General features: G+C 63.0%; 49 protein-coding genes, 4 tRNA genes and 1 pseudogene (2 of these 54 cut by a window edge). 23 read left to right on the forward strand and 31 right to left on the reverse strand.

What is annotated here, in order from left to right; all coding sequences use genetic code 11:
* The 5 genes from asd to leuC form a co-directional block, all read right to left on the reverse strand.
* A protein-coding gene (asd, locus tag M5B96_RS14865) for an aspartate-semialdehyde dehydrogenase (protein WP_248797421.1) crosses the window boundary here: on the reverse strand, window positions 1-576 show its 5' portion. Its footprint begins 537 nt before the window's first position; only the first 576 of its 1,113 coding nucleotides appear in the window; it begins with the start codon at window positions 574-576; its stop codon lies beyond the left edge, outside the window.
* A gap of 68 nt (window positions 577-644) precedes the next feature.
* A complete protein-coding gene (gene leuB / locus M5B96_RS14870; protein WP_248797422.1) occupies window positions 645-1,727 on the reverse strand; it encodes a 3-isopropylmalate dehydrogenase in 1,083 nt (360 codons plus the stop codon).
* A 57-nt stretch (window positions 1,728-1,784) separates the two neighbouring features.
* Window positions 1,785-2,549, reverse strand: coding sequence for a class I SAM-dependent methyltransferase (locus M5B96_RS14875; protein ID WP_248797423.1), 765 nt, complete (start codon window positions 2,547-2,549; stop codon window positions 1,785-1,787).
* Window positions 2,550-2,722: 173 nt separating this feature from the next.
* Window positions 2,723-3,367: a 3-isopropylmalate dehydratase small subunit gene (gene leuD / locus M5B96_RS14880; RefSeq protein WP_248797424.1), complete on the reverse strand. Its 645-nt coding sequence runs from the start codon at window positions 3,365-3,367 to the stop codon at window positions 2,723-2,725.
* A 10-nt stretch (window positions 3,368-3,377) separates the two neighbouring features.
* A complete protein-coding gene (gene leuC, locus M5B96_RS14885; RefSeq protein WP_248797425.1) occupies window positions 3,378-4,796 on the reverse strand; it encodes a 3-isopropylmalate dehydratase large subunit in 1,419 nt (472 codons plus the stop codon).
* Window positions 4,797-4,949: 153 nt separating this feature from the next.
* Here leuC and M5B96_RS14890 point away from each other — a divergent pair, with 153 nt between their 5' ends.
* Entirely contained in the window at window positions 4,950-5,840 is an 891-nt protein-coding gene (locus M5B96_RS14890) for a LysR family transcriptional regulator (RefSeq protein WP_248797426.1), read from the forward strand.
* Between the two features lie 69 nt (window positions 5,841-5,909).
* Window positions 5,910-9,215 carry a PAS domain S-box protein gene (locus M5B96_RS14895; RefSeq protein WP_248797427.1) on the forward strand — a complete coding sequence of 1,102 codons (3,306 nt, stop codon included), beginning with the start codon at window positions 5,910-5,912 and terminating at the stop codon, window positions 9,213-9,215.
* Between the two features lie 162 nt (window positions 9,216-9,377).
* Here the strand turns inward: M5B96_RS14895 and M5B96_RS14900 are convergent, their stop codons facing one another.
* From M5B96_RS14900 to gltX, 9 genes are all read right to left on the reverse strand, one after another.
* Window positions 9,378-9,827 carry an Hsp20 family protein gene (locus M5B96_RS14900; protein WP_248797428.1) on the reverse strand — a complete coding sequence of 150 codons (450 nt, stop codon included), beginning with the start codon at window positions 9,825-9,827 and terminating at the stop codon, window positions 9,378-9,380.
* A gap of 111 nt (window positions 9,828-9,938) precedes the next feature.
* Window positions 9,939-10,898, reverse strand: coding sequence for a tRNA dihydrouridine synthase (locus tag M5B96_RS14905; RefSeq protein ID WP_248797429.1), 960 nt, complete (start codon window positions 10,896-10,898; stop codon window positions 9,939-9,941).
* Between the two features lie 76 nt (window positions 10,899-10,974).
* Window positions 10,975-11,409, reverse strand: a complete 435-nt coding sequence (locus tag M5B96_RS14910) for an acyl-CoA thioesterase (protein ID WP_248797430.1) — start codon at window positions 11,407-11,409, stop codon at window positions 10,975-10,977.
* A 50-nt stretch (window positions 11,410-11,459) separates the two neighbouring features.
* Window positions 11,460-11,999: a TetR/AcrR family transcriptional regulator gene (locus tag M5B96_RS14915; RefSeq protein ID WP_248797431.1), complete on the reverse strand. Its 540-nt coding sequence runs from the start codon at window positions 11,997-11,999 to the stop codon at window positions 11,460-11,462.
* Window positions 12,000-12,191: 192 nt separating this feature from the next.
* A tRNA-Glu gene (locus tag M5B96_RS14920) sits at window positions 12,192-12,267 on the reverse strand.
* Between the two features lie 76 nt (window positions 12,268-12,343).
* Window positions 12,344-12,419 (reverse strand) — tRNA-Ala (locus M5B96_RS14925).
* A gap of 57 nt (window positions 12,420-12,476) precedes the next feature.
* Window positions 12,477-12,552: transfer RNA gene (locus M5B96_RS14930), tRNA-Glu, on the reverse strand.
* Between the two features lie 79 nt (window positions 12,553-12,631).
* Window positions 12,632-12,707, reverse strand: a tRNA-Ala gene (locus tag M5B96_RS14935).
* Between the two features lie 272 nt (window positions 12,708-12,979).
* Window positions 12,980-14,461 (reverse strand): glutamate--tRNA ligase, encoded by a 1,482-nt coding sequence (gene gltX / locus M5B96_RS14940; protein ID WP_248797432.1) that lies wholly within the window; start codon window positions 14,459-14,461, stop codon window positions 12,980-12,982.
* 228 nt (window positions 14,462-14,689) lie between these two features.
* Between gltX and M5B96_RS14945 the strand changes: the two genes are divergently transcribed.
* Both M5B96_RS14945 and M5B96_RS14950 read left to right on the forward strand, forming a co-directional pair.
* On the forward strand, window positions 14,690-15,736 hold the full coding sequence (locus tag M5B96_RS14945; RefSeq protein WP_248797433.1) for an HlyD family secretion protein: 1,047 nt from the start codon (window positions 14,690-14,692) through the stop codon (window positions 15,734-15,736).
* Between the two features lie 49 nt (window positions 15,737-15,785).
* Complete coding sequence (locus M5B96_RS14950) at window positions 15,786-17,276, forward strand: MDR family MFS transporter (protein WP_248797629.1); 1,491 nt, start codon at window positions 15,786-15,788, stop codon at window positions 17,274-17,276.
* A 290-nt stretch (window positions 17,277-17,566) separates the two neighbouring features.
* On the opposite strand, the gene M5B96_RS14960 is transcribed toward M5B96_RS14950, so the two are convergent.
* Entirely contained in the window at window positions 17,567-18,115 is a 549-nt protein-coding gene (locus M5B96_RS14960; protein WP_248797434.1) for a cysteine hydrolase family protein, read from the reverse strand.
* Between the two features lie 120 nt (window positions 18,116-18,235).
* Here M5B96_RS14960 and M5B96_RS14965 point away from each other — a divergent pair, with 120 nt between their 5' ends.
* From M5B96_RS14965 to M5B96_RS14985, 5 genes are all read left to right on the forward strand, one after another.
* Entirely contained in the window at window positions 18,236-19,258 is a 1,023-nt protein-coding gene (locus tag M5B96_RS14965) for a GlxA family transcriptional regulator (RefSeq protein WP_248797435.1), read from the forward strand.
* A gap of 63 nt (window positions 19,259-19,321) precedes the next feature.
* Complete coding sequence (locus M5B96_RS14970) at window positions 19,322-20,266, forward strand: 2-hydroxyacid dehydrogenase (protein ID WP_248797436.1); 945 nt, start codon at window positions 19,322-19,324, stop codon at window positions 20,264-20,266.
* A gap of 62 nt (window positions 20,267-20,328) precedes the next feature.
* Window positions 20,329-20,724: an SH3 domain-containing protein gene (locus M5B96_RS14975; RefSeq protein ID WP_248797437.1), complete on the forward strand. Its 396-nt coding sequence runs from the start codon at window positions 20,329-20,331 to the stop codon at window positions 20,722-20,724.
* 68 nt (window positions 20,725-20,792) lie between these two features.
* Window positions 20,793-21,023 carry a hypothetical protein gene (locus M5B96_RS14980; protein WP_248797438.1) on the forward strand — a complete coding sequence of 77 codons (231 nt, stop codon included), beginning with the start codon at window positions 20,793-20,795 and terminating at the stop codon, window positions 21,021-21,023.
* Window positions 21,020-22,342 carry an Nramp family divalent metal transporter gene (locus tag M5B96_RS14985; protein ID WP_248797439.1) on the forward strand — a complete coding sequence of 441 codons (1,323 nt, stop codon included), beginning with the start codon at window positions 21,020-21,022 and terminating at the stop codon, window positions 22,340-22,342. The genes M5B96_RS14980 and M5B96_RS14985 overlap by 4 nt, the downstream gene beginning before the upstream one ends.
* Window positions 22,343-22,376: 34 nt before the next feature.
* On the opposite strand, the gene tssA is transcribed toward M5B96_RS14985, so the two are convergent.
* From tssA to M5B96_RS15010, 5 genes are read right to left on the reverse strand one after another with little or no spacing between them, the layout of a single operon-like run.
* On the reverse strand, window positions 22,377-23,465 hold the full coding sequence (gene tssA / locus M5B96_RS14990; protein ID WP_248797440.1) for a type VI secretion system protein TssA: 1,089 nt from the start codon (window positions 23,463-23,465) through the stop codon (window positions 22,377-22,379).
* Entirely contained in the window at window positions 23,462-27,271 is a 3,810-nt protein-coding gene (locus M5B96_RS14995) for a type VI secretion system protein (protein ID WP_248797441.1), read from the reverse strand. Before M5B96_RS14995 ends, tssA begins: the two co-directional genes overlap by 4 nt.
* Window positions 27,268-28,029, reverse strand: coding sequence for a DotU family type IV/VI secretion system protein (locus M5B96_RS15000; RefSeq protein WP_248797442.1), 762 nt, complete (start codon window positions 28,027-28,029; stop codon window positions 27,268-27,270). Before M5B96_RS15000 ends, M5B96_RS14995 begins: the two co-directional genes overlap by 4 nt.
* Window positions 28,030-28,047: 18 nt before the next feature.
* Complete coding sequence (gene tssK, locus M5B96_RS15005; protein WP_248797443.1) at window positions 28,048-29,379, reverse strand: type VI secretion system baseplate subunit TssK; 1,332 nt, start codon at window positions 29,377-29,379, stop codon at window positions 28,048-28,050.
* Between the two features lie 43 nt (window positions 29,380-29,422).
* Window positions 29,423-29,875, reverse strand: coding sequence for a type VI secretion protein (locus tag M5B96_RS15010; RefSeq protein WP_248797444.1), 453 nt, complete (start codon window positions 29,873-29,875; stop codon window positions 29,423-29,425).
* Between the two features lie 223 nt (window positions 29,876-30,098).
* Between M5B96_RS15010 and tssB the strand changes: the two genes are divergently transcribed.
* The 10 genes from tssB to M5B96_RS15060 all read left to right on the forward strand — a co-directional run bounded on the left by tssB (window position 30,099) and on the right by M5B96_RS15060 (window position 42,885).
* Window positions 30,099-30,650, forward strand: coding sequence for a type VI secretion system contractile sheath small subunit (tssB, locus tag M5B96_RS15015; protein ID WP_248797445.1), 552 nt, complete (start codon window positions 30,099-30,101; stop codon window positions 30,648-30,650).
* 28 nt (window positions 30,651-30,678) lie between these two features.
* Window positions 30,679-32,166, forward strand: coding sequence for a type VI secretion system contractile sheath large subunit (gene tssC / locus M5B96_RS15020; protein ID WP_248797446.1), 1,488 nt, complete (start codon window positions 30,679-30,681; stop codon window positions 32,164-32,166).
* A 76-nt stretch (window positions 32,167-32,242) separates the two neighbouring features.
* Window positions 32,243-32,740: an Hcp family type VI secretion system effector gene (locus tag M5B96_RS15025; protein ID WP_103498576.1), complete on the forward strand. Its 498-nt coding sequence runs from the start codon at window positions 32,243-32,245 to the stop codon at window positions 32,738-32,740.
* Between the two features lie 15 nt (window positions 32,741-32,755).
* Window positions 32,756-33,205 carry a type VI secretion system baseplate subunit TssE gene (gene tssE / locus M5B96_RS15030; RefSeq protein ID WP_248797447.1) on the forward strand — a complete coding sequence of 150 codons (450 nt, stop codon included), beginning with the start codon at window positions 32,756-32,758 and terminating at the stop codon, window positions 33,203-33,205.
* Window positions 33,189-34,982, forward strand: a complete 1,794-nt coding sequence (gene tssF / locus M5B96_RS15035; RefSeq protein ID WP_248797448.1) for a type VI secretion system baseplate subunit TssF — start codon at window positions 33,189-33,191, stop codon at window positions 34,980-34,982. Before tssE ends, tssF begins: the two co-directional genes overlap by 17 nt.
* A complete protein-coding gene (gene tssG, locus M5B96_RS15040; RefSeq protein WP_248797449.1) occupies window positions 34,946-35,965 on the forward strand; it encodes a type VI secretion system baseplate subunit TssG in 1,020 nt (339 codons plus the stop codon). Before tssF ends, tssG begins: the two co-directional genes overlap by 37 nt.
* 2 nt (window positions 35,966-35,967) lie before the next feature.
* A complete protein-coding gene (tssH, locus tag M5B96_RS15045; RefSeq protein ID WP_248797630.1) occupies window positions 35,968-38,523 on the forward strand; it encodes a type VI secretion system ATPase TssH in 2,556 nt (851 codons plus the stop codon).
* Between the two features lie 18 nt (window positions 38,524-38,541).
* Window positions 38,542-40,263, forward strand: coding sequence for a hypothetical protein (locus M5B96_RS15050; RefSeq protein ID WP_248797451.1), 1,722 nt, complete (start codon window positions 38,542-38,544; stop codon window positions 40,261-40,263).
* A 57-nt stretch (window positions 40,264-40,320) separates the two neighbouring features.
* Complete coding sequence (tssI, locus tag M5B96_RS15055) at window positions 40,321-42,330, forward strand: type VI secretion system tip protein VgrG (RefSeq protein ID WP_248797456.1); 2,010 nt, start codon at window positions 40,321-40,323, stop codon at window positions 42,328-42,330.
* A 9-nt stretch (window positions 42,331-42,339) separates the two neighbouring features.
* On the forward strand, window positions 42,340-42,885 hold the full coding sequence (locus M5B96_RS15060; protein WP_248797458.1) for a toxin-antitoxin system YwqK family antitoxin: 546 nt from the start codon (window positions 42,340-42,342) through the stop codon (window positions 42,883-42,885).
* Window positions 42,886-42,888: 3 nt separating this feature from the next.
* Here the strand turns inward: M5B96_RS15060 and M5B96_RS15065 are convergent, their stop codons facing one another.
* Window positions 42,889-43,284, reverse strand: coding sequence for a DUF4280 domain-containing protein (locus tag M5B96_RS15065; protein WP_103498584.1), 396 nt, complete (start codon window positions 43,282-43,284; stop codon window positions 42,889-42,891).
* A 186-nt stretch (window positions 43,285-43,470) separates the two neighbouring features.
* Here M5B96_RS15065 and M5B96_RS15070 point away from each other — a divergent pair.
* From M5B96_RS15070 to M5B96_RS15080, 3 genes and pseudogenes are all read left to right on the forward strand, one after another.
* A pseudogene (locus M5B96_RS15070) lies at window positions 43,471-43,542 on the forward strand (toxin); the annotation flags it as partial.
* A gap of 5 nt (window positions 43,543-43,547) precedes the next feature.
* A complete protein-coding gene (locus M5B96_RS15075) occupies window positions 43,548-43,862 on the forward strand; it encodes a helix-turn-helix domain-containing protein (RefSeq protein ID WP_248797459.1) in 315 nt (104 codons plus the stop codon).
* 147 nt (window positions 43,863-44,009) lie between these two features.
* Window positions 44,010-44,951: a cupin gene (locus tag M5B96_RS15080; RefSeq protein ID WP_248797460.1), complete on the forward strand. Its 942-nt coding sequence runs from the start codon at window positions 44,010-44,012 to the stop codon at window positions 44,949-44,951.
* A 6-nt stretch (window positions 44,952-44,957) separates the two neighbouring features.
* Here the strand turns inward: M5B96_RS15080 and M5B96_RS15085 are convergent, their stop codons facing one another.
* The 10 genes from M5B96_RS15085 to ptrR all read right to left on the reverse strand — a co-directional run bounded on the left by M5B96_RS15085 (window position 44,958) and on the right by ptrR (window position 56,659).
* The gene (locus M5B96_RS15085) at window positions 44,958-45,878 is read right to left on the reverse strand and encodes a LysR family transcriptional regulator (protein WP_248797461.1); all 921 of its coding nucleotides are present in this window, start codon (window positions 45,876-45,878) and stop codon (window positions 44,958-44,960) included.
* Window positions 45,879-45,939: 61 nt separating this feature from the next.
* Window positions 45,940-47,181, reverse strand: coding sequence for a cyanide-forming glycine dehydrogenase subunit HcnC (gene hcnC, locus M5B96_RS15090; protein WP_248797462.1), 1,242 nt, complete (start codon window positions 47,179-47,181; stop codon window positions 45,940-45,942).
* A 3-nt stretch (window positions 47,182-47,184) separates the two neighbouring features.
* A complete protein-coding gene (gene hcnB, locus M5B96_RS15095) occupies window positions 47,185-48,585 on the reverse strand; it encodes a cyanide-forming glycine dehydrogenase subunit HcnB (protein WP_248797463.1) in 1,401 nt (466 codons plus the stop codon).
* Window positions 48,582-48,896, reverse strand: a complete 315-nt coding sequence (gene hcnA / locus M5B96_RS15100; RefSeq protein WP_248797464.1) for a cyanide-forming glycine dehydrogenase subunit HcnA — start codon at window positions 48,894-48,896, stop codon at window positions 48,582-48,584. The genes hcnB and hcnA overlap by 4 nt, the downstream gene beginning before the upstream one ends.
* A gap of 169 nt (window positions 48,897-49,065) precedes the next feature.
* Window positions 49,066-52,185 carry an efflux RND transporter permease subunit gene (locus tag M5B96_RS15105; RefSeq protein ID WP_248797466.1) on the reverse strand — a complete coding sequence of 1,040 codons (3,120 nt, stop codon included), beginning with the start codon at window positions 52,183-52,185 and terminating at the stop codon, window positions 49,066-49,068.
* On the reverse strand, window positions 52,182-53,441 hold the full coding sequence (locus tag M5B96_RS15110) for an efflux RND transporter periplasmic adaptor subunit (protein ID WP_248797467.1): 1,260 nt from the start codon (window positions 53,439-53,441) through the stop codon (window positions 52,182-52,184). The genes M5B96_RS15105 and M5B96_RS15110 overlap by 4 nt, the downstream gene beginning before the upstream one ends.
* Window positions 53,438-54,703, reverse strand: coding sequence for a TolC family protein (locus tag M5B96_RS15115; protein WP_248797468.1), 1,266 nt, complete (start codon window positions 54,701-54,703; stop codon window positions 53,438-53,440). The genes M5B96_RS15110 and M5B96_RS15115 overlap by 4 nt, the downstream gene beginning before the upstream one ends.
* Window positions 54,704-54,804: 101 nt before the next feature.
* Window positions 54,805-55,146 (reverse strand): hypothetical protein, encoded by a 342-nt coding sequence (locus tag M5B96_RS15120; protein ID WP_248797470.1) that lies wholly within the window; start codon window positions 55,144-55,146, stop codon window positions 54,805-54,807.
* 102 nt (window positions 55,147-55,248) lie between these two features.
* Window positions 55,249-55,671, reverse strand: coding sequence for a hypothetical protein (locus M5B96_RS15125; protein WP_248797471.1), 423 nt, complete (start codon window positions 55,669-55,671; stop codon window positions 55,249-55,251).
* A gap of 85 nt (window positions 55,672-55,756) precedes the next feature.
* Window positions 55,757-56,659, reverse strand: a complete 903-nt coding sequence (gene ptrR, locus M5B96_RS15130; RefSeq protein ID WP_248797473.1) for a putrescine utilization regulator PtrR — start codon at window positions 56,657-56,659, stop codon at window positions 55,757-55,759.
* A 100-nt stretch (window positions 56,660-56,759) separates the two neighbouring features.
* Between ptrR and M5B96_RS15135 the strand changes: the two genes are divergently transcribed.
* Window positions 56,760-57,671, forward strand: partial view of an aldehyde dehydrogenase family protein gene (locus tag M5B96_RS15135; protein ID WP_248797474.1) — the 5' portion only. It continues 480 nt past the right edge of the window; 912 of the gene's 1,392 nt are visible here — the first part of the coding sequence; its start codon is at window positions 56,760-56,762; its stop codon lies off the right edge, out of view.

A 57,671-nucleotide genomic window follows, 5' to 3' on the forward strand; every position in this document is an offset into this window, starting at 1 on the left:
GTTGGCCAGTTCATCGGCGACCGCCGCGTGGGTCGCGCCCATCTGCTTGATCAGCTCACGCATGTTCTGCGCGCCGGCACCGGAGGCCGCCTGGTAGGTCATGGCGCTCATCCACTCCACCAGCCCGGCTTCGAACAAGCCACCAAGGCCCATCAGCATCAGGCTGACGGTGCAGTTGCCGCCGATGTAGTTCTTGGTGCCGGCATCCAGTTGCTGGTCGATGACCTTGCGGTTGACCGGGTCGAGGATGATCACTGCATCGTCCTGCATGCGCAGGCTCGACGCGGCGTCGATCCAGTAGCCCTGCCAGCCGGCTTCGCGCAGCTTGGGGAAAACCTCGCTGGTGTAGTCGCCGCCCTGGCAGGTCAGGATCACGTCGAGGGTCTTGAGCTCTTCAATGCTGTAGGCATCCTTCAGCGGAGCAATATCCTTGCCCACCGACGGGCCTTGGCCGCCGACATTGGAGGTGGTGAAAAACACCGGCTCAATCAGGTCGAAATCCTGCTCTTCCAGCATCCGCTGCATGAGCACGGAACCGACCATACCGCGCCAACCGATCAGACCTACACGTTTCATCGCAACTACACCTTTTACAAAAGTGGGTCACCGCTTCCGGGGATGAAAGAGGCGGTGGGCCCGAGAGATTACAGATTCCGCAGCGCGGCGACTACTGCGTCGCCCATTTCCTGCGTACCGACTTTAGTGCAACCGGCCGACCAGATGTCGCCGGTACGCAAGCCCTGGTCCAGCACACGGCTGACCGCGGTCTCGATCGCCTGCGCCGCCTCGTGCAGATTGAAGCTGTAACGCAGCATCATCGACACCGACAGGATGGTCGCCAGCGGGTTGGCGATGCCCTGCCCGGCAATGTCCGGCGCAGAGCCGTGGCACGGCTCGTACATACCTTTGTTATGGGCATCCAGGGACGCCGACGGCAGCATACCGATGGAGCCGGTGAGCATCGAGGCTTCGTCGGACAGGATGTCGCCGAACATATTGTCGGTGACGATCACGTCGAACTGCTTCGGCGCCCGCACCAGTTGCATGGCGGCGTTGTCGACATACATGTGGCTGAGTTCGATGTCCGGGTAATCCAGGGCAACCTGCTCGACCACTTCACGCCACAGCTGGCTGGAGGCCAAGACGTTGGCCTTGTCCACCGAACAGAGCTTCTTGCCGCGCACCCGCGCCATGTCGAAACCGACCCGGGCAATGCGGCGGATCTCGCTTTCGCTGTACGGCAGGGTGTCGTAGGACTGGCGCTCGCCATTATCCAGCGTGCGGGTGCCGCGTGGCGCGCCGAAGTAGATACCGCCGGTCAGTTCACGGACGATCAGGATATCCAGGCCGGCGACTATTTCCGTCTTCAGGCTGGAAGCGTCGGCCAGTTGCGGGTAGAGGATCGCCGGACGCAGGTTGCCGAACAGGCCCAGTTGCGCGCGGATTTTCAGCAGGCCGCGCTCAGGACGGATATCCCGCTCGATCTTGTCCCACTTCGGCCCGCCGACGGCGCCGAGCAGCACCGCATCGGCGCCGCGGGCACGCTCCAGGGTCTCGTCGGCCAGGGGCACGCCGTGTTTGTCGATGGCCGCGCCGCCGATCACGTCGTGGCTCAGTTCGAAACCGAGGCTGTACTTCTCGTTGGCCAGCTCCAGCACCTTGACCGCTTCGGCCATGATTTCCGGACCGATACCGTCGCCTGGGAGAATCAGAATCTGCTTGCTCATGCGTTCCTCATGTCATCTGTCGGCGCGCCCATGCTCACGGGCGCGCCTGGAAAAAGTCTATCGCTCGGCCCACAGCACCAGGACATCCGTGCTGAACGAACCATCGGCCTCGATCTCGAAATATTCTCGCACTTCCGCGCCCATTGCCTGCTGCAAATCGCGAATGGCCACCCGCAGTGGTTGCGGGGTGCGCATACGCTCGACCCAGGAGCTGAACTCCAGGCGCAGGCGCTGACGCTGGGTGCTGCGTACGTGCAGCCCGGCCTCGTTGACCTGACGCAACCACTCGCCCGCCGAATAATCGCGGACATGGCTGGTGTCGCGCAAAACCTCGACGCTTTGCAGGTAGGTGTCGAACAAAGGGCTGCCGGGGGACATGACGTCGATAAAGGCCGCCACGCCGCCGGGCTTGAGGACCCGGCGCACTTCGCGCAAGGCCTGGCCCAGGTCGCTCCAGTGGTGCGCCGAGTAACGGCTGAAGACGAAGTCGAACTCGCCGTCGGCGAACGGCAGGCGCTCGGCCGCGCCGCACACGGTGGTGATATTGTTCAGGCCGCGCTCGGTAGCGGCAGCCGCGACCACGTCGAGCATTTGCTGCGAGAGGTCGTAGGCGGCCACTTTCTTGACCAGCGGGGCGACATTGAAACTTACGTGGCCGGCGCCGCACCCCAGGTCCAGGACCCGGGCCTCGGAGCGTCCGACCAGTTCGGCCTGGAGCAGGGCGAACTCAGCGCCCTGGGCGTGCACGGCGCTGCTCAGGTAAGCGCTGGCCTGTTCGCCGAATTGCTTTTGAACGACTGCGGTGTGAGCTTTGCCGGTCATGGGGTTATCCTTTTTGCCGAACGTTGTGTATTGCCGATCAGGCCGTCTTCGCGGGCAAGCTCCGCTCCCACAGTGTTGCGTCGAACAAAATCGGCGAACGACAGAAGACTGTGGGAGCGGAGCTTGTCGGGGCGCCGCATCGCCGCGAAGAGGCCGGCCCTGCCTACCTCAAATCAGGCGTCGCGAAACAACCACGGCTGGCTGGTCCGGTGCTTGGCTTCGAACGCCGCGATCGCCTCGCCGTCCTGCAAGGTCAGGCCGATATCGTCCAGGCCGTTGAGCAGGCAATGCTTGCGGAACGCATCGACTTCGAAGTGGTAGACCTTGCCGTCCGGGCGGGTCACGGTCTGGGCCTGCAGGTCGACCGTCAACTGGTAACCCGGATTGGCCTCGACCTGCTGGAACAGCTCGTCGACTTCATTGTCGCCAAGGATGATCGGCAACAGGCCGTTCTTGAAGCTGTTGTTGAAAAATATATCGGCGTAGCTCGGCGCAATGATACTGCGGAAACCGTACTCCTCCAGGGCCCATGGCGCGTGCTCACGGCTGGAACCGCAGCCGAAGTTTTCCCGGGCGAGCAATACACTGGCACCCTGGTAACGTTCGGCGTTCAACACGAAATCCTTGTTCAACGGCCGCTTGGAGTTGTCCTGGTAGGCATAACCCACGTCCAGGTAGCGCCACTCGTCGAACAGGTTGGGACCGAAGCCGGTGCGCTTGATCGACTTCAAAAACTGCTTGGGAATGATCTGGTCGGTGTCGACGTTGGCACGATCCAGAGGCGCGACAAGACCGGTGTGCTGGGTAAAGGCTTTCATGCTGCGCTCCTCAGATCAATTCACGAACGTCGACAAAACGACCGCTCACGGCGGCGGCGGCGGCCATGGCCGGGCTCACCAGGTGCGTGCGACCACCGGCGCCCTGGCGCCCTTCGAAGTTCCGGTTGGACGTCGAGGCGCAATGTTCGCCGCTTTCCAGGCGGTCCGGGTTCATCGCCAGGCACATCGAGCAACCCGGCTCGCGCCATTCGAAACCGGCTTCGAGGAAGATCTTGTCCAGGCCTTCGGCCTCGGCCTGGGCTTTCACCAGGCCCGAACCCGGCACGACAATCGCTTGCTTGATGGTCGAGGCGACCTTGCGGCCCTTGGCGATCACCGCCGCCGCACGCAGGTCTTCGATCCGCGAGTTGGTGCAGGAGCCGATGAAGACGCGGTCCAACTGGATGTCGGTGATCGCCTGGTTGGCGGTCAAACCCATGTACTTCAAGGCGCGCTCGATCGAGCCACGCTTGACCAGATCAGGCTCGCGGGCCGGGTCCGGCACGTTCTGGTCAACCGCCAGGACCATTTCCGGCGAAGTACCCCAGCTGACCTGCGGCTTGATCTGTGCGGCATCCAGTTCGACCACGGTGTCGAACACCGCATCGACGTCGGAAACCAGGTCTTTCCAGGCTTCGACGGCCAGGTCCCATTCCGCGCCCTTCGGTGCGAAAGGACGGCCCTTGACGTAAGCCACAGTCTTTTCATCGGCGGCCACCAGGCCGACGCGGGCACCGGCTTCGATGGACATGTTGCAGATGGTCATGCGGCCTTCGACCGACAGGTCGCGAATCGCGCTGCCGGCGAACTCGATGGCATGGCCGTTACCGCCGGCGGTACCGATCTTGCCGATCACGGCGAGGACGATGTCCTTGGCGGTCACGCCAAACGACAAGGTGCCTTCGACCCGCACCAGCATGTTCTTCATCTTCTTGGCCACCAGGCACTGGGTGGCGAATACGTGCTCGACCTCGGAGGTGCCGATACCGTGGGCCAAGGCACCAAAGGCGCCGTGGGTCGAGGTATGGGAGTCACCGCAGACCACGGTCATGCCCGGCAAGGTCGCGCCCTGCTCCGGGCCGATCACGTGGACGATACCCTGACGCACGTCATTCATCTTGAATTCGGTGATGCCATATTCATCGCAGTAATCGTCGAGGGTCTGTACCTGCAAACGCGACACCTGGTCGACAATCGCCTCGATCCCGCCCTTGCGCTCCGGGGTGGTCGGCACGTTGTGGTCCGGGGTGGCGATGATCGAGTCGACACGCCAAGGCTTGCGCCCGGCCAGGCGCAAGCCTTCGAAAGCCTGGGGCGAAGTCACTTCATGGATGATATGACGGTCGATATAGATCAGCGACGACCCATCGTCGCGCCGTTTCACTTCATGAGAATCCCAGAGCTTGTCGTAAAGCGTTTTGCCGGCCATCAGACGTTTCCTCATCAACTTGTTTCTATGCCCCGGGTTATTGATGACTGTTCTCAATAACCCCTTGGCTTGTGAGGTCGATGCTATGGGGTTAGAGTGAATAACTCAAATTCATATTTTTTATGCTTTGGATAACTATCTGGAATACAGACCATGGATCTCGCCAATCTCAATGCATTTATTGCCGTCGCCGAGACCGGCAGCTTTTCCGCCGCCGGCGAGCGCCTGCACCTGACACAGCCGGCAATCAGCAAACGCATCGCCGGCCTTGAGCAGCAGCTCAATGTCCGCCTGTTCGATCGCCTGGGTCGCGAAATCGGCCTGACCGAGGCCGGCCGGGCCCTGCTGCCACGCGCCTATCAGATTCTCAACGTGCTGGACGACACCCGCCGGGCGCTGACCAACCTGACCGGCGAAGTCAGCGGCCGGCTGACTCTGGCTACCAGCCATCATATCGGCCTGCACCGCCTGCCGCCCCTGTTACGGGCCTTTACCCGGCGTTATCCGCAGGTGGCGCTGGATATCCAGTTCCTCGATTCGGAGGTCGCCTACGAAGAAATCCTCCACGGCCGCGCCGAACTCGCGGTCATCACCCTGGCACCGGAACCCCATGGCCTGGTGCGCGCCGTGCCGGTGTGGGACGACCCGCTGGATTTCGTCGTCGCCCTCGAACATCCGTTGGTCAGCCACGGCCCGGTCAGCCTCAAGGACATTGCCCATCACCCGGCGGTTTTTCCAGGCGGTAATACCTTTACCCACCATATCGTCCAGCGCCTGTTCGAAGCCCAGGGCTTGACGCCGAACATCGCCATGAGCACCAATTACCTGGAAACCATCAAAATGATGGTCTCCATCGGCCTGGCCTGGAGTGTCCTGCCCCGAACCATGCTCGATGACCAGGTGGCCCGCATTCCGTTGCCAGGCATACAACTGACTCGCCAGCTAGGCTATATCCTGCACACCGAGCGGACACTGTCGAATGCCGCGCGCGCCTTCATGGCCTTGCTGGATGCGCAGAGTGATAGCCCAGGATTGACGACATAAGGCAAGCCTGCTTTATTCCAAACAGTTTTTTGCGGCACAACGCTCCTTTCATCCCAAGGACAGCTGTAAATGCCCAAGCACGCCAGCCGTATCCCACCCCTGCCACGCATTCACGCACTCGACCCCCAGGTGTCGGAACAGAGCTGGGAAAGCGCCTCGCAACTGCTTGCCGCCCTTAACGGCGCGCGCCTCGGTGCCTGGTGCTGGGATATTGAAAGCGGCCAGGTCAGTTGGTCCCGTGGCACCCAGGCGCTGTTCGGCTTCGATCCGCACCAGCCACTGCCCAAGGACATCGACTACCTTGACCTGCTGCCGGTCGAGGACCGCGCACGCGCCTTGCGAGCCTTTCATGCGGTATTGGAAGGGGAGCCCGTCGAACAGGCCATGCATCACCGCATCCGCTGGCCCGACGGCAGCCTACACTGGCTGGAAATCAATGGCAGCCTGTTGCCGGACAAGAATGGCAAGCCACGGATGATCGGCGTCATCCGCGAAATCACCCACCAACGCCAGCGCGAGCATGCCCTCAGCAGCTCGGAAAAACGCTTCGCCACCCTGTTTCACCTGTCACCCAACATGGTGCTGCTGACCCGCGAAGAGGATGGCCTGATCAGCGAGGCCAACCAGTACTTCGAAAGCCTGTTCGGCTGGCCCGCCCTGTCAGTGATCGGACGGACCACCCTGGAGCTGGGACTCTGGGTCGATCCGGAGGAGCGAGGGCGCCTGGTCAAGTCGCTCCGAACCAAGGGCGAGTCGGTCAGCCAGGAGGTGCAACTACGGGCCAGCAACGGGAAAATCCACGACGGCATCCTCAGCGCCCAACGGGTCGAACTGGAAGGCCAGGCCTATCTGCTGAGCACCTTTCTCGACACCACCGAACGCAAGAACGCCGAGCAGGCCCTCAAGGATAGCCAGGAACGCCTCGACCTGGCCCTGGACTCGGCGCAACTGGGTACCTGGGACTGGCATATCCCCAGCGGCATGCTCTATGGCTCGGCGCGGGCTGCGCAGTTGCACGGCCTCGAGCCACAGCCGTTCCATGAGTCCTTCGACGCTTTTTTCGAGGGTGTGCCCGCCAGCGAACGCGAAAGCATGCGCCATGCCTACCGCAGCCTGCGCGAAGGCCCGGAAGGCAACTATCAACTGACCTATCGGGTGCCATTGGAAAACGGCACCTCGCGCTACCTGGAAAGCCGCGCCCGCCTCTACCGCGACGAACAGGGCAACCCCTTGCGCATGGCGGGCACCCTGCTGGACATTACCGATCAGGTCGAGCGCGAACAGCGCCTGGTGGCCTCGGAAGAGAAATTCGCCAGTCTGTTCCAGGCCAGTCCCGATCCGATCTGCGTCACGCTCCACGAAACCGGACAATTCATCGAAATCAACCCGGCCTTCACCCAAGTGTTCGGCTGGAGCATCGACGAAGTACGCAATCGCAGCGCCGAGCAGATCGGCTTGTGGGACGACTCGGCCAAACGCCTGCTGCGCATCCAACAGGTGATCCGTGACCAGGCGCTGAACAATGTGGCGGTGATCGTCCACCACAAGCGTGGCCACGCCCTGACCTGCGTCATCAACAGCCGGCAGATCATGGTCGAGGAACAGCCCTGCATCGTCACCACCCTGCGCGACATCACCCAGCAGCAACGGGCCGAGGCGGCGCTCAAGGCCAGCGAGGAAAAATTCGCCAAGGCATTCCACTCCAGCCCCGACGCCATCACCATCACCGAGCGCGACAGCGGCCGCTACCTGGAGGTCAACGACGGTTTCTGCCGGCTGACCGGCTACACCAGCAACGAAGTCATCGGCCGCACCGTGTATGAAATCGGCGTCTGGGCCGATCACAAGCAGCGCACCGCGCTACTGGCGGAATTGGCGGAAAAAGGCCATGTCCCGCACCGCGACATGCTCGGACGCAACAAACGTGGCGATGTGCTCACCGTCGAAGTCTCGGTCGAACCGATCATCCTCAATGAGACCGCCTGCCTGTTGCTGACCGCCCGGGACATCAGCCTGCTGAAGAACGCCCAGGCGCAGATCCGCCACCTTGCCTATCACGATCCGTTGACCAACCTGCCCAACCGCGCCCTGCTGATGGATCGCCTGAGCCAGCAGATCGCCCTGCTCAAGCGCCATAACCTGCGCGGCGCCCTGCTGTTCCTCGACCTCGACCATTTCAAGCACATCAACGACTCCCTCGGCCATCCGGTGGGCGACACCGTGCTCAAGGTGATCACCGCCCGCCTGGAAGCCAGCGTGCGCACCGAAGACACCGTGGCGCGCCTCGGTGGCGACGAGTTCGTAGTACTGCTCAGCGGCCTGGACGGCTCACGCAGCGAGGTCACGCAAAAGGTTCGCGAGCTGGCGGACACCATCCGCGAGCTGCTGGCCGAACCGATGTTCCTCGACGGCCAGCGCCTGCAAGTGACCCCGAGCATCGGCGTGGCACTGATTCCCGACCACGGCACGACCCCCGCCGACCTGCTCAAGCGCGCCGATATCGCGCTGTACCGGGCCAAGGATTCCGGGCGCAACATCACCCAGCTGTTCCACAGCACCATGCAAAAAGCCGCCAGCGAACGCCTGCGCATGGAAAACGACCTGCGCCAGGCGCTGTCCCGCGGCGAATTCAGCGTGCACTTCCAGCCCCAGGTGGACGCCCGCGACAACAGCATCATCGGCGCCGAAGCCCTGGTGCGCTGGCACCACCCGGAACTCGGCGCACAATCGCCGACCGAATTCATCAAGGTCCTGGAAGACAGCGGGCTGATCCTCGAAGTCGGCACCTGGATCCTCGACCACGCCTGCGAGGCCTTCGGCATCCTGCTGGGCGACGGCCTGATCAGCCATGCCTTCAGCCTGTGCGTGAATATCAGTCCGCGACAGTTCCGCCAGACCGATTTCGTCGAACGGGTGGAGCACACGCTGACCCGCTACAACGTGCCGTCCTCGATGCTGAAGCTGGAAATCACCGAGGGCATCGTGATCCAGAACCTGGAAGACACCATCAGCAAGATGCGCCGCCTGAACAAGATCGGCGTCAGTTTTGCCATGGACGATTTCGGTACCGGATATTCGTCGCTGACCTACCTCAAGCGCTTGCCGGTGGACGCCTTGAAGATCGACCAGTCGTTCGTGCGCGACGCGACCCACGACCCCAACGACGCGGAAATCATCCGGGCGATTGTCGCCATGGCCCGCAGCCTGGGGCTGACGGTGATTGCCGAAGGGGTGGAACTGCCGGAGCAACTGGTGTTCCTGGAAGGCCTGGGTTGTCATCTGTACCAGGGCTACCTGCACAGTCGACCGCTGCCTTTGGAGGAGTTCAAAATGCTCCTGAAGTCCCCCGGCCCTGAGCACACCATCGACCTGTAGGAGCGGCCGGTCGACGCCCGATTGCCCGCGAAGCTTTTGGCGGTCTTGCGGCCCCCTTCGCGAGCAAACTCTGCTCCTACAGGTCGGTGGCGCCTATGAATTCTGCGCACGGCATCAACAAAGAACCCCGCCGAGGCGGGGTTCTCTTGAGCAGGCTGCCGCTTAGTGCTGCAGTGCTGGCTGTTGCCCGGCATTGATCGCAATGCGCTTTGGCTTGGCCTCTTCCGGCACGACCCGCAACAGGTCGATATTCAACAGACCGTTGCTCAGGCCCGCGGCCTTGACCTCGATATGGTCGGCCAGGCGGAAGGACAACTTGAAGGCACGCTGGGCAATGCCCTGGTGCAGGTAGCTGACGTTTTCGGCCTTGGTGTCACGCTTACCGCCACTGACGGTCAGCACGCCCTTCTCGACCTGCAGCTCCAGGTCCTCTTCCTGGAAGCCGGCAGCGGCCACGACGATGCGGTACTGGTCGTCGCCATGCTTTTCAACGTTGTAGGGTGGGTAGCTGCTGCCCGGCTCGTTGCGCAGCGCGGTTTCGAACAGATCGTTGAAACGATCGAAACCGACGGAAGAACGGAACAGTGGAGCCAGGGAAAATGCGGTAGTCATGTCAATCTCCTGAAATTCAGCGAGTGGTTTAGTCCGCGACCCGAATTCGGCATCGCGTACACCCTAGATAGGAACGCGCCCACGCTTTTCAAGAGATTGTCGTGAAATTTTTCAGGCCGCTTCCGGCAGCGGCACGTGCAGCAGGCGCCCGACCGCGTCGCAATCGGTCTCGCGGCGCAGGTGGCTGAACAGTTCCACGGCCTGCGGATAATTGCGCGTCAACATCGCCAACCACTGCTTCAAACGGCCCGGCGCCTGACGTGGCGTCAACTGCGCACGGGCCTGCGCCCAGAAGTCGCGCAGCAGCGGTTGCAGCTCGGCCCAGGTCATCTCCAGCACCTCTTCGCCGGCCCGCGCCGCGGCAATCTGCCGGGCCAGGTCCGGGCGCGAGACCAGGCCGCGACCGAGCATGATGTCCTCGGCGCCGCTGATCTCGCGACAGCGTCGCCAGTCGTCCACCGACCAGATATCGCCATTGGCAAACACCGGCACCTTGACCACTTCCTGCACCCGCGCCACCCATTCCCAGTGGGCCGGTGGCTTGTAGCCGTCGACCTTGGTCCGCGCGTGCACGACGATCTGCGCGGCGCCGCCTTCGGCCAAGGCCGTAGCGCAAACCAGCGCCCCGTCCGGACTGTCGAAGCCCAGGCGCATCTTGGCCGTCACCGGGATATGCGCCGGCACCGCACGCCGCACCTGCTCGACAATGGCGTTGAGCAGCTCCGGCTCCTTGAGCAATACCGCGCCGCCCCGCGACTTGTTCACGGTCTTGGCCGGACAACCGAAATTCAGGTCGATGACCTGCGAACCCAGCTCGCAGGCCAGCGCCGCGTTTTCCGCCAGGCACACCGGATCGGAACCGAGCAATTGCACCCGCAGCGGCACACCGGCCGCCGTGCGGGCGTCGGTCAACAACTCGGGGGCGAACTTGTGGTAGTAGGCCGGCGTCAACAGCGAGTCATTGATCCGGATGAACTCGGTGACGCACCAGTCGATACCGCCGACGCGGGTCAGCACATCACGCAGGATGTTGTCGACCAACCCCTCCATCGGGGCCAGGGCAATTTGCATGGGGACTCTCATCGAAAAAAGCGGTCATCGAAAAAGTGCGGCAGTTTACGGCGTTCCGGCACAAACCGGTACGCCCTCAGACCGACTGCACGGCAGGTCCGTAACCTTCGAGGAATTCCGTCGGCATGCGCTTGGGCTTGCCGCTGGACAGCTCGATACAGACAAAGGTGGTCTGCGCGCGCAACAGGGTCAGGTTGTCGCTGGGGCGGACCAGCTGGAAACGCCGGGTCATCTTCAGCCGCTGGTCCCAGTCGACGATCCAGGTCGCCAACTGCAACTCGTCGCCTTCGTAGGCCGCCGCCAGGTAGTCGATCTCATGGCGAACCACCGCCATGGCCCGGTCCAGACGTCGATATTCGCTGAGATCCAGGCCCAGGCGCTGCGAGTGACGCCAGGCACAGCGCTCCAGCCAGCTGACATACACTGCGTTGTTGGCATGTCCGAGACCGTCGATATCCTCGTCGGCCACTTGCAAATCGAGGATGAAGGGTGTCGCCAGATCCCAACTCATGTACCGCTCCCGGTCAAATCAAAGACCGCGGCAGTGTAACGGAAGCGCCCTCAGATGACCGCCGTTTTGGCCGCCCGCAACAGTCGATCGGACAACTCACCGGGCCCCAGCGCCCTGGCCACGGCCAGGCCGCCGATCATCAGGGCGATATCGGCCAGGGCCTTGTCGGTATCCTCGGGACTGGACGCCAGTTGCGCGACCATCAGCTCGACATGCTCGTTCAGGACCTCGCGAAAGCACTCCGGCAGGTTGCACATCTCGCCGACGATCGAGGGAATCGGACAGGCCTGCTGGACCGCATCACGGTGCTTGCGCGACAGATAGAACGCCGCGAACAGGGCCCGCCGCTCCTCGCCCGGCAACTGGCTGTCGACCTCACTCATCTTGGCCCGCCGCTGGGCGAGCAGTTGCTTGAACGCCTCCAGCATCAGCGCGTCCTTGCTCTCGAAGTGCGCGTAGAACCCTCCCACGGTCAACCCGGCGGCGCCCATCACTTCACTGACACTCGGCTCGACCGGACCGCGCTGGATCAGGGCATTACTCGCCGCCTGCAGAATCCGCTCGCGGGTTTGAGCTTTCTTGTCGTTCATTGCCACCTCCAGACATCACAGAGAAAATATTATTCGCATAATATTTTTCCGCAAGGCTTTATTTTGACCACTGGTCCGAGCCACAGGTATTGAAAAATGGATTGCAGGGAGCAAAGGGTCAAACGCCGGACAAACAAAAGGGTCATTCAATAATTGAATGACCCTTATAAAATCCCGCAGAGCGGGCAATCGTGGCGTCCCCTAGGGGACTCGAACCCCTGTTACCGCCGTGAAAGGGCGGTGTCCTAGGCCACTAGACGAAGGGGACACAAACCCTTCTAACATGATCAACGCTGAGTGTTGATCGCCTCAAGGCCGGTGTGGCCAGGCCTTGAAGTGTAAATTGGTGGAGCTAGACGGGATCGAACCGTCGACCTCTTGCATGCCATGCAAGCGCTCTCCCAGCTGAGCTATAGCCCCGGATTTTTCGCCTCGGAGGCGGAGCGACATCAAGTTGCAACATCGCTTCTGTGATACTGGCGTCCCCTAGGGGACTCGAACCCCTGTTACCGCCGTGAAAGGGCGGTGTCCTAGGCCACTAGACGAAGGGGACGCAAACCCTTCTGTACAACTGATCAACGCTGAGTGCTGATCGCTTCAAAGCCGGTGTGGCCAGGCCTTGAAGTGTAAATTGGTGGAGCTAGACGGGATCGAACCGTCGACCTCTTGCATGCCATGCAAGCGCTCTCCCAGCTGAGCTATAGCCCCTCATCGGTGAGGACGGGGCGAATCTTAAGGGCGTATCGGGGAGCTGTCAAACTTATTTTCAAACTTTTTGAAAATTTTTTGTCGGCATAACAACCACTTACCGCCCTGCCCCGGTAAAACCGGGGGTAAAACGCCATCCCTGCACGAACAACCGATCCACAGAGCACGCGGTCTTGTGGGAGCGGAGCTTGCCCGCGAAGCTCTTGGCGGCCTTGAGGGCCCCTTCGCGGGCAAGCTCCGCTCCCACATGGCCTCACAGAAACAGGACGGTCTCAGGCAATCGCGCCCAGCAGCTTTTCCCATTCCTTGTTTTCTTTCTTCGACACCCCACCCAGCAGATCCAGGGCCTGGCGCAGACGGAAACGCGTGAGGTCCGGGCCGAGGATTTCCATGGCATCGAGTACCGACACCGAACTGGCCTGCCCGGTGATCGAGGCGAACATCAGCGGCATGGCATCGCGCAGTTTCAACTCCAGGGCGTCGACTACCGCCTGGATGGTCGCGGTGATGCTGTCCTTTTCCCACTGGCGCAGGCTTTCCAGCTTCCACAGGATCAACTGCATCAGCTTGCGCACATCGTCGGCCGAGAGTTTCTTGTGCTCGAACAGCTTGGCGTCCAGCGGCAGGCTGCCGGCAAAGAAGAAGTTCGCCAACGGCGCGACCTGGCTGAAGGTCTCGACCCGGCCCTGGACCAGCGGCGCGATCTTCATCAGGTACTCGGGATTCAGCGCCCAGTTCTGCACCCGGCTGGCGAATTCTTCCACCGGCAGGTCGCGCAGCCACTGGCCGTTGAGCCAGGACAGCTTCTCGATATCGAAAATCGGCCCGCCCAGGGAGACGCGGGACAGGTCGAAGTGCTCGACCATTTCCTCCAGGGAGAACTTCTCGCGCTCGTCGGGCATCGACCAGCCCATGCGGCCCAGGTAGTTGAGCATGGCTTCAGGCATGAAACCCATGCGCTCGTAGAAGGTCACCGAGGTCGGGTTCTTGCGCTTGGACAGCTTGCTCTTGTCCGGGTTGCGCAGCAGCGGCATGTAGCACAGCTGCGGCTGTTCCCAACCGAAGTATTCGTAGAGCAGGATCAGCTTCGGCGCCGACGGCAGCCACTCTTCGCCACGCAGCACGTGGGTGATACCCATCAGATGGTCGTCGACCACGTTGGCCAGGAAGTAGGTCGGCAGGCCGTCGGTCTTCATCAGCACCTGCATGTCCATGCGGTCCCACGGGATCTCGACATCGCCACGGAGCATGTCCGGCACCACGCAGACGCCTTCGCTCGGCACCTTCATGCGGATCACATGGGGTTCACCGGCGGCCAGGCGGCGGGCCACCTCCTCCTTGGACAACAGCAGCGCACGACCGTCGTAACGCGGCGTCTCGCCACGGGCCATCTGCTCGGCACGCATCTGGTCCAGCTCTTCGGCGGTGCAGAAGCACGGGAAGGCGTGGCCCATGTCGACCAGTTGCTGGGTATATTTCTTGTAGATCTCGCTACGCTCGCTCTGCCGGTACGGGCCGTGGGGACCGCCGACATCCGGGCCTTCGGCCCAGGTGATACCCAGCCAGTTCAGGGCATCGAAAATCTGCTGCTCGGACTCGCGGGTCGAACGCAACTGATCGGTGTCTTCGATCCGCAGGATGAACTCACCGCCGTGCTGCTTGGCAAAGCAATAGTTGAACAAAGCGATGTAGGCGGTGCCGACGTGGGGATCGCCGGTGGGCGATGGCGCGATGCGCGTGCGAACGGTGGTCATGGGCGTTCTCGAAATGGAGATAAAACAAAGGGCGAATGGTAACAGGCGCAGCCGTCCGGGCTCCAGCGCAGGGCATCCGACAGAGGGCATATAAGCCAAGCTTCGGTCTAAAAATGGCTCAAGACCGCGAAAACCGGGCTTTCTCGGTTGCTGGCATTTACCCATTAGGACTGCTGTGCCAGATTCGTCTACCGTAAAATTCACTTACACATTGATGTCTTAATACCCATGCCCTCCCAACTCAAACGTCGACTATCTGTTTTCCTGCTCCTGGTCCTGTTGATTGCCCTGGGCTTTTTCGCCCAGTGGTTCTTCAAGGGACGCTTTTATGAAAGCACCGATAACGCCTATGTCCAGGGCGAGATTACCCGGGTCTCCAGCCAATTGGGTGCGCGCATCGACCAGGTCCTGGTGGCGGACAACCAGCATGTGGAAAAGGGCCAGTTGCTGGTCCGGCTCGAAGGCGCCGATTTCCAGCTCGCCGTCGACCGCGCCAATGCCACCCTCGCCACCCGCGAAGCCGAACGCCTGCAAGCCCAGAGCAAGCTGACCCAGCAAGCCAGCCTGATCGCCGCCGCCGATGCCCAGGTGGCGTCAAGCCAGGCCAGCCTCGGTCGTTCGCAACTCGACCTGAACCGCGCGCAGACCCTGCGCAAGCCCGGCTATGTTTCGGAGGAGCGGGTCACCACGCTCGCCGCCGACAACCATATCGCCCGCTCGCAAGTGGCCAAGGCCCAGGCCGATCTGCAAGGCCAGCGCCAGCAGGTCACGGCCCTGAGTGCCGAGCTCAAGCGCCTCGACGCGCAGCTCGCCAATGCCCGCGCCGACCTGGCCCAGGCCGAACTGAACCTGACCCGCAGCGAAATCCACGCGCCCATCAGCGGCCTGGTCGGCCAGCGCGCGGCGCGCACCGGCCAGTATGTGCAGGCCGGCGCCTACCTGCTATCCATAGTCCCGGACCAGGACATCTGGGTCCAGGCCAACTTCAAGGAAACCCAGATCGGCCACATGCGCGCGGGCCAGAGCGCGACGCTGACCTTCGACGCCTATGAAGACACGCCGATCCAGGGCCGGGTCGAGAGCCTGTTCGCCGCCTCCGGCGCGCAGTTCAGCCTGTTGCCGCCGGACAACGCCACCGGCAACTTCACCAAGGTGGTGCAACGCATTCCGGTCAAGCTGACCTTTGCCGCCGACAACCCCTTGCAGGGCAGGATCCGTCCGGGCATGTCGGTCACCGTCAAGGTCGATCTGCGCGACGCCCAGCATGGCCGGTGATCAACTGATCCGACCGGTGGGCGAGCCGACCCGCCGGGACTGGATCGCGGTGATGAGCGTGATGCTCGGCGCCTTCATGGCGGTGCTCGATATCCAGATCACCAACTCCTCGCTCAAGGATATCCAGGGCGCCCTGTCGGCGACCCTGGAAGAAGGCTCATGGATTTCCACGTCCTACCTGGTGGCGGAAATCATCATGATTCCCCTTACCGCCTGGCTGGTGCAATTGCTCTCGGCGCGGCGGCTGGCGGTCTGGGTTTCACTGGGTTTCCTCGGTTCGTCGCTGCTCTGTTCCATGGCCTGGAGCCTGGAAAGCATGATCGTGTTCCGCGCCATGCAGGGCTTCACCGGCGGCGCACTGATTCCCCTGGCGTTCACCCTGACCCTGATCAAGCTGCCGGACCACCACCGCGCCAAGGGCATGGCCATGTTCGCCATGACCGCCACTTTTGCCCCATCCATCGGCCCGACCATTGGCGGCTGGCTCACGGAGAACTGGGGCTGGCAGTACATTTTCTACATCAACATCCCGCCCGGCCTGATCATGATCGGCGGCCTGCTCTACGGCCTGGAGAAGAAAGAGGCCCATTGGGAACTGCTCAAGAGCACCGACTACGCTGGGATCGTCAGCCTCGGCATCGGCCTGGGTTGCCTGCAAGTGTTCCTCGAGGAAGGCCACCGCAAGGACTGGCTGGAGTCGGACCTGATCGTGACGCTGGGCAGTATCGCCCTGCTGAGCCTGATCACCTTCGTCATCCTGCAGCTGTCCAAGGCCAACCCCTTGATCAATCTGCGCATCCTGCAGAACCGCAACTTCGGCCTGTCCAGCATTGCCAGCCTGGGCATGGGCGTGGGCCTGTATGGCTCGATCTACCTGCTGCCGCTGTACCTGGCGCAGATCCAGAACTACAACGCCCTGCAGATCGGCGAAGTGATCATGTGGATGGGGGTGCCGCAGTTGTTCCTGATTCCGCTGGTGCCCAAGCTGATGAAGTTCATCTCACCGAAGTTGCTCTGCACCCTGGGTTTCGGCCTGTTCGGCCTGGCGAGTTTCTCCTCCGGGGTACTCAACCCGGATTTTGCCGGCCCGCAGTTCAACCAGATCCAGATCATCCGGGCGTTGGGCCAGCCGCTGATCATGGTAACCATCTCGCTGATAGCCACCGCCTATATCCTGCCCCAGGACGCGGGGTCGGCGTCGAGCCTGTTCAACATCCTGCGCAACCTTGGCGGGGCCATCGGCATCGCCCTGCTGGCGACCTTGCTGGATGCGCGGACCAAGATCTATTTCGACTATCTGCGCGAGGCGATCGTGCCGGGCAACCCGCAGGTGGCCGAGCGCCTGACCATGCTTTCGGAGAAGCTCGGCGGCGACGGCGCGGCGCTGGGCAAGCTGAGCGAGATCACCCATCAGCAGGCGTCGATCATGGCCTATAACGACGCCTTCCACTTTGTCGGGATCGCGCTGGGGATCAGCATGTTGGCGGTGCTGCTGACCAAGGCGCTGCCGGCGGGGATCAAGCCGGGAGAGGCGCATTGATGCTGCCCGCGAAGGGGCCAGAACAGGCCCCCCCATGACTACACAGGCTGACCACTGCGTTCCCTGATCAACTCGATCAATGCCCGCAACCCCGCAGGCACATGCCGGCGTCTGGGGCAATACAATGACAAGCCACCATAAGGCGGTGTCCACTCCTCCAGCACCGGCGGGAATACGGGACCTTCAGGCTGGAGGCGCTCCTCGATCCAAAATCAGTTCCGGGAGCAATTCATACTCCATAACCAGTTCACTCTCCCCCAGCAGACCAGTGCCTGCCAGGGGATAGCACCCTAGCGCGCCAGCCACTGCTCGGCGGAAACCACCGTGGCATAACCGAACGCCAGGGAGGCCATGAACGCCCCGTGTACATGGGCCGCGGGCACCGTCAAGCCATTGAACTCCAGGTCCCGTGAAGCACAGGCGTCGTGAATCACCGTAACCGTATAGCCCTGGTCAGCCGCCGCGCGGGTGATGGCATCGACGCACAGGTGACTCATGCTGCCAACCACCACCAATTCCTTGATCCCATTGCGTTCCAGCACCGCGTTCAGTTCGGTGTCGCGAAATGAATTGACGAAATGCTTGAGTATCACCTGTTCGTCGGCGCGGTTGAGAACCTTGGCGTGCAGCCGCGCCCCTTCGGAACCCGGGACAAAGAACGGTGCATCGGCGCTGGCGAACTCATGACGGACATGCACCACCAGGTCGCCCGCCTCACGCGCGGCGGCCAGAATCGCGGCGGCCTTGTCAGCCGCCGCATCGGCGCCGCTCAGGGTCCATTTTCCACCCGGGAAATAGTCATTCTGGATATCCACCAGGATCAGCGCTTGTACGGACATATCATCTACCTCGATTGAGTGGTGCAGCGTTCGGTTGCTTTGCTCTACCGGATCAAGTATCCAGTTCCCACGGTGTTCCGGGGATTGGCCGGACCGACACTTTCGAGGGGAAAACTGACAATGGACGCGCCCACGGCCGCCATCGAGCACACCATCACAGCCGAAGGGCGCAACGACAGCGCCACGGCCGAGATCGGCCTGCTCCTCTATCCCGGCGCGCAGACCGCCGCCATCCACGGCCTGACCGACCTGTTCAGCGTGGCCAATCGCATGGTCGCCGAATACGGCGATACCGCCCGCCTGTTGCGTGTCAGCCATTGGGCGACCCGCGCCACCGGCGAATCGCTCGAACGGATCTACGACAGCCATCCGGGCACGGACGGCCAGCCGGTCGCCGTGGTCATTCCACCATCGCTGGGCGATACCCCCTCGCCCGCCTCCCTGCAGCTCAGTGCCGGTTGGGTCCGCGAACAACATAGCCGCGGAGCGATCATCGGCTCCGTGTGCCTGGGCGCTTTCGTACTGGCCCAGACCGGTCTGCTCGACCAGCGTCGCGCCACCACCCACTGGAATTCGGCCAAGGCCTTTGCCACGCTCTACCCGCAGATACGGCTCGATACCGACAAACCGATCATCGACGACGGCGACCTGATCACCACCGCCGGGCTGATGGCCTGGGCCGAATTGGGCATGCGTCTGGTCGAACGGCTGCTGGGGCCGGGGATCGCCACGCGCACCGCCCGCTACCTGTTGATCGAACACCGTGACAACAGCGAATGCGCCGGCAACTTTGCCCCGATCCTGGGACACGGCGACGCAGCGGTCCTCAGGGTCCAGCACTGGCTGCAAAGCAGCGGTGCGCTGGAGGTCAGCGTGAATGCCATGGCCGACAAGGCCGGCCTGGAAGAGCGAACCTTTCTGCGCCGCTTCCGCGCCGCCACCGGCCTGCGGCCGACGGAGTACTGCCAGCACCTGCGGGTTGGCAAGGCGCGGGAAATGCTTGAATTCACCAACGCCACGGTCGACCATATCGCCTGGACCGTGGGTTACCAGGACCCCGGCGCGTTCCGTTCGACCTTCAAGAAAATCACCGGTTTTTCTCCCAGAGACTACCGAGGTCGCTACGGTGTCAGGGCGACCTGAGCTTAACCACCGGCAAGACCATGGCTTACCGATCATTCTTATTGATACGCCCCGGAGAAACACATGAGCAACGTGCTGCTGGTACTCGTGGAAACCGTCGACGACTACCTGCCGATCATCCAGAAGCACGGCTTCGAGCTGATCCTGGCGCCGACCCAGGCCCTGCGGGCGCAAGCCATCGCCACCCACGGCGAGCGCATCAACGCCGTGCTGACCCGTGGCCCGCTGGGGCTGTTCGCCGATGAAATGGCCGCCCTGCCCAAACTCGAAATCATCTGCGTGATCGGTGCCGGCTATGAAAAGGTCGACCTGCACGCCGCCGCACAACGCGGCATCGTCGTGACCAACGGTGCCGGCGCCAACGCCTCGTCCGTGGCCGACCATGCCATGGCCCTGCTGCTGTCACTGGTGCGCGATATTCCCCGCGCCGATGCCTCGGTGCGCCGTGGCGAGTGGCGCAAGCTGATGCGTCCATCCCTGGGCGGCAAGCGCCTGGGCATCCTCGGCATGGGCGCGGTGGGCCAGGCGATTGCCCAGCGCGCGGCCCTGGGTTTCGGCATGACGGTGAGCTATCACAACCGGCGACCGCGCACGGATATCGATTACCACTATTGCGCTACGACCACCGAACTGGCGCTGGCCTCGGACTACCTGATCATCGCCACCCCAGGCGGTGCCAGTACCGACGGCCTGATCGGCCGTCAGGCTCTCGAAGCCCTCGGCCCGCAAGGTTTCCTGGTCAACATTGCGCGCGCCAGCGTGGTGGTGACCGCCGACCTGATAACCGCCCTCCAGCAAGGTCGCCTTGCTGGCGCGGCACTGGATGTGTTCGACGACGAACCGAAGGTGCCGGAGGTCCTCAAGGGCCTGGACAATGTGGTGCTGACCCCGCACGTGGCCGGTCTGTCGCCGGAAGCCTCCGAAGCCACGGTGGCGCTGGTGGCCGAAAACCTGCTGGCGTATTTTTCCGGCAAGCCGGTACTCACGCCGATAGCCCTTCCCGGATGACGGCCAACGCGCCAACACATTATGATCAGCACCTTCCCATACGCCTGATGGACACCTCCCGCATGGAACGCACCGCCCGCCTGCTGCCCTTTGCCTGCCTGCTGCTGAGCCTCTCGCCCTTGACCTTTGCCGCCGAGGCAGCGGTCGATTGCGCCGCCCTGCATGAAAAGGCCAATGCCGAAGCCGGCAGCTACCGCCCGCCCGTCGAAGGCAAGGTCATCGGCCAGGGCCGGGCCTACTTTCACAGCGCGCCCAACAGTGCCTGCATCACCAAAAAGGTCTTCGTCGTACCCGGCGACGGCCTCACGGTGTACGCCAGCACCGAGGACGGCTGGGCCCAGGTCATGTACATCGCCAAGAGCGGTGATGACTTCAGCGGCTGGGTCGAGGAGAAACGCATCGAGCTGGGCCAGCACTACGGCGGTGATCCGGCACCCGAAGACACTCCGGAGCAATAAGCGCCGCTCCGCCGAGGAATGCCAGTCAGCTCGATAAGTGCATTCGATTTCCCATGAAGGTTGGCTGCATGTCGGCCAGATTGTCGATGCCACTGGCGCGTTTTGTCGGCACCACCGATCCGCGCTGGCTGGCGACCCTGAACGCGCTTGCTGACCCCATACCTTGTGGGGGCGGTGTTTGTGTGGAAGCGGAGCTTGCCGGATTGACTGTCTTTTTCAATCACCTCGATAGCTTGGGGCGCGCCTGCCAAACGTCTAAGCTGGAACCTCCTCGCCTGTCGTCCTGGAACACCGTGTGAAATTCAGCCTGCCGAAAGTTGCCACCGCCCCCTTCTGCCCTTCTGAAGTGAACGGTTCGATTGCCGTCGATCGCGGCGCGCCGTTCTTCAAGCGGGTCCTGCGCTTTGCCGGCCCCGGCCTGCTGATTTCCATCGGCTACATGGATCCGGGCAACTGGGCCACGGCGATCGAGGCCGGCTCGCGTTATGGCTACAACCTGTTGTTCGTGGTGCTGCTCGCCAGCCTCGCCGGGATGGCGGTGCAGTGCCTTTGCTCACGCCTGGGGATCGCCACCGGCCGCGACCTGGCGCAGCTCTGCCGGGAGCGCTACAGCCCGCGCTCGGCCAGGCTCCAGTGGCTGCTGGCGGAAATCTCGATCATCGCCACCGACCTGGCCGAAGTCCTCGGCTGCGCCCTGGCCTTCCATCTGCTGCTGGGCTGCTCGCTGACCTTCGGCATTGCCCTGACGGCATTCGACACCGTGCTGATCCTGGCCTTGCAGAACCGCGGCTTCCGGCGCCTGGAAGCGATCATGCTGGTGCTGGTGGCGACCATCGGCGTGTGTTTCTTCATCGAGCTGGTGCTGATCAAACCCTACTGGCCGGACGTGTTCCAAGGCTTCAAGCCATCTCTCTCGGCCATCAGCGACGCCGCGCCGCTGTACCTGGCCATCGGCATTCTCGGGGCCACGGTGATGCCCCATAACCTCTACCTGCATACCTCGGTAGTGCAGACCCGGCTGATCGGCACTGACCTGGCCAGCCGCCGGGACGCCGTACAACTGGCGCGCATCGACACCCTCGGTTCGCTGGCCCTGGCCTTGCTGGTCAATGCCGCGATCCTGATCCTGGCCGCGGCGGCCTTCCAGCAGACCGGGCATACCGCAGTGGTGGAAATCCAGGACGCCTATCACCTGCTCGACCCACTGGTGGGCGGTGCGTTCGCCAGCACTCTGTTCGGCATCGCGCTGCTGGCATCCGGGCAGAGCTCGACCTTTACCGGCACCATCGCCGGCCAGGTGATCATGGAAGGCTACCTGAACCTGAAGATTCCCTGCTGGCAACGTCGGCTGATCACCCGTGGCCTGGCGCTGATCCCGGCCTTTGTCGGGGTCTGGATCATGGGCGAAGGCGCGGTAGGCAAATTGCTGGTGCTGAGCCAGGTGGTGCTGAGCCTGCAACTGCCCTTTGCGCTGTACCCGTTGATCCGCATGACCAGCGATGCACGCTTGATGGGGCCCTTCGTCAATCGCTGGTACACCAAGGCCTTGGCCTGGGGCCTGTTCACACTGATCAGTGGCGCGAACGCCTGGCTGATCGTGCAGTTGTTTGCCGAGTGATCGCGGGCAGGCCCCGCTCGCCCGCCTCAGCCGCTCAAAGCACCCCCAGCAACGTCCAGACCCGTCGCGCCTCCGCGTCGGAAGAAATCAGCTCCGACAGCAGCTCGTTCAACGGTTTGTTGCCCCACTCCACCGCCTTCTTGACCACGTAGGGCACCGGGCTGTGGGGCTCGGTTTTCGCCAGGTAATCGGCGATCAGCAGCAACTGCCGATACGCCTCTTCCCGGCTGCGCGGCGCCGCCAAGTGCACTGCTGGCTCCGGCAGTTCGTCGACTGTCGGCGCCGCAGCCGCCTCGATCTCGATAGTGACCGCCGGCGCTTCCGGCTGCTGAGGGTGCATGTCAATAAACTCCCGGGTCAATATGCCAAATGCCTGCATGACATCACGCAAGGGCCCGCAGGTCGGGGCCAGCGCCCCCAGAAAACGATCGGTCCATTGCTCCAGCGCCTGCAACTGGCGCAACGACGCCAGCAACAGATTCTGACTGTGCAGCCACCAGGACAACGGCGTCGCGCGAATCAACTCGTTGACCTTTTGCTGCTCGAGCCGCGCCGCCTCGACAATCGCCTTGGCGTTCTTGTGGTCCGCGACCAGCACTTGGCGCACCTGCAACTGCTGCCAGCCATACAGGCTCAGCCCGGAAAACCCGCTGCCGCCACCCGGGGCAAACAACGGCACCCGGGTATGCAGCACTTCGGCGTAGCGCCGCACCAACCAGTCCACCGGGGTCACCCGCCAGGACTGGTCGCCCTCCTCGGCTTGCGGGTGCACCTGCTCGGGATAGCGCTCGCACAACCCCAGCAGCAACGCCAAGGCCGCCTGCAAGCCCTCCAGGCCATGCCGATGCAACCAGGCCTCGCCGAGCCAGGCCGCCACCATCAGGTCCTTGCTGCGTCCCCGCAGGATCTCGCTGGCCAGCTGCTCGACACTCGCCCACTCTGCCCGCTTGATTTCCTTTTCCCAGACGCCGTTGGGCAAACTGGTGTCATCCTCGCGCCGCAGTTCGCGTAGCCGGTCATAGTCGGCTTCATAGCGCAGGTTCTGCCCGCACGGCGCCTCCTCGGAAATCGCCTCCAGCAGAGGCGCCACTCGCAGCGACAGCTCGGCGACCGGCTGGCTCATAATGCCCCCTGATCAGCAGCAGCCGTACTCGCCGTGCCGAAATTCGAAAAAGGTGACAAGGGTGCCCGCACCGGCAGCGGTGTCAGGGCCAATGGCAGCTTGCCTCCCTGAGTCATCAACGACAGGCGGATAAACATCGTGCTCTGGGCTGCACCGTTGGTCGAACCCCGTACCGGCAGGTGCAAGGTCAGTGGAAAATCGGTGTAATCGATGTTCGGCTGCCGGACCACCGACAGATGCGAGCGCATCATCCGCAGCAGCGACCAGGGCCCACCATACTCCCAGCCGGCCTCCAGGTCGCTCACCGCCAGGCTCGGCTGTACCGGATCGCTGACCGGCCGCTCCAATCCGTTGCGAGCCCAGCGCAAGGTCAACCGGATCGGTTGTCCGACCATCCAGCGCAAGCGCTGCTGGGTATCGCCCGGGTAGTTGATCTGTTGACTGCCGGCATTCAGGCCCCAGGCAATCACCTGGTCGGCACCGCGTTCCTCATCCCGATCGGTGCGCCAGCGTACGTCCATGTCGAAGCCGATCATCCCGCTCGGGTCACGCTGGAACAGCGGCCCGAGCCAGGCCCGGGCCTGTTTCAGGCGCTCGAGGAAATCAGCCGCAGCCAGCCGGTCGGGGGACTGGCTCGATGCCAGGCCGGCCTGGGCTTTCGGCAAGCGGGTGTCGATCAGCTCAAGCAGATGCTGGACCCGCGCGGGCTCGGCATCCACGGTTTGTAGCCCATGGGAGAACGGAAAACGCTCGGCCAGGTACTGGTTGAAGTAGCCGGCCAACTCGTTCCAGGCCCTGACCGCCTGCTCCTGCTGCAAGCCCTGGCAGCGGCGCATGGCGCTCTGTTGCAAGGCTTGCACCCGCAACGCCAGTTCACCCTGGCCGGCCGGCAGGTTGGCCGACGACAGGATCTGCGTGCAGGAGCCGGCATCCATGTCGATAAAGTCACGACTGACCAGTTGTTCCATCAGCGCTGGCGAACTGGCCGGATTCTGCTCCTTGTACTTGAGCAGTTCATCGTACAAATCGTTCAATCGCATGAACCGCTCGAAATCACCCGAGCCCAGGTTCTGCTGCTGGGCCCTGAGCCACTCCAGCGCCGGCGCCCGCGCCTCGGCAATGGTCTGCATACTGGTGAACTGCTGCTTGAGATCCAGCTTCAAATCCTGCGCATCATTGGCCCTGAACAACTGCAGGCCGAGGTTTTTCGAACCGTCCCAACTGCTGATATCGACTCGCTCATGGAACACCGACTGGGCATTGATTTGCTCCAAGCCGCTGCCGACCTCGGCCAGCGCTCGCCGGTTGAGGGTGTTTTGCAGCTTGCTCGCCAGGTCCGTGCGCTTGAGTTCGATAAACGCACTTTGTAACGCCAGCGCCTGGTCGGTCTTGATATTGAATGCCGTCGCCCCCGGCGACGGGCCACCACTGCTTTCCAGGCTCAGCCACATAGCCTTGGCCGCCGCACTTTCGGCGATGCGCAACATCGGCCCGCGATAGGCCGGCGGGATGCGCGGCATCTCTTCGCTGGCATAGCTCTTGTAGCTGGCGAAGTAGCTGAGAGCGGTGTTCAGACCATCGCTGTCGAGTTTCTGATAGATGCCGCCGGTGCTGTCATCGGCGCGCATGGCCATGGCCACGAAATCGCGGCGAAACAGCGCCGCGATCGCGTTGTTCAACTGCAGCACATGCTCTTGCAACAGCAGTTGTCCGCTGCCTTGCTGGGTCAGCAGATTGCCCCGGGAGCCGGCCTTGGCGATCCACTGGTCGCGAAAGCTCTGTTGCAACTTGGCCGCCTGATCTTCCAGACTCTGCTCCAGCGGGGCACCGAGCAGGGCACTCTGGCGCACTTTGTCCATCAGCGCGCTGTAGCCGGGGACCAGGTCCTGGCCCTTGCCACGACTCCAGGCCGAGTTGGTCAGGCTGACCACCGACTGCAAGTCGTCGATCATCGCCTTGAGATCTTCCAGCTCGGAGAGTGAGCTCACCGCACCGGATTCCAGCTGGTCCAGGTGCAACCTCAAGTAGCCGGCCTGACGCACAAAGTTCTCGGCCAGGTAGTACTGATCCAGCCACCGACCCATCAATTCCTTGAAGTTGGCGGCAACGGTCAGGCGCTCGACCGGCAGGTCCAGGTGGATCAGGTTGGAGATATCCATCTTCGCCAGGTGCTGGTTATAGAACGCGGCCCGGTGCAACGTCCCGGCATTGAGGTTCAGCCCCAGGGCCAGGTTACTCAGGGTGGCCAGGTCGTCCAGCGGGGTCTTGTGATTGTCCATCGCCTTGGTCATCCACTGGTTTTGCTGTTCCAGTGCCGTGGCCCGCTCCACCAGATCCTTGGACTTGATATAGGTCTGCCATTGCGCCGGGTCTTCGCTTTCCAGGTTGGAACGCCGGTCGGTGCTCTGGATCGCCTTGAGCTGCGTCAGGTTCGCCTGCAACAGATCGCGCAGCGGCACCATCATATGACTCATGGCAACACTGCGCAGCACCTGGTCACGTTCATGATCGAGGGAAGAAAACCAGGACGTCGGCAACACCAGCGAGGCAAAGTGCCAACGCGGCGACTGTTCCATGAGTTGCCAGAACGTCTGTACATTGCGCCGGGTCGGCCCCAGCCGGTGGGATTCATCGACCACCGTGACGTAGCCCTTCTGTGCCTCCTGCAGCAGGCGCGCCAGCTCACGAGCATCCTTGAGCGAGTCTTGCCAGACCCAGACCATCGCCACCGCCCAGACCAAGCCGACAATCGCTGCCGTCACACCGACGACCCGCTGCCAGCGCTGACGCAACCGCAACAACCGCGGGACCACCTGGGCCAACCCTTGCTCGGCGACGATCCGGCGCCGCCAGAGTTGCCGGGCGAAAGCGCTTTGCAGCAGCGGAATATCGCTGGCCGAAAAAACCGGCGCCGAGCTCGGCGCTTCACTGGCGGTGAAATACAGCCCGCGAAAGCGCGCGGCCTCGCTCTGTGCATTGCCCTGGAAGACCGGATCGAGCAGGGTCTGCAGGTTTCGACGCAAGGCCTCGAAACGCTCCGGCAGGCCATACAGGTCTTCGCTCAGGCGCCCGGACAGCGCACCGACCTCGGTGATCGCCTCCACCAGCACCCGGGTAATCTGGTCCAGCGCCTGGTCACTCCATTCCGATTGCCAGAGGGTTTCCGGGGCGAACGGCGAAGTCCAGCCCAAGGTCCGCTCACGGGACTCTTTAGGCAGCGCGGCGATCAGTTCCTGGAAGCCGGGAACCTGCTCCATATCGGTGACTACCACATACACCGGCAAGCTCAGGCCCAGGCGCTGCAGCAGGTCGAGAAAGCGCCGGCGCGCAGCGATTCCCAGGGCCGCCGCCTGTTCGTCGTCCCACAGCCGGCTGGCCGAGACGTTCCAGATCACCCCGTCCAGCGGCCGCCGGGCACGCAGGCGCAGGATCAGCCCGAGCAGGCGCCACCAACTGCCACGTTTGAGCTTCAGCCGCTCATCGGGCAGGAACAGCGACTCCGGCACCACCAGCACCGCGCCATCGGGGTCGGACCACCAGCGTCCGAACCAGGCCGGCTTGTCCGTGGGCAACAAGTGCCAGCTGGAACAGAGTTGCGCGCCCTGGGCATCATTGCCCAGCATCAGCAGCCAGGGTGACTGATAACGGTCCTGTACCCCCTGCTCCTGCTCCATATTGCGCACCGCCGCGTAGAAGCTGCGAATCGCCGCGCCGCTCTGGGTGCGCAACCACCAGATCGCCACGGCCAACAATGCCAGCACCAGCAACACGCCAGCCACCCACGCGACTATCGCCAGCGGACTCATGGGTTCTGCTCCTCGGGTACGTCGGGATTGGCCTGCTGTATCACCGACTGTGCTTCCAGGTTGATGGAGTACCAGAAGTAGTGACTGACGCCGATCATCAGCAGCGTGACGCCGAGAATCACCAGGCCCAGGCGCAGGCTATCCGGTAGCGACTGGCGAATCGGCAGGCGCCGCGCGGGCACGCTGCTGGGTCGTTCGAGGCAATCGCTGACGTCGACGTAGTCCGGATCGCGCTGCCAGGCGAAGGCGAACAGCGCGTGACGCCATTTCTCATGTTGCGCCAGCCCGGCTTCCCCACGCAGGCGCCCGTGGAAACCGAGGATCAGGCATTGCAGGTAGACATTGGCCAGGTCGCGACTGGCCGGCACTTCGTCGGCCAGCAGTTTCTCGATCGCCTGGGGCAGGTGCTCGCCGGCATGGCGCGAGGCATACAGCAGCGACTCGAGGGGATCATTCTGCCAGGTCTGCTGCCCCGGCCAGGTGGCGTATAGCAGGGTTTCATCCACCAGCGCGACAAAGGCATACACCGTGGCCTTGACCTGATGCTCCGCCGAGTCGCCGACACTGGCAAAGGCGCTGCGCCAGAGCTTGCGGCTGATCTTCGTGGAGAACTCCACCACGCTCCCGACCTGCCGCGTCACGTCCTCGTCGTCCTTGTTCAAGCCGTTCCAGGCCACCAACCACTCCAACCAGGCCTGGCGAAAGGCATTGCTCAACGGTGACTGCTGCAACCCTGTGCCGACGCTCCCCTCTGGCATTGCCTTCCCCTTCCTTGACTACAGTATCTCGGTGGTCTGCTCGACAAACAGGACGATCTGCCATGGATTGACGGCCAGCTTGGCGGCCGGCGCGATAATGTGCAGCCGTTGCTCGGGGTTGAACCACTCGCCTCGGGCTTCGATGACAAACAACCGGGTATCACTGCCGACGCTGTAGGCCACCTGCTCCTGGCGACTCATGACCTGGTGCCGCAGACCGGGCATCCGCTGGCGGGCCAACAGGGTCAGGTTGCTGTCGGAGGCGATGATGGTGCGCTCCAGCCATTCGATCGCGGCGCTTTCGTCGGCCCCGGCGGGCATCCGCAAGCCGATCACCAGGCGCTGCTCGGGCTGACGCTCGGGCAATTGCAGGGAGAACAGTTCGCCGGCCTGCTCGAATGGCAGGCAGCGATAGCCGACGCGGATCAGTTCCAGCGCCAGTTCGAGCCAGTTGAGTACTTCCTCGTAACCGCGTTGCAGATCCAGATAGTCCAGCGGCATGAATGCCGGCACCCCCGCCAGCGGGTCGAGCACCGACCAGCCGCCGGCCATCCCGAGCAGTTGCCCGTGCAGGTCCCGGGGTGTGGCGACACGGCTGCTCAGCAGGCCTTCGACTTCCGGCAGACGGGCCCAGAGCGCACCAAGCTGGCGACGAATTTCCGTCGCATCCTCCTGGCTGCCGGCCTGCTGCGCCTGACGCAGGCGGCCGGCGAGAAACAGGCACTTCTCGCGGGTCCGCGCGCACAGCGCCGCCACCCGCCGACCCAACGGCGACTCCGGCAGCAACCTGGGGCTCGGCGGCACATAAGGGACCTGGACAAACCCGCCGCCTTCCTTGCGGATACGCAGCAGCGGCAGGCAGATCGAGTCAGCCTTGGTCAAGTCCGTGCACAGGTGCGGATTCGGTCGCCAGACCGTGATCGGTTGTGGGTTATGGCCACTGGTAAGGTCCGGCAATGCCTCGCTGGTGAGCGATTGCAGGCGCCCCTTGAAATCGCGCAGTTGCCCCGCGCGCCACAGCGGGCTGACCGCCAAGTATACCGTGACCATTGAATGAATCGAGGTGGCGATCGCATCGCCCACGTCCAACTCAAGCTGCGCGCCGTCGGCGGCGCTGAGACTCACCGGCAGACCATCGGGCAAGGTGGCTTCCAGGGACAGGATGCGTACCTGCCCGGCGCACAGCGCGGAAGGATCGACCTCCAGTTGCCCGACCCCCCAGAACCAGGGGTTGCCCGCCTGGGCGAAATGCGCGGCCAGGGCCTCGGCCCGCAGTCCCTGCAACTGGAAGTGCTGGGGCTGCAGTTGCATGCCCTCGTACCAACAAACCGCATCAGGTAACAGACTCATACAACTCCCTTCGGCATCCGATAACGCTACCGAGCGGCCCCGATCAGTGATCAGTCGGGTTCAACAGACTCATTTCCCGGCTGTCGAACTTCAGCCAGGCTTCATGCTGATCATCTAGCCTGAGCCGGTGCGCACCGGGAGTGTTATAGCTGGCGAACACCAAAAGTCCAGCGGCGCTCTGGCCCTTCAACGGGAAGTCCTGCTTGGCGACAAACTGCCCGGGGACCAGTTCCAGTCCCCACACGCTCAATTGCTGGCGATAATCGCGCTGGAACTGCTCACGCTCGCCGAACCACTGTTTCGCGCTCATCCCGGCCAGTTGCTTGAGGAGGTCGGGGTCTTTCACCGCCACGAAATCCACGGCAATCGGTGTGTTGTCGTTGGCCAGGGGCGCTACGTCCAGCGTGAGACTCGCCACATCGACCTTGGGCCCGAAAAATGAGCAGCCTGCCAGGATCAACACCACCCCGTATGTAAGGATTTTCTTACAACCCATGGAATTTCCTTTTCTCTTGCCGGTCATATGGCGTTTTGCCTTGCTTTTTTATAGACCTGTTCTAGCGTCTTGGGTAGTTCGTCTGCATGACGAATTGGAGGGACCGTCGAAAGATTGACAGGATCGCATTCTCCACCCCCTGTCTGACTTAGCGGTTCGGCAAGGGATGCGATCACGGGTAACCGATGCATTGCGCCCGCTCAATGCATCGGAGTCAGTCAACATGGCCGAAAGTACCCAGCACAAGCTCGACCGGATTCGTCCGCCGCGCGTCCAGATAACCTATGACGTTGAGACGGGCGGCGCCATCGAGAAAAAGGAACTGCCCCTGGTAGTCGGCATCCTCGCCGATTTGTCCGGCAAACCAGAAACTCCCCCGACGAAACTGAGTGACCGCCGCTTCGTCGAGATCGACCGCGACAACTTCAACGAAGTCCTCGCTTCCATCGCTCCGCGCTCGGTGCTGCAGGTCAGGAACACCTTCGCCACGGACGACAGCAAGCTCAATATCGAGCTCAAGTTCAACCATATCGACGACTTCGATCCGGTCAAAGTGGTGGGGCAGGTCGTCCCGCTGCGCCGCCTGTTCGAGGCTCGCCAGCGCCTGCGCGACCTGCTGACCAAACTCGACGGCAATGATGACCTGGACAGGCTGCTGCGTGACGTGATCGCCAACACCGAAGGCTTGCAGGAGATCAAGTCATCCGCCCGCGTACAGGAAGCCCCAGCCGCCGACAAAGACGCCGCCGCCCCTGCCGAAGAACCACAAGCCTGATCGCCTATCCATTCCAGGAGGATTTGTCATGCCCAGTTCCGCCAGTACCGAAGGTTCAAGCAGCGAGAACAGTACCCAGACCCTGTCCCTGTTGGACAAGATCATTGCCGATGGGCGCATGGCCCACGACGATAGCCAACAGGAATATGCCCGTGACATGCTCGCGGAGTTCGCCACCCAGGTCCTCGACAAGGACATGGCGATCGACAAAGACACCGTGGCAATGATCAATGATCGCATCAGCCAGATCGACAAGCTGATCAGTGCCCAGCTCAACGAAATCTATCACCACCCGGACATGCAGGCGCTCGAAGCCTCCTGGCGCGGCCTGCACATGCTGGTGCAGAACACCGAGACCAGTTCACGATTGAAACTGCGGTTGCTCAATGTCAGTCAGAAGGAGCTGCAGAACGACCTGGAAAAAGCCGTCGAATTCGATCAGAGCGCACTGTTCAAGAAGATCTACGAAGACGAATACGGCACCCTCGGCGGGCACCCCTACAGCCTGCTGGTGGGGGACTACACCTTCGGTCGTCATCCGCAGGACATCGGTCTGCTGGAGAAACTCTCGAATGTCGCCGCTGCCGCCCACGCGCCGTTCATCGCCGCCGCCAGCCCGAAACTGTTCGATATGACCAGCTTCACCGAACTGGCCGTGCCCCGTGACCTGTCGAAAATCTTCGAGAGCCAGGAGCTGATCAAGTGGCGCTCCTTCCGCGAGAGCGAAGACTCGCGTTATGTCTCCCTGGTGCTGCCGCACACCTTGCTGCGCCTGCCCTACGGCCCGGACACCAAGCCAGTGGAAGGCATCAACTACGTCGAAGACGTAAACGGCTCCGACCACAGCAAATACCTCTGGGGCAATGCTGCCTGGGCCCTGTCCCAGCGCATCACCGAAGCCTTCGCCAAGTACGGTTGGTGCGCGGCCATCCGCGGCGCCGAAGGCGGCGGCGCGGTGGAAGGGCTGCCGGCCCATACCTTCCGCACCAGTTCCGGTGACTTGTCGCTCAAGTGCCCGACCGAAGTGGCGATCACCGACCGTCGCGAGAAAGAGCTCAATGACCTCGGTTTCATTGCCCTGTGCCACAAGAAAAACAGCGACGTGGCGGTGTTCTTCGGCGGCCAGACCACCAACAAGTCGAAGCTCTACAACACCAACGAGGCCAACGCCAACGCGCGGATCTCGGCGATGCTGCCCTACGTGCTGGCGGCATCGCGCTTCGCCCACTACCTGAAGGTGATCATGCGCGACAAGGTCGGCAGCTTCATGACCCGCGACAACGTGCAGACCTACCTCAACAACTGGATTGCCGACTACGTGCTGATCAACGACAACGCGCCCCAGGAAATCAAGGCGCAATACCCGCTGCGCGAAGCCCGGGTCGACGTCACGGAAATCGCCGGCAAGCCCGGTGCCTATCGCGCCACGGTGTTCCTGCGGCCGCACTTCCAGCTGGAAGAACTGACCGCCTCGATCCGCCTGGTCGCCAGCCTGCCACCGCCGGTTGCAGCCTGAGCCTGTGCCCGCCGGCCGCGTGGCCGGTGGGATTTCCCCTTCCTTCTAGTGCGAACACTTTCTGGAGTTTCAGGCGATGGATGCAATCATTCTCGACCTCGGCGGCGATATCAAAGGCGACAGCCTGCTCGAGGGCTACAAGGACAAGATCGAAATCATGTCCTACAGCCACAATGTGGCAATGCAAGTGACCAACGACGTCAGCAACTCGGAGAGGACTTCGGGCAAGCCGCATATCGGCGAGTTCACCCTGACCAAGTTCGTCGACACCTCGACCCCGTCGCTCAATGAATACTGCTGCGCCGGCAAACCCATCCCGGAGGCCAAGATCACCATCGGCCGCAACGCTTCCGAGGGCAGCGGGCAGTTGCTGCCGTTCATCATCTACACCCTGACCAACGTGGTGCTGTCCAACGTAAGTGTCAGCGGCGGCGCCGGCGGCAAACCGGTGGAAACCATCTCGCTGAACTTCACCAAGATCAAATGGGAACTCACTGCCCAGAAAGACGACGGCACCAAGGAAGGCACTGCCGCCTCGACCTGGGACATGGCCGCCAACAAGCTGGTCAAGTAAGGGAGCCGGGCGGCCATGTCTGCGACCGGTATTCTTCCTCCCCTGTTCGAACGCCTGGCTTCCCACGAAGACCAGGCATCGTTCGTCGAGGCCTACGACCGCCAGGCGCTGGCCGACTCGGTACGCAGCGAATTGCTGCGGCTGCTCAACACCCGCCGGGCGCGCGTGGCCATGACCTCGCCGCCCAGCATTCTCGACTACGGCATCGCCGACTGGACCGCACTACAGGGCCAGCGCAGCGATGACCGACGCAAGCTGGCCCGGGAAATCCGCCAGGCCGTCGAACACTTCGAACCGCGCCTGGCACTGGATGAAGTCGATGTGCAGCCGGTGGAAGGTCACCCCCAGCAGTTGAATATCGTCCTGCATGGCGCCCTGCGCAGTGGTCGTCAACATTGGCCGGTGGCCTTTGTCATCGAGAAAACCCGCCAGGGCCTGGAGGTCAGCCATGAGCGACTCGATTGACGCCGAACTGCTTGACTACTACCAGCGAGAACTGACCTGGCTGCGGCATGCCGGCGGTATCTTCGCGCAGCAGTACCCCAAGGTGGCAAGACGCCTGGAACTGTCGCCCGGCGAATGTCCCGACCCGCATGTCGAACGTCTGCTGGAAGGCTTTGCCCTGCTGGCCGCGCGCCTGCAACGGCGGCTGGACGATGACTACGCGGAATTCAGCGACGCCCTGCTCGAGCAACTCTATCCCCTGGCGGTGCGGCCCCTGCCCTCCTGCGCCATCGTCCAGTTCCAGCCGGACCCGAGCAAGGGCAACCTGGCGGCTGGCTATCGCCTGCCCCGGGACACGCCGCTGTTCGTCACCACCCAGAAGGGTGAAAGCATCCATTTTCGCAGCAGCGCCGAGGTCAATCTGTGGCCGCTGGAAATCACCGAGGCGTTGCTGCTCGACAGCGATGAGGCCCAAGCCCTGACCGGGGTGAATCAGGCGCGCTCGGCCCTGCGCCTGAGCTTTCGCTGCCAGGGGAAAACCCTCTGGTCGGAGCTGCAGGCCCAGCAGTTGCGCCTGCACCTGGCAGCCTCGCCCGTGGTCAACGCCAGGCTGTATGACCTGCTCGCGGCCCACACCACCCAGATACTTGCCGGTCCACCCGGCAGCCCGCCACGCGCCCTCGTCGGCTTGCCGCAGATCGTCGGTTTCGCCAGCAACGAAGCCTTGCTGCCGGAAGAGGACGGTGTCCATCCGGGCCTGCGCCTGCTGGCCGAATACTTTGCCTTTCCGGACAAATTCAGCTTCTTCGACGTGCCCTTCGGCGGTGGTCGGGATGATAGCGAAATTCTCTACCTGTATCTGGTCTTCGACCATACGCCTGGCAGTCGTCTGCATCTGCAAGCCAGCGATATCGTGCTGGGCTGCAGTCCGGTGCTCAACCTGTTCCCGCGTACCTCCGAGCCTCTGCGCCCGGACGGCACCCGTAGCGAACACCGTTTGATCGCCGATAGCCATCGGGAAAACAGTGTCGAGATCCACAGCATCCGCGGCCTGCGCGCGATGACCCCGCATGGCGTGCTGAAAGTCCCGGCCTACTACGGCAGTCAGCACGCACTGGGCGAAAGCCGCCTTTACTGGCATGCCCGGCGCATCAGCGGCCTGACCCCCAATCGGCTGGGCAGCGACCTGATGCTGAGTCTGGTGGACACCCAGTTCAAGCCTCGCGAGGACGCGCCGGACTACAGCGTCACCGCCGAGCTGCTGTGCACCAACCGACATCTGGCGCAAAGCCTCGGGGCCGGTACGGCGCTGGGCTTCGAGCGCCCGGGACCGGTGGCCTGGGCGCGCCTGCGCAACCCGCCAACGCCGCAGAGCCTGCCGCATCTGGGCGGTGAATCACGTTGGAAGCTGGTGTCGCAATTGACCCTCAATCACCTGTCGTTGGTGGAGGGCCCCCAGGCGCTGGACGCCCTCAAGGAAATCCTCGAACTGCATAACCTGCGCGACGAGGCAAATGCCCGCCGGCAGGTCGAAGGTTTGCTGGGGCTGACCTGCGCGCGAGTGGTCGCGCATGTCGGCGAGGATGCCTGGCGCGGCTGGCGCAATGGACTGGAAGTGCGTGTGCAACTCGATCCGCAACTCTTTGTCGGCAATAGCGCGGTGCTGTTTTCCGCGGTGCTGGCACAGTTCTTTTCACTCTATGCCACCGCCAATCGCTTTGTGCGAACGGTGCTGGTCCAGTCCGACAAGGAGGTCAAGACATGGCAACCCCAACCCGGCCAACCACTGTCCCTCTGAGTCAGCAACTGCGGGATGACCCGCAAGCCTTCGAATTGTTACAGGCGCTATTACTGCTCGAGTGTGAACATCCGCAGGCCGTACCGCTGGGCACCGGCACCGCGCCCCAAGCCGAGGCAGTGCGTCTGCGCGGACCGCTGACGCCGCTGTTCCCCGGCAGCGAAGTGGAAAGCCTGAAGGAAACCGCAGGCCGGCAACCGGTACTGACCACGCCGGTGTTCGGCCTCGGCGGCCCCGACGGGCCGCTGCCTTACGCCGACCAGGAATGGCTGCAACAACGAGCACGGCAGAAGGACCACGCGCCCGCCGAATTCCTCAACCTGTTCCAGCACCGGCTGATCAGCCTGCTGTATCGGGTGATGCGCAAACACCGGATCGCCGCGGGCTTTTCTTCGCCCACCGCGACGCCGGTGCACAACCAGTTGCGGGCCCTGAGCGGATTGCTGCCCAAGGCCCTGCATGATCGTGGGGCCCTGCCCGATGCCGCAGTCTTGGCACGCAGTGCACTGTTTGCCGGCGGGCGTCGTTCATTGGCAGGGTTTGCGGCGGTGGTACGCCAGCATTTCAATATACCGGTGACGGTCGAGGCGTATGTCGGTGCCTGGCGGGATATCCCCCAGGCCAGTCGCAGTTGCATGCTTGCCGGTGGCCGTAATCTGACGCTGGGCCGCGATGCCGTGGCGGGAACGCGGGTCTGGGATGAACATGCCGGCATTCGCCTGACCCTCGGTCCCCTGCCTGGCAGCCAGGCCGTGCGTTTTCTCCCGGACGGCGGCGCCCATGCGGCCCTGGCCGCACTCGCCGCCCTGTACTTCGGCCCCGACCTGGATTGTACCCTCGCCGTGCTGATACGCGGAGCCTCGCCGATGATCCTCGACAGCGCCGCCCCGCCACAACTGAGTTGGAACGGCGGCCTGCAGCAGCAGCCCACTGACCATGTACAACGGATCGAAACCCGTTTGCGCCAATTGGAGATCGCTTGAACATGGAACTGGGCAGCCTGATCGGACGCCTCAACGCCGACAACCGCCGTGCCCTGGAAAGGGCCGCCCAACGCTGCCTGCAACGGGGTCATCACTATGTGGAAATCGAGCACCTGTTGCTGGAGCTGCTGGAGATCGAGGGCGGTGATTTTGCCTGGTTGCTACCGCGTTTCGGGCTGGAGCGGGATGCCTTGTCGGCGGAGATCAACAAGGCGCTGGAGCTGTTCAAGTCCGGCAGTACCCGCACACCTGCGCTGTCGGCACAGACGGTCGGCTTGCTCGAGGACGCGGTGGTCCAGGCCAGCGTGCTCGGGCTCGAGAGCATCCGTTCCGGTTTGTTGCTGCTGGCACTGCTTGACCGTGATGAGCGACGCAGCCTGCTGCTCAATAGCGCTTCGTCACTGCTGAAGATTCCTCGCGACGCACTGCGCAGCCATTTGCTGGAGTGGACGGAAAACTCCCGCGAACATACCGGACCGAAACGTTCGGCGACAACAGTGGAAAAGCCCGCCGCCCGGAACACAGCGCAGGACTCGGTTCTGGACCAATACACCCAGGACCTGACCGCCGATGCCCACGCCGGGCGCATCGATCCCATCGTCGGCCGTGATGGAGAGATCCGCCAGTGCATCGACATTCTCCTGCGTCGTCGGCAGAACAACCCGATCCTGGTGGGTGCCCCCGGTGTCGGCAAGACCGCGGTGGTCGAGGGCCTGGCCCTGCGCATCGCCGCCGGGGATGTGCCGCCATCGTTGCAGGAAGTCAGCCTGCGGGTGCTGGACCTGGGTTTGTTGCAGGCCGGGGCCGGAGTCAAAGGCGAGTTCGAGCAACGCCTGAAAGGGGTCATCGATGCAGTCCGCAGCGCGGAAAAACCGATCATCCTGTTTATCGACGAAGCCCATACCCTGATCGGCGCCGGTGGCGCGGAAGGCGGCAGCGATGCGGCCAACCTGCTCAAGCCGGCCCTGGCCCGGGGCGAGTTGCGCACCCTCGCCGCCACCACCTGGATGGAATACAAGAAATACTTCGAGAAGGACCCGGCCCTGGCCCGGCGTTTCCAACTGGTGCAGGTGGAAGAACCGGACGAAGCCACTGCCGTGGAAATGCTCCGGGGCGTAGCGGCCAAGCTGGAACAGCACCATGGCGTGCAGGTGCTGGATGCGGCGATTCATGATGCGGTGAAACTGTCCCACCGCTATATCTCCGGGCGGCAACTGCCGGACAAGGCCATCAGTATTCTCGACACCGCCTGTGCCCGGGTAGCCCTTGGCCAGCACGATGTTCCGCCACCGCTGGAAAGCCTGCGTCATCGCCAGCAGAGCCTGAAGGAAGAGGTCGACCGCCTGCGCCGTGAACAGGCCACCGGGCTGGATCATCGCGAGCGCATCACGGCGCTGGAGAGTGAATCCATCGGCAATCTGCAAGCCATACGTGAACTGGAAACCCGTTGGGGCGAAGAGCGCGAGGCCGTGCGCGAACTGCTGGAAAAGCGCGGTGAGCTGCTGATGTTGAGCGACCGTGTGGAGAGCGGCAAGTCCGATGAAGACACCGATGGCCGCATCGACACCCTGGCCGCCGAGTTGGTTCGACTGGAGGCCGGGCTCGATGCCATTCGCCAGGATGATCCACTGGTACCGGAACAGGTCGATTCAAAAACCGTGGCTGCGGTGATCGCCGGCTGGACCGGGATTCCCGTGGGCAAGATGCTCGCCGACGAAGCCCATGCCGTACGTACCCTCGGCCAGCGCATGGGCCTGCGGGTGATGGGCCAGACCACGGCGCTGGGGACCATTGCCCAACGTTTGCAAGCCTATCGCGCCGGGTTGACCGACCCGCAAAAACCGGTCGGGGTGTTCCTGCTGGTCGGCCCCACGGGCGTCGGCAAAACCGAAACCGCCTATGCCCTGGCCGATGCCCTGTATGGCGGCGAACGCAACCTGATCAGCATCAACCTCTCGGAATACCAGGAAGCCCATACCGTCAGCCAACTCAAAGGCGCGCCGCCTGGCTACGTCGGCTATGGCAGTGGCGGCGTGCTGACCGAAGCGGTACGGCGCAAGCCGTATTCGGTGGTGTTGCTGGATGAAATCGAAAAGGCCCACCCGGATGTGCTGGAGGCGTTCTACAACGTGTTCGACAAGGGCGTGATGGAGGACGGCACCGGTTTGGTGGTGGACTTCAAGAACACGGTGATGCTGGCGACCAGCAATGTCGGGGCGGAGTTGATCCTCGATACACCGATGGCGCAATTGGCGACCGATGCGTTCAACGAACAGTTGCGCAAGGTCTTGCTGCAGGCCTTCCGCCCAGCGTTCCTGGCACGGATGACGGTCGTGCCATATTACCCGCTGGATGAGACGACATTGGAAGGGATTGTGCTCGCCAAGCTCGAAAAACTGCGTGACCGATACAAAGCCGCGACAGGGAAACCATTCGAGTTCGATGCCGGAATCGTCAAAGCGGTACTGGCCAAGTGCAGTGCGGCGGGCGCGCGCGATATCGAAAACGTACTGATGACCCAAGTGACCGGAAAACTGGCCGAGTGGGCGCTGGAATAACCGTCGGAGGAACCCGCCATGGCAATTACCATCTTGATCGGAACAGGTATCTCATCAGCAGCCTATCTATTGTCCGTGACACAGTATCTGAGGTCCTTGAATCAAACGCTTGGAGCTGTGGGTGTCATGGGTGGCCCCGACCTCTGGCAAAGAATGAGTCATGCACATGCCATGGGCCAACCCAAACAGCTGCTGACGGGGAATCTTCTGGGTCACGGCCGGGCTGATCACGGATTTACCGCCGAACAATTGTCGCAGAGGGAATATTTGAGCGCAGGGCAGTTTTCAACAGCGGTCCAGCATTATCTGACTCAACACTCCTGTGCCCAGTTGCCTGATTCATTTATTTCCAAAATAGTCAAAGACGGCCCCAAATACGTACTGGAAACTTTCCTTGATGGCGCGCTTGCCGGAACCCTTCGCTGTGACCGCGTCATCGTCGGAGCCGGACCAGGTGCACCGCGGCCATTGGCAACCGAGGAAGGCAACCTGACGGAAGAAAATATCCGTGACTTTGCTGGAAGGGTGATCAAAGGCAACGATTTCATGGCCCCGGACTGGACTTCGCCACTGCACATCCGCCCTGAAGAAACAACGGTCGCAGTGTATGGCGGCTCAGCCACTGCCGCCTGGGCAGTTGAGCTGGCGGCCATACGCAAAATGAAAGTTATTTCCTGGTTCACGCGCCCCGGACGTGGAAACGGTGCCTGGAGCGCCGAGACCAGGTTCAGCGAAGCCTTTCCGGCGGGTGACCGAAACAACACGGTAGAAGAAGATTACCGAGATGTTCGACATGTTTATAAATTGCTTCGCGTAGAGTCCGTGGCAGAAACGACCAAGCTTCGTCTTGTCTTCCAGCAGTCGGAAGGTGCCGAGGATATCGTCATAGTGCTGGTGGATCTTCTGATCTATGCCCTCGGCGCGGAGCACACGCCCGATCAAGGCATCAGGGCCATTCTGACGCCCAGCATCACCGACAACCTTGTGGCCTTTTACGACAGAAACCTGGCGATCAGTTCCCGACCTTCGTTATTGGCCGTCGGCACACCCGATCGCACGTTCATGATTGTCGGCTCGGCCATGAGCAGCGCCGCGGGGTTCGGGCCCACACTCGGGGTACAAGGCGAGCCTGGTCGAAGCCTCAGGGACCTGACAAGTTACAAGGAAATCAGCAGTACACTTCCCGCCGCCGCCAGACCCACCGAGGGTATTGCCATGGTCATGGCGGGTATTGAAGCCTTGAATGAATATGTACCGGTAAAACCTGTCCGCGGCGGACGCACACGTACCTACTCCGCCCCGCGCTTTACGACGAGTGATGGTGCATTACCCAAAGGTTCTCCAAACCCGCATTTCGGTGATACCTCCAGCCATGATCTCGATTTCGGATGGGACATCAACTTCAATACCAGCAACCGCACGCAGCTTGCGATCTATATCGCTCAAACAACCGACCTTGCGCCATTTGCCGCCAACCTGGCCGTTGCGTTGATTGTGTTTTTCAGGACTCGCCCGGAGAGCGTACGCGGGCTGAGCGACCCACAAGTGACCACCATCATCAGCGTCGCCAACGCCATCTACAAACGCTTGACTGTCTTGAATCACGATCTTGACGCACAACTGCTGCACTTCGATAAATTGTGGGGCACCGACATGCATGTTAACAACTGCGTTGGCTACGTAACGACGACAGCGGAGTGGAAATCACTCTGGCGAAACCACGGAATCACATTGGCATAAAAACCTTCGGAACCTGGTTCCCGTAGCCCCACCCCACTGCCCCTGCGGGAGCATTCGATGCCACGCTCCGTCGATACCAACACCAGTCTGTCCTTGACCGCCTCATCGCTGGCAACGCTGTATCCCGAGTCTATTTCCAGCGAAGAAATTCTGAATCAGCTCGGCCAGCACGTCCTGTTTGGCCTCAACGACGGCTCAGCCCTCACCCTGGCCAGCGCCATCGCCAGCCACGTCACCAGCACCTTCCACAACGACGCCCTGCTGCGTCCCCTCGACGCCCTGGTCGCCGAAATCCGCCAATTGCCCGCCGATGCGACTGCCGAGCGCTATCAACTGCTACTCAGACCCTGGCTCTGGTGGCTGACCCTGGCCAGCAACAACCGCGTGTTCCAGAACCTCAGCACCGCGGATATTGTCACCACGATCTTCAAGGCCCATGCCTTCAGCGACTTCAAGCTCTCGCTGAGCGGCAGCTACACTCCACGCGAATACTGCATCCAGTACGGCGAGACCGATTTCGCCTTTGTCTCGAGGCTGCTGGAAGAAGAAGGCATCTTCTGGTTTTTCACCCACGAGGACGGTAAGCACACCTTGGTCTTGGCGGACAGCAACGATGCTTTCCCACCAATCCCTAACGGGCCAAAAGTGCCTTATCTGGGCCAGGGCATGGGCGAACGCGAACTGCACGGTATCCGCTCCGGCCAACAGTCCCTGCAAGCCGTCGCCGGTACTTACAAAACCACCGACTACGAATTCACCACCCCTACCACCTCGCTCTACGGCCAGGCAGAAGCCGTTGCCGGACCGCGCTCGATCTATGAGCACCCTGGCGGCTACAGCGCCAAGGCGCGGGGCGATGCGTTGAGCAAACAGCGCGTGGATGGCCTGCGCAGCCAGGAAAAACGCTTTGTCGGCGAAAGCGATTGCCGCTGGCTGGTGCCGGGGCACTGGTTCACCCTGACCGGCCATGATGACGCCAGCCTGAATATCGATTGGCTGGTGACCGCGGTGACCCACGAAGCCAATCACGAGCACTATCGCAATCGCTTCGAGGCGATTCCCAAGGCCACGCCCTTTCGCCCGACGCGCAGCACGCCAAAACCGCGCATGCACACACAAACCGCCTTGGTGGTGGGTAAATCCGGCGAGGAAATCTGGACCGACGAATATGGCCGGATCAAGCTGCAATTCCCCTGGGATCGCGACGGCAAGAACGACGAAACCAGCTCCTGCTGGGTCCGCGTGGTGCTGCCGTGGAGCGGCAAGGGCTTCGGCATGCAATTCGTGCCACGGATCGGCCAGGAGGTGATTGTCACCTTTATCGACGGCGACCCGGACCGACCGCTGGTCACCGGCTGTGTCTACAACGGCGACAACGCCCTGCCCTACGCGCTGCCGGCCAACCAGACCCAATCCGGGATCAAGACCAACTCTTCCAAGGGCGGCGGCGGTTTCAACGAGCTGCGTTTCGAGGACAAGAAGGACGCCGAGGAGGTGTTTCTCCAGGCCCAGAAAAACTTCAAGACCAACGTGCTCAACGACACCACCGTTACCGTCGGCCACGATGAAACCCTCACCGTGCAGAACGCCCGCACCCGTACGGTGAAGGAAGGCGACGAAACCGTGACCCTGGAAAAGGGCAAGCGCAGCGTAACCATCCAGACCGGCAGCGATACCCTCGACGTGAAGGACAGTCGCACAGTGAAGGTCGGCGCCGACCAGACCCACAGCACCGGCGGCAATTACGAGCACAAGGTCACCGGCAACTACAATCTGACGGTGGACGGCAATCTGACGATCAAGGTGACCGGCACCCTGACCCTGCAAAGCGGCGGCAGTTTCGCACTCAAGAGCGGCGCCGACCTCGCGGCCCAGGCCAGTACCTCCATCAGCCAGAAGGCCGGGACCTCGCTGAGCAACCAGGCCGGCACCTCCCTGGAAAACAAGGCCGGAACCACCATGACCAACGACGCGGGCATCAGCCTGACCAACAAGGGCGGTGCCGAGCAGACCGTGGACGGCGGCGGCATGCTGACCATCAAGGGCGGCCTGGTGAAGGTCAATTGAGGAGCCGGCATGAGTGAGTCGATCAAACTGGACCTGACACGCGGCGACAGCCATCTCACCGGGCGCCTGCTGGACGATCAGCTCGAAGGCCCTCTGAAGATCGAGGAATCCGGGCGTCCCCAGGCCAGCCTGAGCTACAGCCAGGGCGAGTTGCAAGGGTTGTCGACGCTCTATCACCCCAACGGCAAGGTCTCGGCGCAGGTGCCCTATGTGGCCGGAAAAACCCACGGCATTGCCAGTTTCTTCAGCCCGGAAGGCGGCTTGCAGCGCAAGGCGGGTTATCGCAACGGACTGCTGCATGGCGAGGCGACCAACTACTTTGCCGATGGCAGCGTGGCGGACGTCGAGCACAACCGTGACGGCGTGCGCGATGGCCTGTACCAGCGCTTTCATCAGAACGGGCAAATCGCACTGAGCAGCCGTTATCTCAATGGTCAGTTGCTCGATGCCGGGCAGCCCTATGCCGAGGACGGCCGCCCGCTGGATGCCGAGGGCAAACCGATCTCGCGCTGGCGCTGGTGGTGGTTGCGGCGTGAAGGCCCGGAGGAAGCCTGAGCCTCAGGGAATCAGCATCTGCACCTGGCCGGGCACGACGATCTTGATCACCCCGCCCCACATGCACATCACGCAGCTGTTGGCGTCCAGGGCCGGCATATTGCCCAGCAGCAGGGTCGGCGGACCGCCGGGAATCCAGGGCGCGGCGGTGGCCGGGATGCACGGCATGGGTGTCAGGACGCCAAGGGCGGCGGCGGTCGCCGCGGCCACCATCGGATTGGCGATACTCTGGCACACGGCAAAGGTGCCGATATTCACCAGTGGGATGTAATCCATGATATTGGCGGCGGGCATGCTGCTGGTCAGGGCGCGGTTGATCGGCAGCACGTTCAGCATGCCGGGCGCGGCGCCAAAGCTGCATTGCAGGGTGGCGCCGCTGCAGACCTGGGGACTGCCCATGGGGATCTCCTTTTCCTGTTGGCTGCGCAACACTGCCAGCGTAGACCACAATCGCCCGACAAGTCTCGTTACTCAGATCTGCAAGCTAGCAGGAAATGTCCCACAAATGAGCTGTCAGGACTCAACCAGGGTGAAGAACAGACACATATTCCCTCTTTAAATCTATACGTGAGTAGCGTACAAATAATGAATGCTCTGTTTATCGAACTACCACCCTTCGAGCGTCATCGCAGAGCCTACCTGGGCGACGAGGCGTTCCCATCATGAAGCGTGACATTTTTGCAGAACTGGTCGAGGGCTTCGACGCCCTGGCCGATGACCGCCGGGGCAAAGTCACCCTGCGCAACCACAAGGTTCAGTTGAACAAGCTGCAACCGATCGGCGCCGACGAGCTGGTGGCAATCCGGACCCAACTGAAGCTGTCGCGGGCGGTGTTCGCCCTGTACCTGCGCACCAATACCCGGACCCTGGAAAACTGGGAGCAGGGCCGGGCCCGGCCCAATGCCCAGGCCACCACGCTGATCCGGCTGGTCGAGAAGTACCCCGAAACCGTGGAACGCCTGGCGTCCCTGGCCTGAGGCGACAGGCGAGTTCGCGCTGCGGCGCCGTCGCCCCGCTGCCCTTTTGCACATAACTGCTGTTCCCGTAGAGGCCTTAATCCACGGTGACGTGCTTCGTATAGTGAGTGCCCTGCGCCCATAACCACAACGTCGAGAGGCCCGAGCATGAACCGTCAACAGCCGATGATCGCCAGCACTGAACTGCCCGCCTGCGAGCAGGATGCCGAGTACTTCGAATACAGCAAGGCCGCCAACCCGATCAGCGCCGGATTGATCTCGCGCATCCCCTACCATGACTTTCCCGCCTCGCTCTACGACAGCGGGCCGTCGCGGCTGGTGCCGCTGGACCTGAGCCAGGCCCTGGGCTGCGAAGGCCCGGCCACCGGCCCCGGGCTGTGCGCGAACTTTATCCGCTTGAATGCCGGTGACTCGCTGACACTGCAGCCCAACGCCACGTCCCAGGTACTTTATGTGATTGCCGGGCATGGCCGCCTGGTGCAGGGCGAGGCCCGATTCGACTGGGACAAGGGCTGCTTTATCGCCCTGCCCGGCCGCCAGGCGGTCGAACTGGCCGCCAGCGAGGACAGCCGCTTCTACTACGTGCATGACGAACCACTGCTGCGCTACCTCGGCGTCAGCAGCCAGCAGGACCGCTTCAGTGCCACCCTGTACCCGGCGCAAACCGCCAATGCCAAACTGCGCGAAGCCGCCGACGATCCCCGCGCCCAGGACCGCAGTCGGATCAGCATCCTGCTGGGCAATCGACACTTCCCCCAGACCCGCACCGTGACCCATGTACTCTGGGCGATGTACGGCATTCTGCCGCCAGGCTCGGTGCAGAAACCGCACCGTCACCAGTCGATCGCCCTGGACTTCATCATCGACTGCCCGCCCGGTTGCTACAGCCTGGTGGGCACCGAGGTCGACGAGCACGGCCGGATCCGCAACCCGACCCGGGTCGACTGGGCTCCCGGGCTGGCGTTCGTCACGCCGCCGGGCTACTGGCATGCCCACTACAACGAGGCGGACCGTGAAGCCTTCCTGATTCCGATCCAGGATGCGGGCCTGCAGACCTACCTGCGCGCCCTGGACATTCGCTTCAGCTGAGCGGACTCAACGCTGCCAATAAGGTGGCGTACCGATACGTTCGAGCATGAAGTCGATGAAACTGCGCACCTTCGACGAGACGGTGCGCTTGGGTGGATAGACAAACCACAGCGACGCGGCGATCTGGGTAGCCTGGGCCTGCCATTCAGGCAGCCAATGCACCAGTTCGCCTCGCCTGAGCAGATCGGCCACCAGCCAATCCGGCAACAACGCCATGCCCAAGCCCTGGCGCACCGCCAGCAGCTGCGCATCCAGATCGTTGATCCGCAGATGCCCCTTGATTGCAACGCGTTCGGCCTGGGCGCCAGGGACCTGCAGCGGTACGAAAAACACTTCGTCAGGCAGATTGCCATTGAGTATCGCGGAACACTCCGCCAGTTCCAGTGGCGTGCGCGGCGCCGGATGTTGCCGGGCATACTCGGGGCTGACGCACAGCAGCGTGTGTTCGGCCGCCAGCTTGCGCGCCTTGAGCGACGAGTCCGGCAACACTCCGACCCGCAGCGCCAGGTCGACACCGGCACTGATCAGGTTGACGTGACTGTCCTCCAGGGTCAGTTCCAGGTGGATTTGCGGGAAGCGTGCGGCAAAGTCGCCGAGCTGCGGCAGCACATGGTGCCGGGCAAAGGCCGGTGGCAGATTGAGCTTGAGCAGCCCGCGGGGTTGCTGGTTGAGGGCCGAGGTCGCGGCCCGGGCCTGATCCAGTTCGGCGAGCACCCGCAAGGCATGGTGCAGGAAGGTTTCGCCGCCCTCGGTCAGGCGCAGGGTGCGGGTGGAGCGATTGAACAGGGCGATGCCCAGGTCCTGCTCAAGGTCCTTGATATAACGCGATACGGTCGAGGCCTTGATCGAAAGCTTCTCGGCCGCCCGGGAAAAATTGTTGGCCTGGGCGGCCTCGACAAAGGCGGTGAGGGCGGCGAAATAGTCCATGCAGGTATCCACTCGGGTGCGGCTCAATGCGTGAGCCCGCGCAACACCTGAATAGATAGCGTTATCCGAGGCCTTTGAGCAAGCCCACCTCGAAGCGATCCGCCAGGAACGGCGTGATATCCAGCGGCAACGATTCCTGATGGACCAGCCGCTCCAGTATCACCCCGGTGATCGCCGAGGTCAGGATACCGGTACGGAAATGCCCGCAGGCATTCAGATAGCCCTCGACACCCGCCATCGGCCCGAGTATCGGCAGTTCGTCAGGCGAGCCCGGACGCAAGCCGGCCCAGCAGCGCTTGAGGTTGATCTCCTTGAGTTGCGGCACGCAGCGTATGGCCCCCTGGACCAGGCCAGCGACTTCAGGGAACGTCGTACTGACATCGAAGCCCTTGTCCTCGGTGGTGCTACCGATGAGGATTTCACCGTTATCCTTCTGCGCCATATAACAATCGCTGGTGGTCAGGCAGCCTTCCAGCAGCTTGGGCATGCGCTCGGTCAGGAGGATCTGGCCCTTCACCGGCTTGACCGGCAGCCTGATCCCGGTGGCCTGCTCACTGAGCTCGGCAGCCCAGGCCCCGGCGGCGTTGATCAACGTGGCGCAGTGGAAGCTGCCTTGCTCGGCGGTACGCACACCGCCGACCCGGCCGCCCTCGTGCAGGACGCTGGTGACGTTGGTGTTGAAGTACAGGTCCACACCATTCTGCCGCGCGGCCTCGCTGTAGGCGTCCGCCAGGCGGAACGGACTGACCTGGTGATCGCAGAGAAACTCCAGCGCGCCCTGCGCCTCGTGGCTCACCGCAGGCTCCGCCTCGCGCAACGCTGCGCGGTCCAGCCAGCGCAACTGGTCCGCCAGGTGCGGAATCCGCGCAACGATGTGCTCGGCGTACAAGCGATCTTCCGCGTCGTAGATCACGTACTTCAAACCAGTGCGTTCGAACTTGAAGTCCATGCCATGGCGTTCGATCAGTTCGCGGTGCAACTGCGGATAAAGGGCGTTGGACTGCAGGGCGAACTCGAAGAACGCCGGCGGCAGGATATGCGGGGTACTCGCCTCCACCGCCACCGCCGCACCATGGGCCTGGCGGCGCTGGGCCGACATCATGCGAAAGAAGATCACCCCGCAGCCCAGGCCCACCGACTCACCGATGGCCCACAGGCCGCCGGCCGAAGCGCGGGTCGCATTGCCCGGGCGCTTGGCGTCGATCAGGGCGATCCGAAGATTCTGCCGCCGGGACAGATGGTAGGCACAGGAAGCACCAATCACCCCGCCACCGGCAATCACCACATCGTAGGTTCTGTTCATGGTTCAGGCGTCCTTGCCCAGGTGCTCGAAGGCGGAAAAGGGAATCGGCTCGATGGGGAAGCGTGGACGCAACCAGCCGACATCGGCACGTCCGCTGGCCTGGCGCAGACGGTCGCTGCAATAACCGACGCACATCCGTCCCTGGCAATCGCCCATGCTGACCCGTGTACGCATCTTCAGCGCGGCCATGTCCTCGACCCCCTGGGACAGGGCTCGATCGATATCGGCGCGGGTCGCGTGTTCGCAACGGCAGATCACCGTGTCGGCCCGGGGCAAGTCGATCTGCCGGATACCGCGCCGGGTGTAGCGATCGACGCCGGCGCGGAACTTGCCGATCTTCGCCAGCTTGTCCAGGTAGACCTGGCGCCGGGCCAGGGCGGACTCGGTGTCCAGCACATCGCGCTGCAGCAGGATCGACACGGCGGCAATCCTGCCGGCCAGCATCGCCGCCTCACCGCCGCGAATCCCGCTCATATCGCCGGCCAGATGAACGGACGGCTCGCTACTCTGCTGCCAGACATTGCTCTCGGGGCGCAGGCAACCGTCCTCGCCGAAGCCATGGACCAAGCCCATCTGCTGGCTGAGCTGGCTGCGCGGGACAAAGCCATAACCAACCGCCAGCGTTCGTGCCTCGATCCGGCGTGTCCGGGTCAGGTCCGGCTGCCAATCGCTGGAGTACGGTGCCAGGGTCACGCTGGTCAATTCTTCCCGGCCCTGGGCCTCGACCACCCCCCAACCGTAGTACAACGGGATGCCGTGCAACTTCAGATAAGCGAGCATGCTCAAGCCATCGAGAAACATCTGCGGCTTGTTCAGCAGGACCAGGCTTTCCCGGGCGATCCGAGCGAATGCGCTGGCTTCATAGACTCCCGCCACCGCTACCCCGGCGGCGTGCAACTGGCAGGCCAGCAAGGGTAGCAAGGGCCCGGTGCCGGCAATCAGCGTGGGGCCCAGAGGCTTGACCACGCCACTCTTGATCTGCAACTGCAAACCACCGAGCAGCATGACCCCGGGCAAGGTCCAGCCGGGGAACGGTACGTTGCGCTCATGACAGCCGGCCGCCAGCAGCAGTTGCGAATACGCGATCTCCTGCAGGCGCTCATCGGCATCCAGGGCCATCAGCGTTCGCATGCCCTCGCCCCCGAGAATCCGCGTGCCCAGACGCACATCGACCCGATCGGAATAACGCGCGAACTCACCGTGCAGCCGCTCCAGTACCTCGCGGTAGCGTGTGCCCAGATAGCCGAGATCGACCCCGCGACGCAGCGGCCCGCGATAGACCACGCCGCCCAGGCGCGACGCTTCCTCGAACAGCACGCTGGACACCTCGTGTCGGGCCAGCTCGGCGGCGGCGGCCATGCCGGCCGGCCCGCCGCCGACAATCACCACGGGCAGGCGGCTCATAGCACCTCCAGCACAGGGAAGCGACTGATGCCGGTTTCGATGTACATGCCGGGCCGTACCAGCGTCTGGCAGGCCCGGCGCTTGAGCCGGCCGTCGATCGAGACCAGGCAGCACTGGCAAACGCCCATGCCACAGAAGGCTCCGGCGACCTCGCCATGATCGTTGCGCGCCAACTGGCGCAGGCCGACCGATTGCAGCACTGAGAGTACGGTCTCGCCCGCGGCCGCTGGCACCGGCTGACCGTTGAGGTGGACGGTCATGTCCACCTGGGAAAGGGGTTGGATATCGTGTTGTCGATCCAGGTTTTGCATAGGTGCATCGTCCATGACTAGCGTGAAAGGTGCACGCTAAGGGATTCGGCACTTCGGCAATTTGATCCAGGCCAGTAAAGAGGAACAAAAACCCTGGGGGCCGCTTCGGCGCTCCGATGGTGTCAGAGGTTCCGTGTCGCGCCGTTCGCGGGCGACACGGTCCATCGCTCTAGCGCCGACGCTTCATCAACCAATACGCCGCCGGCAACACCAGCATCGACAACAAGGGCGCGGTGATCATGCCGCCGACCATCGGCGCGGCTATCCGCTTCATCACCTCGGAACCGGTACCGCTGCCCCAGAAAATCGGCAGTAGACCGGCAATGATCACCGCCACCGTCATCACCTTGGGCCGAACCCGCAACACCGCGCCCTCACCGATCGCCTCGAGCAAATCACCGTCCGCCTCCCGTCCGGCATCCAGACGCACCGTCCAGGCGTTCTTCAGATACAGCAGCATGATCACGCCGAACTCCGCCGACACCCCGGCCAGGGCAATAAAGCCCACACCCGTGGCCACCGACAGATTGAAGCCCAGCAGGTAGAGCAACCAGACACCACCGGACAGCGCGAAAGGCAAGGTCAGCATGATCAGGCCGGCTTCGCTGAAACGCCCGAAGGTCAGGTAGAGCAGCACGAAAATGATCAGCAAGGTGGCCGGCACCACCCACATCAACCGGGCATTGGCCCGCGCCAGGAACTCGTACTGCCCGGAATAGGAAACGCTCATCCCGGCCTTGAGCTTCACCTGTTGCGCCACCTGTTGCTGCAGGTCCCGGGCGGTCGAGGCCAGGTCGCGGCCACGGACATCCACGTAGACCCAACCGGACAGCCGACCATTCTCGCTGCGCAACATCGGCGGCCCCGCGCTTACAGCGATATCCGCCAGCGCACCGAGGGTGATCTGCTGCCCGCTGGCGGTGAGCATCGGCAACTGCTGCAAAGCCTGCGGACTGTCGCGCCATTCCCGCGGATAACGCAGGTTGATCGGATAACGGGCCACGCCCTCGACCGTCTCCCCCACCGTACTGCCGCCCACCGCACCGGACACCACCGCCTGCACATCGGCAATGCTCAATCCGTAGCGGGCCGCCGCCAGGCGATTGATCCGGATGTCGAGGTAGCTGCCTCCGCTCAAGCGTTCCGCCAGGGCCGAACTGACCCCCGGCACCTGCTTGGCTACGGCTTCGACCTGGTGGGCGATCTCATCGATATCGGCCAGTGACGTGCCGGCCACCTTGACCCCGATCGGGCTCTTGATGCCGGTGGCGAGCATATCGATACGGTTACGGATCGGCGGCACCCAGAGGTTCGACAGCCCCGGTACCTTGACCGCCTGGTCCAGCGCTTCGATCAACTTTTCCGGGGTCATGCCGGCGCGCCATTGCCCACGGGGCTTGAACTTGATGGTGGTTTCGAACATCTCCAGCGGCGCCGGATCGGTGGCGCTTTCCGCCCGCCCGGACTTGCCGAAGACATGCTCGACTTCCGGTACCGTGCGGATCATCCGGTTGGTCTGTTGCAGCAGCTCACTGGCCTTGCTCGCCGGCAAACCCGGCAACGCCGAAGGCATGTACAACAGATCCCCCTCATCCAGCGCCGGCATGAACTCCCCACCCAACTGGCTCAAGGGCCAGAGACTGGAAAGGAAGATCAAGAGCGCCAATGCCAGAGTCAGCTTCGGCCAGTTCAGCACCGCGTCCAGCAGCGGACGATAGGCCGCGATCAGCCAGCGATTGAGCGGGTTCTGCTGTTCATTGGGAATATGACCGCGAATCCAGTAGCCCATCAGCACTGGCACCAGGGTCACCGACAACCCCGCCGCCGCCGCCATCGAATAGGACTTGGTAAACGCCAGCGGGCCGAACAGCCGCCCCTCCTGGGCCTCCAGGGTAAACACCGGAAGAAACGACAAGGTGATGATCAACAGGCTGAAAAACAGCGCCGGCCCGACCTCCGCCGCCGCCTCGCCGATGACCCGCCAATGGGCCTCACCTTGCAGCTTCTGGCCGGGATGGCGCAGTTGCCAGGCCTCGATATGTTTATGCGCGTTTTCGATCATCACCACCGCCGCATCGACCATCGCGCCGATGGCAATGGCGATGCCACCCAGGGACATGATGTTGGCGTTGACGCCCTCGATGCGCATCACGATAAAGGCCATCAACACCCCCAGCGGCAGGGTGATGATCGCCACCAGGGACGAGCGCCAGTGCCAGAGGAACAGCAGGCACACCAGCGCCACCACGCCGAACTCTTCCAACAGTTTGACACTCAGGTTGTGCACGGCACGGTCGATCAGTTGCGAGCGGTCGTAGGTGGTGACCAGCTCGACCCCGGACGGCAGGCTGCCGCGCAAGCTGGCGAGGCGGGCCTTCACCGCCTGCAGGGTTTCGTCGGCGTTCTTGCCCGAGCGCAGGATCACCACGCCGCCAACCGCCTCGCCCTGACCGTCCAGTTCGGCAATACCACGGCGCATCTCGGGGCCGATCTGGATCGTCGCCACCTGGCCGAGCAACACCGGCACGCCTTGTGCCGAGGTTTTCAACGGAATATCGCGAAAGTCCTCCAGGCTCTGCAAGTAGCCCGAGGCCCGCACCATGTATTCACGTTCGGCCAGTTCCAGCACCGAGCCGCCGGCTTCCTGGTTGGCACTCTTCAACGCCTCGCTGACCTGCTGCTGGGTGATGCCGTAGGCCACCATCTTCTGCGGATCGAGGAGTACCTGGTACTCCTTGACCATGCCGCCGATGCTGGCAACTTCGGCGACATTGGGCACGCTCTTGAGCTCGTACTTGAGGAACCAGTCCTGGATCCCGCGCAACTGCGCCAGGTCATGCTGGCCAGTGCGGTCCACCAGGGCGTACTGATAGATCCAGCCGACGCCGGTGGCGTCCGGGCCGAGGCTACTGGTGACGCCCTGGGGCAGTCGCCCCTGGGCCTGGTTGAGGTATTCCAGGACCCGCGACCGGGCCCAGTACAGGTCGGTGCCGTCTTCGAAAATCACATAGACAAAGGAGTCGCCGAAGAACGAGTAACCACGCACGGTTTTCGCCCCGGGGACCGACAGCAAGGTACTGGCCAGCGGATAGGTGATCTGGTTCTCGACGATCTGCGGTGCCTGCCCGGGAAAACTGGTGCGCACGATCACCTGGGTGTCGGAGAGGTCCGGCAGCGCATCGAGCGGCGTGTTGCGTACCGACCAGATGCCCCAGGCGACGATAAACAGGGTCGCCAGCAGGATCAGGAAACGATTGCCGATGGACCAGTGGATCAGGCGCTTGATCATTGCATGCCCTCCATCGCTGTGCCCGGTGCCATTGATGCCGTGGGCGCCATTGGCTCATCGGTTGGCACAATGCCCTGCAGGCTGGCTTCCGAATCGAGCAGGAACTGGCCGGAGGTCACCACCTTCTGGCCCTCGCTCAAACCGTCGAGCACTTCGATACGTCCGACGGACTCGCGCCCGATCCGTATCTCCCTGGGCCGATAACGGCCCTCGTCCTGCGCCAGCATCACCAGGGTACGTTTACCGGTGCGGATCACCGCTTCGCTGGGCACCAGCAGGCTCGGGGCCGGATCGGGATCGGCGAGGCGCACGCTGGCAAACATGCCCGGACGCAGCTTGCCGTCCGGGTTGGGCAGTTGGCTGCGCACCGTCAGGGTCCGGTTCTGCGGATCGACACTGGGCAATACTGCCACCACCCTCCCCGCCAGCGTTTGTCCGGGATAAGCGGACAAGACCACGGACACCGGGGCGCCCACCTCGACCGAGGTCGCCTGCGCCTCGGGGATCGCGGTGTCGAGCCAGACGCTGCCCAGGCCGTTGATCCGGGCCAGGCTCATCCCGGCGGACACGCTCATCCCGGCGCGTACCTCCAGGCTCTGCAACTCACCGGCAATCGGCGTCGACAGGGTCAACAGCGGGCGCACCTTGCGGGTCTTCGCCACCTGGGCGATCAGCGCCTCGGGCATGCCGAGCAATTGCAGGCGCTGGCGCGAGGCCAGGATCAAGCGGCTATCGCCGCTGGCCAGGACCGCGACGAACTCCAGTTGCGCGGCCGACCATTCGGGGATCAACAGATCCACCAGCGGCGCACCGGCCGGCAGCACATCGCCGGGCGCACGATCATAGACGCGCTCGACAAACCCCGCCGCCCGGGCTTGCAGGTTGGCGATAGAGCGCTGGTCGTAGCCCAGCGAACCGACGGCATCCAAGCCGCCGGGCAGGCGTTCGCGGACCACCGCGGCGGTGCGCATAGCGAGGTTCTGGGCCAGTTGCGGCGACACGCTGATGGACGACGTGTCCTCGGCGCCATCGACATACTTGGGCACCAGTTGCATGTCCATGAACGGCGACTTCCCCGGGGCATTGAAGTGCTGGGTCGGGTACATCGGGTCGAACCAGTACAGGGCCGGGCGCTCCTTTTTTGCGCCATCAGCCGCAGCGGACATCAGGGTCCCGCCGTGGCCGAGCCAGTAGCCCGCGGTAACACCCAGTCCGGCCAGCGCGAGGGTCAACAGGGAATAACGGAGCGTCTTCATTTGAGGCCCTCGACATAGGCGTAATAGAGGCTGGCGGACAGCTGGCTTAACTGACTCTGTTGGCTGACGCTGCGCAGCTGCGTCTCGATCAGATCGCGACGGGCGCCGATCACTTCGTTCAATGGGCTCTTGCCGGCTTTATAGGAGGCCAACGCAAGCTCGGCGCGCCGCGCGGCCAGGGGAATCGCTGACTGCTGCGAACGTTCCAGGGCCTTCTTCAAGCGCTCGAGTTCGGCCAGGCCGCTTTCCAACTCGGCCTTGTGTTCACGCAGCATGACCTCCTGCTCAGCTTCCCGTTGCTCGACCTCATGCTGCCGCGCATTGATCCGCGGCCCCTGGCGGGACCCCGTAAACAACGGCAGGTCGAAGGTGAATTGCAGCGACGCCATATCGCCGCCGAACTGCCGGTCACGGTGACCGTAGACCAGCTCGACGCCCCAGTCGGGCTTCTTCTGGGCGATGGCATCGGCCAGTCCGGCATTGGCTTCGCTGACCCGGGCCGTGGCGGCCTGCAGATCCGGATGGCGTCCCAGGGAGTGCTGGGCATGTGGCAGGATCGGGCCCCAGGTCGGCGGACCGTCGGCCAGGGGTTGATCGGCATCGGCACCGATCCAGCGGCGCAACTTGGCCCGGGCCACGGCGATGTTTTGTAGCAATTCGTCGCGGCGGTCAGCCAGGGCCAGGGCCTCCTGATCGGCCTGCAGTAAATCGCCCGGCTGTGCGCTGCCAGCGGCAATACGCGCCGGTGTGGTGCTGCGCAACAGCGCGAGCTGATGATCCAGCTGATCGAAGTGTTTCACGCTGAGTTCGGCGTAATAGACATCCAGCCAGGCCAACGCGGTTTGCCGTCTGACTTCCAGCAGCGAAGCCCGGCGCTCGGCCTCGGCAACGTCCACGCTGGCCAGTGCCAGCTGCTTGCGGGCCAGGCGCTTGTCACTGTTGGGTATCTCCTGGCGCAGGCCGATCTGGCGCTCGGTCATCGAGTCGCCGTTGAACGAATAGCGCCCGGAGCCCTGGATCGGCAGATCCTGGATCCCCAGCATCAACTTGGGATCGGGCAACGCATCGGCGGGGCCGACCGAGGATTGTGCCGATTCGACCTGGGCCAGGCGAGCGAGGTGTTCGGGGGCGGTGTTTTCAGCCAGGTGCTGGGCTCGCGCAAAACTCAGCGGTTCTGCCCTGACGGCCAGCAGCGGGCTGGCGCCCAGGACAACAGCGATCACACCGGCCAAGACGCGGTGTGAGGGAAGGAAAGCCAACATGCTTTCGTCTCCAATGCAGGATCGACGCGTCCGCTGCAAATAGCGGGCGCGATGGCCCCTACGCCGTCTCTTGCAGGCGTGCGGGGGTTCGGATCAAGGCATCAGACGGAGCGCGGCGGGCGCCACAGATCGGCGGGCGCGGACTGGAGCACGGCGGGCGCTTGCAGGGTGAGCGGGAGCGGCGGAGCCGGGCTGAAGGTCCTGATCGTCAGGACCTGGAGCAGCCCACCGATCTTGCACTCTTCGCCGGACTTGCAGGGCGACTTGGCGGCGGCACCCTGTTCCATATCATTGCAGCAGGGTGCACCGGTGACTTTCGACCCGCCGTGGTTCATCGTCGGCATCGGACAAGGTTCGGCAAAAGACGCGGCCGCGGCCACGCTGCCGAAGATCGGCAGCATCAGGCTGAGCACCAGGGTCAAGATCAGCTGAAACCTGAACATCGAGGACGCCAACACGTGAAGGTTGCGGGAAAAGAGCGACTACTTGAATGGTTGCAGGTTAAGTGAGCATTAATCTTCGTTCCAGAGGCGCTTGCCTGCGCGTTATTCCGCGACCGCCTGCAACATCCATTCGCCTTCCTGCTCGACGATCAGGCCACACGCCAGCAGCAACGGACGCAACCGGATATGCAGTTCCGGTGTCACGAACTCATGCACCCTGGACAAGTCCAGCACACCGGGAATCTCCAGTTCGCTCTTGAAGAACGACAACCAGGCCTTCTTCAGCACCAGAAGTACCTCGCTGGGGGTAGTCCTGGCGAACTGACGGTTGACCACCTTGCCCAGCTCGAAGGTATGCTGGAAGGCATAGCCGCTTTCAACACCCGCCGCTTCCACACAGCGAATACATTTACACGGCCCGTCGGCAAACGCCTGGAGCAGGAAGGCATTGAAGTCCGTCACCGGCTTGAGGGAGAGTCGCTTGTCCGTCTGAAACAAATCGTCCTGCTGTGCCATTTCCGTCATCGTGCCCTTCCCTAACATTCAGTGCCCGCCCCCCTTTGGAGCGACGGGTAAAAAGCCGCGAAGTTAATCCCTTGACCGCTTGATGTCAAAGCAGCGGGCCAGCGCCTGTCCGGACCTCTTCGCGGACCACGCCCTGCTCTTCCAGCAGGCGCACGAACATGCCCAGGCTTTGTGACACCGTGCCCCGGCGCCACACCAGCCAGGTTCGCAGATAGCGCATGGACTCGGTCAACGGCCAGACACTCACGGTGCTGCAGCCCGGCATGCTTTCCAGCATGCTGCGCGGCATCAGCGCCAGGCCGGCCCCGGCACTCACACAAGCAAGCATGCCGTGATAGGACTCCATTTCATGGATCTTGCCGGGTACCGCGCCATCCATGGCAAACCAGCTTTCGAAGTGGTGCCGGTAGGAACAGTTGGCGCGAAAGGCATAAATGCTCTCGCCGTTGACCTCTTGCGCCCGCCGGACGGGCGCATGCTGCAACGGCGCAATCAGCACCATTTCCTCCTCGAACGCCGGCACCCCTTCCAACGCCGGATGCAGCACCGGCCCATCGACAAACGCAGCCGCCAGGCGCCCGGACAGCACCCCATCGATCATGGTCCCCGACGGGCCGGTGGACAGGTCCAGGTCGACCTTGGCATAGCGTTGGTTATAGGCCGCCAGCAGTTGCGGAATACGCACCGCCGCCGTGCTCTCCAGCGAGCCCAGGGCAAAGGCGCCTTGCGGTTCCTCGCCGGCCACGGTGGCCCGCGCCTCGTCGACCAGGTCGAGGATACGCCGGGCATAGTCGAGAAAACTCCAGCCTGCCGGTGACAGTCGCAGGCGACTTTTCTCGCGGATAAACAGATCCACCCCCAGATCCTGCTCCAACTGCTTGATCCGCGTGGTCAGGTTCGACGGCACCCGATGGATATGCTGGGCGGCCGCGCTGATACTGCCATGCTCGGCAACGGCTTTGAAAATCTCCAACTGGACCAGATCCAAGTCATTCTCCAATCGTGAACGATATGCTCATCATTATTCAGTTTCCAGAAAACTAACACCACCGTAATCTGAGGCCATACTCACCCAGCAGGACGGTCACATGCCTTCGATCTCCAGCCTCACCCATGCGCTTTCGATCAACCCCGCCAACGGCGAACAGATCGGCCATTACCCTTTCGAATCCGATTCGGCCCTGGATGCCGCCCTGTCCCGGGCCGCGGCCGGGTTCTCACTCTGGCGCCGTACCGCGCTGGAACAACGCTCACAGGCGTTGATCGCCCTGGCCCAGGCGCTGCGTGACAACGCCACGAAAATGGCCGAGATGATCACCCGCGAGATGGGCAAGCCCATCGTCCAGGCCCGCGGCGAAATTGAAAAATGTGCGCAGCTCTGCGTGTGGTACGCCGAAAACGGCCCGGCCATGCTCAGCGCCGAACCGACCCAGGTGCAAGGCGGCAAGGCCCGTATCGAATATCGCCCGCTGGGCCCGATCCTCGCCGTGATGCCGTGGAATTTTCCGATCTGGCAAGTGTTGCGCGGCGCGGTACCGACGCTGCTGGCCGGTAACACCTTCGTGCTCAAGCATGCGCCCAACGTCATGGGCAGCGCCTACCTGCTGCTGGACGCCTTCAAGCGCGCCGGCTTTGCCGAAGGGGTCTTCGAAGTCATCAATGTCACCCCGGACGGCGTCTCCCGGGCCATTGCCGATCCGCGTATCGCCGCGGTCACCCTCACCGGTAGCGTGCGTGCCGGCATGGCCATCGGCGCACAGGCCGGCGCGGCCTTGAAGAAGAGTGTGCTGGAGCTGGGCGGTTCGGACCCGTTTATCGTGCTCAATGACGCCGACCTCGACGAAGCGGTCAAGGCCGCCGTGGTCGGTCGCTACCAGAACACCGGGCAAGTCTGCGCGGCCGCCAAGCGCCTGATTGTCGAGCAAGGTGTCGTAGAAGCCTTCACCGACAAGTTTGTCGAGGCCACCCGCCGCCTGGTCATCGGCGACCCGCTGGCCACC

Origin of the sequence: Pseudomonas sp. MWU13-2105, from assembly GCF_023242315.1 — a bacterium.
Taxonomy (GTDB): Bacteria; Pseudomonadota; Gammaproteobacteria; order Pseudomonadales; family Pseudomonadaceae; genus Aquipseudomonas.

What these genes read in the sequence shown, in the direction of transcription:
- M5B96_RS14890 (WP_248797426.1), top strand. Translation starts at nt 4,950, where the DNA reads ATGGATCTCGCCAATCTCAATGCATTTATTGCCGTCGCCGAGACCGGC.
- M5B96_RS14995 (WP_248797441.1), bottom strand. Translation starts at nt 27,271, where the DNA reads ATGAGTCCGCTGGCGATAGTCGCGTGGGTGGCTGGCGTGTTGCTGGTG.
- M5B96_RS15010 (WP_248797444.1), bottom strand. Translation starts at nt 29,875, where the DNA reads ATGGGTTGTAAGAAAATCCTTACATACGGGGTGGTGTTGATCCTGGCA.
- M5B96_RS15080 (WP_248797460.1), top strand. Translation starts at nt 44,010, where the DNA reads ATGAACCGTCAACAGCCGATGATCGCCAGCACTGAACTGCCCGCCTGC.
- tssG (WP_248797449.1), top strand. Translation starts at nt 34,946, where the DNA reads ATGGCAACCCCAACCCGGCCAACCACTGTCCCTCTGAGTCAGCAACTG.
- tssA (WP_248797440.1), bottom strand. Translation starts at nt 23,465, where the DNA reads ATGAGCCAGCCGGTCGCCGAGCTGTCGCTGCGAGTGGCGCCTCTGCTG.
- tssF (WP_248797448.1), top strand. Translation starts at nt 33,189, where the DNA reads ATGAGCGACTCGATTGACGCCGAACTGCTTGACTACTACCAGCGAGAA.
- M5B96_RS15105 (WP_248797466.1), bottom strand. Translation starts at nt 52,185, where the DNA reads ATGATCAAGCGCCTGATCCACTGGTCCATCGGCAATCGTTTCCTGATC.
- leuC (WP_248797425.1), bottom strand. Translation starts at nt 4,796, where the DNA reads ATGGCCGGCAAAACGCTTTACGACAAGCTCTGGGATTCTCATGAAGTG.
- M5B96_RS14895 (WP_248797427.1), top strand. Translation starts at nt 5,910, where the DNA reads ATGCCCAAGCACGCCAGCCGTATCCCACCCCTGCCACGCATTCACGCA.
- hcnA (WP_248797464.1), bottom strand. Translation starts at nt 48,896, where the DNA reads ATGCAAAACCTGGATCGACAACACGATATCCAACCCCTTTCCCAGGTG.
- M5B96_RS14910 (WP_248797430.1), bottom strand. Translation starts at nt 11,409, where the DNA reads ATGAGTTGGGATCTGGCGACACCCTTCATCCTCGATTTGCAAGTGGCC.
- M5B96_RS14960 (WP_248797434.1), bottom strand. Translation starts at nt 18,115, where the DNA reads ATGTCCGTACAAGCGCTGATCCTGGTGGATATCCAGAATGACTATTTC.
- M5B96_RS14980 (WP_248797438.1), top strand. Translation starts at nt 20,793, where the DNA reads ATGTCGGCCAGATTGTCGATGCCACTGGCGCGTTTTGTCGGCACCACC.
- M5B96_RS14965 (WP_248797435.1), top strand. Translation starts at nt 18,236, where the DNA reads ATGGACGCGCCCACGGCCGCCATCGAGCACACCATCACAGCCGAAGGG.
- M5B96_RS14905 (WP_248797429.1), bottom strand. Translation starts at nt 10,898, where the DNA reads ATGCAAATTGCCCTGGCCCCGATGGAGGGGTTGGTCGACAACATCCTG.
- M5B96_RS14915 (WP_248797431.1), bottom strand. Translation starts at nt 11,999, where the DNA reads ATGAACGACAAGAAAGCTCAAACCCGCGAGCGGATTCTGCAGGCGGCG.
- M5B96_RS15120 (WP_248797470.1), bottom strand. Translation starts at nt 55,146, where the DNA reads ATGTTCAGGTTTCAGCTGATCTTGACCCTGGTGCTCAGCCTGATGCTG.
- hcnC (WP_248797462.1), bottom strand. Translation starts at nt 47,181, where the DNA reads ATGAACAGAACCTACGATGTGGTGATTGCCGGTGGCGGGGTGATTGGT.
- tssB (WP_248797445.1), top strand. Translation starts at nt 30,099, where the DNA reads ATGGCCGAAAGTACCCAGCACAAGCTCGACCGGATTCGTCCGCCGCGC.
- leuB (WP_248797422.1), bottom strand. Translation starts at nt 1,727, where the DNA reads ATGAGCAAGCAGATTCTGATTCTCCCAGGCGACGGTATCGGTCCGGAA.
- M5B96_RS14975 (WP_248797437.1), top strand. Translation starts at nt 20,329, where the DNA reads ATGGAACGCACCGCCCGCCTGCTGCCCTTTGCCTGCCTGCTGCTGAGC.
- M5B96_RS15110 (WP_248797467.1), bottom strand. Translation starts at nt 53,441, where the DNA reads ATGAAGACGCTCCGTTATTCCCTGTTGACCCTCGCGCTGGCCGGACTG.
- M5B96_RS14875 (WP_248797423.1), bottom strand. Translation starts at nt 2,549, where the DNA reads ATGACCGGCAAAGCTCACACCGCAGTCGTTCAAAAGCAATTCGGCGAA.
- M5B96_RS15075 (WP_248797459.1), top strand. Translation starts at nt 43,548, where the DNA reads ATGAAGCGTGACATTTTTGCAGAACTGGTCGAGGGCTTCGACGCCCTG.
- tssI (WP_248797456.1), top strand. Translation starts at nt 40,321, where the DNA reads ATGCCACGCTCCGTCGATACCAACACCAGTCTGTCCTTGACCGCCTCA.
- M5B96_RS15060 (WP_248797458.1), top strand. Translation starts at nt 42,340, where the DNA reads ATGAGTGAGTCGATCAAACTGGACCTGACACGCGGCGACAGCCATCTC.
- M5B96_RS15125 (WP_248797471.1), bottom strand. Translation starts at nt 55,671, where the DNA reads ATGACGGAAATGGCACAGCAGGACGATTTGTTTCAGACGGACAAGCGA.
- leuD (WP_248797424.1), bottom strand. Translation starts at nt 3,367, where the DNA reads ATGAAAGCCTTTACCCAGCACACCGGTCTTGTCGCGCCTCTGGATCGT.
- M5B96_RS15000 (WP_248797442.1), bottom strand. Translation starts at nt 28,029, where the DNA reads ATGCCAGAGGGGAGCGTCGGCACAGGGTTGCAGCAGTCACCGTTGAGC.
- gltX (WP_248797432.1), bottom strand. Translation starts at nt 14,461, where the DNA reads ATGACCACCGTTCGCACGCGCATCGCGCCATCGCCCACCGGCGATCCC.
- tssK (WP_248797443.1), bottom strand. Translation starts at nt 29,379, where the DNA reads ATGAGTCTGTTACCTGATGCGGTTTGTTGGTACGAGGGCATGCAACTG.
- M5B96_RS14900 (WP_248797428.1), bottom strand. Translation starts at nt 9,827, where the DNA reads ATGACTACCGCATTTTCCCTGGCTCCACTGTTCCGTTCTTCCGTCGGT.
- tssE (WP_248797447.1), top strand. Translation starts at nt 32,756, where the DNA reads ATGTCTGCGACCGGTATTCTTCCTCCCCTGTTCGAACGCCTGGCTTCC.
- hcnB (WP_248797463.1), bottom strand. Translation starts at nt 48,585, where the DNA reads ATGAGCCGCCTGCCCGTGGTGATTGTCGGCGGCGGGCCGGCCGGCATG.
- M5B96_RS15115 (WP_248797468.1), bottom strand. Translation starts at nt 54,703, where the DNA reads ATGTTGGCTTTCCTTCCCTCACACCGCGTCTTGGCCGGTGTGATCGCT.
- M5B96_RS15050 (WP_248797451.1), top strand. Translation starts at nt 38,542, where the DNA reads ATGGCAATTACCATCTTGATCGGAACAGGTATCTCATCAGCAGCCTAT.
- M5B96_RS15085 (WP_248797461.1), bottom strand. Translation starts at nt 45,878, where the DNA reads ATGGACTATTTCGCCGCCCTCACCGCCTTTGTCGAGGCCGCCCAGGCC.
- tssC (WP_248797446.1), top strand. Translation starts at nt 30,679, where the DNA reads ATGCCCAGTTCCGCCAGTACCGAAGGTTCAAGCAGCGAGAACAGTACC.
- M5B96_RS15065 (WP_103498584.1), bottom strand. Translation starts at nt 43,284, where the DNA reads ATGGGCAGTCCCCAGGTCTGCAGCGGCGCCACCCTGCAATGCAGCTTT.
- tssH (WP_248797630.1), top strand. Translation starts at nt 35,968, where the DNA reads ATGGAACTGGGCAGCCTGATCGGACGCCTCAACGCCGACAACCGCCGT.
- M5B96_RS14945 (WP_248797433.1), top strand. Translation starts at nt 14,690, where the DNA reads ATGCCCTCCCAACTCAAACGTCGACTATCTGTTTTCCTGCTCCTGGTC.
- M5B96_RS14970 (WP_248797436.1), top strand. Translation starts at nt 19,322, where the DNA reads ATGAGCAACGTGCTGCTGGTACTCGTGGAAACCGTCGACGACTACCTG.
- M5B96_RS15025 (WP_103498576.1), top strand. Translation starts at nt 32,243, where the DNA reads ATGGATGCAATCATTCTCGACCTCGGCGGCGATATCAAAGGCGACAGC.